Source organism: Streptococcus mitis (assembly GCF_016658865.1).
Taxonomy (GTDB): Bacteria; Bacillota; Bacilli; order Lactobacillales; family Streptococcaceae; genus Streptococcus; species Streptococcus mitis_BT.
In genome coordinates this window covers 57,672-115,342 of record NZ_CP067992.1, presented here as the reverse complement: position 1 = coordinate 115,342, position 57,671 = coordinate 57,672, and the positions used below count along the sequence as shown (strand labels likewise).

At 40.8% G+C, this 57,671-nt stretch carries 33 protein-coding genes (2 of these 33 cut by a window edge); 5 read left to right on the top strand and 28 right to left on the bottom strand.

Translation table 11 applies throughout. The features are described 5' to 3' along the window. The 9 genes from JJN14_RS00445 to JJN14_RS00405 form a co-directional block, all read right to left on the bottom strand. On the bottom strand, nt 1-659 hold the 5' portion of the coding sequence (locus JJN14_RS00445; protein WP_201058629.1) for a toxic anion resistance protein. The gene continues 589 nt to the left of window position 1, outside the view; 659 of the gene's 1,248 nt are visible here — the first part of the coding sequence; its start codon is at nt 657-659; the stop codon falls past the left edge of the window. Between the two features lie 21 nt (nt 660-680). Continuing rightward, nucleotides 681-1,487, bottom strand: coding sequence for a hypothetical protein (locus JJN14_RS00440; RefSeq protein ID WP_201058628.1), 807 nt, complete (start codon nt 1,485-1,487; stop codon nt 681-683). Nucleotides 1,488-2,389: 902 nt separating this feature from the next. Then, nucleotides 2,390-3,001, bottom strand: coding sequence for a 30S ribosomal protein S4 (gene rpsD / locus JJN14_RS00435; protein WP_000092756.1), 612 nt, complete (start codon nt 2,999-3,001; stop codon nt 2,390-2,392). 194 nt (nt 3,002-3,195) lie between these two features. Continuing rightward, on the bottom strand, nt 3,196-4,248 hold the full coding sequence (locus tag JJN14_RS00430; protein ID WP_201058627.1) for a sensor histidine kinase: 1,053 nt from the start codon (nt 4,246-4,248) through the stop codon (nt 3,196-3,198). Beyond that, nucleotides 4,245-4,943: a response regulator transcription factor gene (locus JJN14_RS00425; RefSeq protein WP_201058626.1), complete on the bottom strand. Its 699-nt coding sequence runs from the start codon at nt 4,941-4,943 to the stop codon at nt 4,245-4,247. The genes JJN14_RS00430 and JJN14_RS00425 overlap by 4 nt, the downstream gene beginning before the upstream one ends. A gap of 123 nt (nt 4,944-5,066) precedes the next feature. Next, the gene (locus JJN14_RS00420; RefSeq protein ID WP_201058625.1) at nt 5,067-7,628 is read right to left on the bottom strand and encodes an SSURE domain-containing protein; all 2,562 of its coding nucleotides are present in this window, start codon (nt 7,626-7,628) and stop codon (nt 5,067-5,069) included. Between the two features lie 124 nt (nt 7,629-7,752). Continuing rightward, nucleotides 7,753-8,418, bottom strand: coding sequence for a potassium channel family protein (locus JJN14_RS00415; RefSeq protein ID WP_001283909.1), 666 nt, complete (start codon nt 8,416-8,418; stop codon nt 7,753-7,755). Between the two features lie 13 nt (nt 8,419-8,431). Then, nucleotides 8,432-9,811 (bottom strand): TrkH family potassium uptake protein, encoded by a 1,380-nt coding sequence (locus JJN14_RS00410; RefSeq protein ID WP_023944048.1) that lies wholly within the window; start codon nt 9,809-9,811, stop codon nt 8,432-8,434. Between the two features lie 33 nt (nt 9,812-9,844). Further along, nucleotides 9,845-10,609 carry a nucleoside phosphorylase gene (locus JJN14_RS00405; RefSeq protein WP_201058624.1) on the bottom strand — a complete coding sequence of 255 codons (765 nt, stop codon included), beginning with the start codon at nt 10,607-10,609 and terminating at the stop codon, nt 9,845-9,847. A gap of 185 nt (nt 10,610-10,794) precedes the next feature. Here JJN14_RS00405 and JJN14_RS00400 point away from each other — a divergent pair, with 185 nt between their 5' ends. The 3 genes from JJN14_RS00400 to JJN14_RS00390 are packed head-to-tail and all read left to right on the top strand — an operon-like array spanning nt 10,795 to nt 13,065. Next, a complete protein-coding gene (locus JJN14_RS00400) occupies nt 10,795-11,103 on the top strand; it encodes a rhodanese-like domain-containing protein (RefSeq protein WP_201058623.1) in 309 nt (102 codons plus the stop codon). 20 nt (nt 11,104-11,123) lie between these two features. Continuing rightward, nucleotides 11,124-12,779 (top strand): FAD-dependent oxidoreductase, encoded by a 1,656-nt coding sequence (locus JJN14_RS00395; RefSeq protein ID WP_201058622.1) that lies wholly within the window; start codon nt 11,124-11,126, stop codon nt 12,777-12,779. Then, complete coding sequence (locus tag JJN14_RS00390; protein WP_201058621.1) at nt 12,769-13,065, top strand: rhodanese-like domain-containing protein; 297 nt, start codon at nt 12,769-12,771, stop codon at nt 13,063-13,065. Before JJN14_RS00395 ends, JJN14_RS00390 begins: the two co-directional genes overlap by 11 nt. Nucleotides 13,066-13,253: 188 nt before the next feature. Here the strand turns inward: JJN14_RS00390 and JJN14_RS00385 are convergent, their stop codons facing one another. From JJN14_RS00385 to JJN14_RS00310, 16 genes are all read right to left on the bottom strand, one after another. Beyond that, nucleotides 13,254-13,511 (bottom strand): metal-sensitive transcriptional regulator, encoded by a 258-nt coding sequence (locus JJN14_RS00385; protein WP_045594097.1) that lies wholly within the window; start codon nt 13,509-13,511, stop codon nt 13,254-13,256. A gap of 149 nt (nt 13,512-13,660) precedes the next feature. Further along, a complete protein-coding gene (locus tag JJN14_RS00380) occupies nt 13,661-14,515 on the bottom strand; it encodes a VOC family protein (protein ID WP_201058620.1) in 855 nt (284 codons plus the stop codon). A gap of 264 nt (nt 14,516-14,779) precedes the next feature. Next, nucleotides 14,780-24,793, bottom strand: a complete 10,014-nt coding sequence (locus tag JJN14_RS00375; RefSeq protein ID WP_201058619.1) for a Rib/alpha-like domain-containing protein — start codon at nt 24,791-24,793, stop codon at nt 14,780-14,782. Between the two features lie 303 nt (nt 24,794-25,096). Next, nucleotides 25,097-31,240 (bottom strand): MucBP domain-containing protein, encoded by a 6,144-nt coding sequence (locus tag JJN14_RS00370; RefSeq protein ID WP_201058618.1) that lies wholly within the window; start codon nt 31,238-31,240, stop codon nt 25,097-25,099. A gap of 225 nt (nt 31,241-31,465) precedes the next feature. Continuing rightward, nucleotides 31,466-32,344, bottom strand: a complete 879-nt coding sequence (locus tag JJN14_RS00365; RefSeq protein ID WP_201058617.1) for a glycosyltransferase family 52 — start codon at nt 32,342-32,344, stop codon at nt 31,466-31,468. After that, nucleotides 32,341-33,045, bottom strand: a complete 705-nt coding sequence (locus tag JJN14_RS00360) for a cytidylyltransferase domain-containing protein (RefSeq protein WP_201058616.1) — start codon at nt 33,043-33,045, stop codon at nt 32,341-32,343. The genes JJN14_RS00365 and JJN14_RS00360 overlap by 4 nt, the downstream gene beginning before the upstream one ends. Next, a complete protein-coding gene (locus JJN14_RS00355; protein ID WP_236253697.1) occupies nt 33,029-34,273 on the bottom strand; it encodes a sodium:solute symporter family transporter in 1,245 nt (414 codons plus the stop codon). Before JJN14_RS00355 ends, JJN14_RS00360 begins: the two co-directional genes overlap by 17 nt. Before the next feature lie 112 nt (nt 34,274-34,385). Further along, a complete protein-coding gene (locus tag JJN14_RS00350; protein ID WP_201058615.1) occupies nt 34,386-35,717 on the bottom strand; it encodes a glycosyltransferase in 1,332 nt (443 codons plus the stop codon). 199 nt (nt 35,718-35,916) lie between these two features. Further along, complete coding sequence (locus JJN14_RS00345) at nt 35,917-41,736, bottom strand: ZmpA/ZmpB/ZmpC family metallo-endopeptidase (protein WP_201058614.1); 5,820 nt, start codon at nt 41,734-41,736, stop codon at nt 35,917-35,919. Nucleotides 41,737-41,916: 180 nt separating this feature from the next. Beyond that, entirely contained in the window at nt 41,917-42,954 is a 1,038-nt protein-coding gene (locus tag JJN14_RS00340) for an aldose epimerase family protein (protein WP_201058613.1), read from the bottom strand. A gap of 221 nt (nt 42,955-43,175) precedes the next feature. Then, complete coding sequence (locus tag JJN14_RS00335; RefSeq protein ID WP_201058612.1) at nt 43,176-44,342, bottom strand: SIS domain-containing protein; 1,167 nt, start codon at nt 44,340-44,342, stop codon at nt 43,176-43,178. Between the two features lie 211 nt (nt 44,343-44,553). Then, entirely contained in the window at nt 44,554-44,958 is a 405-nt protein-coding gene (locus JJN14_RS00330) for a PTS sugar transporter subunit IIA (protein ID WP_201058611.1), read from the bottom strand. Nucleotides 44,959-44,963: 5 nt separating this feature from the next. Further along, nucleotides 44,964-45,788, bottom strand: coding sequence for a PTS system mannose/fructose/sorbose family transporter subunit IID (locus JJN14_RS00325; protein WP_125455962.1), 825 nt, complete (start codon nt 45,786-45,788; stop codon nt 44,964-44,966). Next, on the bottom strand, nt 45,775-46,680 hold the full coding sequence (locus tag JJN14_RS00320) for a PTS mannose/fructose/sorbose/N-acetylgalactosamine transporter subunit IIC (RefSeq protein ID WP_000617016.1): 906 nt from the start codon (nt 46,678-46,680) through the stop codon (nt 45,775-45,777). Before JJN14_RS00320 ends, JJN14_RS00325 begins: the two co-directional genes overlap by 14 nt. 26 nt (nt 46,681-46,706) lie before the next feature. Continuing rightward, entirely contained in the window at nt 46,707-47,183 is a 477-nt protein-coding gene (locus tag JJN14_RS00315; RefSeq protein ID WP_000156970.1) for a PTS sugar transporter subunit IIB, read from the bottom strand. Continuing rightward, a complete protein-coding gene (locus JJN14_RS00310; protein ID WP_201058610.1) occupies nt 47,180-48,967 on the bottom strand; it encodes a glycoside hydrolase family 35 protein in 1,788 nt (595 codons plus the stop codon). The genes JJN14_RS00315 and JJN14_RS00310 overlap by 4 nt, the downstream gene beginning before the upstream one ends. Nucleotides 48,968-49,286: 319 nt before the next feature. Between JJN14_RS00310 and JJN14_RS00305 the strand changes: the two genes are divergently transcribed. Together JJN14_RS00305 and strH are read left to right on the top strand one after the other, a co-directional pair. Further along, nucleotides 49,287-50,003 (top strand): GntR family transcriptional regulator, encoded by a 717-nt coding sequence (locus tag JJN14_RS00305; protein ID WP_042749780.1) that lies wholly within the window; start codon nt 49,287-49,289, stop codon nt 50,001-50,003. Nucleotides 50,004-50,320: 317 nt separating this feature from the next. Next, nucleotides 50,321-54,547, top strand: coding sequence for an LPXTG-anchored beta-N-acetylhexosaminidase StrH (strH, locus tag JJN14_RS00300; RefSeq protein WP_201058609.1), 4,227 nt, complete (start codon nt 50,321-50,323; stop codon nt 54,545-54,547). Nucleotides 54,548-54,604: 57 nt separating this feature from the next. Here the strand turns inward: strH and purB are convergent, their stop codons facing one another. The 3 genes from purB to JJN14_RS00285 form a co-directional block, all read right to left on the bottom strand. After that, nucleotides 54,605-55,903 carry an adenylosuccinate lyase gene (purB, locus tag JJN14_RS00295; protein WP_201058608.1) on the bottom strand — a complete coding sequence of 433 codons (1,299 nt, stop codon included), beginning with the start codon at nt 55,901-55,903 and terminating at the stop codon, nt 54,605-54,607. Nucleotides 55,904-55,967: 64 nt separating this feature from the next. Next, complete coding sequence (locus tag JJN14_RS00290; protein WP_000615429.1) at nt 55,968-56,195, bottom strand: hypothetical protein; 228 nt, start codon at nt 56,193-56,195, stop codon at nt 55,968-55,970. A gap of 134 nt (nt 56,196-56,329) precedes the next feature. Beyond that, a protein-coding gene (locus tag JJN14_RS00285; RefSeq protein ID WP_201058607.1) for a hypothetical protein crosses the window boundary here: on the bottom strand, nt 56,330-57,671 show its 3' portion. Its footprint extends 110 nt past the window's final position; only the last 1,342 of its 1,452 coding nucleotides appear in the window; its start codon lies off the right edge, out of view; the stop codon is at nt 56,330-56,332.

Genomic DNA, 57,671 nt, shown 5'->3' with positions numbered 1-57,671 from the left:
TCGAGTTGGTCAACTTGGGCCTTTAGTTCGGCAGCGCGCTTGCCAGCTTCTGTCTGGCTGGCTTCAATAAAGGAAATTACTCCCACTAGATTTTCAATGGATTTGGTATTGTCCTCAATCAACATCTCAGCAGAGACGATATTTCGAGCTAGCACATCTTCTTGCTTAACCACTGCGGCAGCCATACCATCGAGCTTTTGCTCTACTGTTTTTGAGTCAAAGTAAAATTCTTGTAGCGTATTTTTACTCTTGTTAAACAATCGTTGCAAAAAGTTTGGTTTTTCTTCTAACTCAGCAATTTCAGCGTTCTTGTATTTGACGACAAAGCCTTGCAACTCACGGTTGGTATTCTTGAGTAAGTCATCCACTTGGGGAATCTGCAATTTCTTTTGTTCTGATAAGATACGATTGACCGTATTGTTCACACCTTCGACAGCAGATTGTCCAAAATCCAAAAGAGCATTTTGATTGGTGACAAATTGGTCTACTAACTGGGGCACGCGCGCTTTGATTCCTTCTTGCTGCTCAGGGCTCAGCTTCTCAAGGAAGGTTAAGGTCTTGTCTGAGCCAGTATTTGTCTCGATGATTTGAGTTGTTTTATCCACCTTAGCTACCGTATTGTTGGCAATCTGGTCAATATCAAAATTAAATTCTGTCATGGTTACTCCTTTATTTCTAACCTATTCTTTACGATCTTTTTCTAGGATACGCAGACTGATATCAAAATCACGCATATCTGTTTCATTGAGTTCTCTCAAGACTTGGTCTAGCTCAAGGTCAAATTGTTCGATAGCTGCTTTAGCTTGCTCTAAGCGTTCTTCTGCTCGATTATAGTTTTTAGGATTGACCTTAATCTTTAAATAGCCTTCTAAAATTGTTTGGAATTTCTCCATCTTCAAACTATGAATAGCCGTCAATTCTTCCTTATCACCATCAGCAGAGGTAGCAATCTTGTCTAGAATGGCCTGATGGTCAGTGGCAATATTGGCCAAGGTCTGGGACAATTCTGGAGCTAATTCCTCTGGCTCCGCATTTTCAAGATCTACCTGACTTTCTCTATCCAAACGTTCTAGCTGAACATCAATAGTTGCCCTTACTGTACGAACCTTTTTGTCAATACGGTTGTAGACATCAGCATCGATATAGGACTTGAGACGATCCGCCTCCTGATGGATTTCTCGCAGTTCGATCAATACTTGATTGGCCAGACTTTTATATGAATCCGAGCCTTTTTCTACTAAAGTTCCCTCTAGTTGCTGAATATCTTTGTCCGCCTGGCGAATCCTAGCTTTTAAAAACTCAATCCGATCGTCGAGCGAACGATCCTGCAAAAGAGGATAGCGTAAGCGTTTATAGAGACGATAACCACCATAGCCTAGCAGGACACAAGCCGCAAGTGGAAGAGCATATTGAACCAAAAGGCCCAGTAAGAACAAGAAGCCCCAAAAATAGAGACAGCCTTTCCAAAAACCATTACCTGATTTCATAAACATTCCTTATTTTCAATTTATAAGTCTATTTTAGCACAAAAGACAAAAATGAGGGCGGAAATCCCCTAGAAAAGAGTTGATTTCTTTGCTGTAGAATGGAACTTGGTAGCGCGTGTGCTAATTTCAGTGAAGCTGACTCAAGCCACAAACACACTCTGAGGAATATCAAAACAAAAGCTTGAAATATCAGGGGATGTGTGTTAGAATGGGTTTATAGTGATGATAATTGTCTAACAAGGCAACAAAAAGCCCCAACGTTCCAGCGTTGAGGTTTTTTTGACTTATCGCCCCTTAAAGGTTATTTCTTGCGTGAGTTAAGCCATTTCTCAAACAAGGTTGTCAAAATATTGACTACTAAGGGTGCTAGAAAAATTGTGATGATAATTTCTAACATCGGCAACACCTCCCTTCCTTAAAGTGAGGGGGCTAAAACATTATAACATACCAGATTTATATCATCAACATCACGTATAAAAAACAAAAGCTTGAAATATCGGGGCTTATGTGTTAGAATGAAAACATAAAGGGAAAACAATGCTTCTAGCATATGTAACTAAAAAACCCCACCGTGCCACCGATGGGGTTTCTTGCTACCCTCTTAAGGGGTTAAAAGCTACTTGCTACGTTTCTTTATCCATAGTTTGAAAAGCTCAGATAGTACGTTAACAAGTGACGGAGCTAGAAAAAGGGAAAGTAACTCTAGCATATATAACACCTCCCTTCTTTGAATTGAGGGGGCCAAAATATTATATCATCAACATCGTGTAATTCTTGGAATAGATAGACTTAGATACACAAATAACCTTACTAACAAATCTCTAAGAAAACCCAGAAATCAACCTTTTAAGACAAAGCAAAAAGCCCACTGTTGTAGGCTTTCTGTAAGATATATCTTAAAATTAAAGCATTTTGTTGTAGAATTCAACGACAAGTGCTTCGTTGATTTCTGGGTTGATTTCGTCGCGTTCTGGCAAGCGAGTCAATGAACCTTCCAATTTTTCAGCGTCAAATGATACGAATGCTGGACGTCCAAGAGTAGCTTCTACTGCTTCAAGGATAGCTGGAACTTTCAATGATTTTTCACGAACTGAGATCACTTGACCTGGAGTTACGCGGTATGATGGGATATCAACGCGTTTTCCGTCAACAAGGATGTGACCGTGGTTTACGAATTGACGAGCTTGACGACGAGTAGTCGCAAGACCAAGACGGTAAACAACGTTATCCAAACGACGTTCCAAAAGAAGCATGAAGTTGAAACCTAGGATTCCGCCTTTGATTTTTGTAGCTTGTACGAACAAGTTACGGAATTGTTTTTCACCTACACCGTAAGTGAAACGAAGTTTTTGTTTTTCAGCCAATTGCAAACCGTATTCTGACAATTTAGAACGGTTGTTTGGTCCGTGTTGTCCTGGTACGTAGTTACGACGTGCCAATTCTTTACCTGTACCTGTAAGTGAAAGGCCAAGGCGACGAGCTTGTTTCCAAGATGGTCCTGTATAACGTGACATGTGAATGTCCTCCTGATATAAATAATATTTCGGTGGAAATAGTCACTTAGAAAGCCCTGATTCGTGCAGATGCCCTTCGCCTAAACAGCCAAGGTTACTTATCATAAGACACCTGTTGACGAGCTTCATGCTTTCCTGCTGATATTTCACACAAAATCCATTTTACCATGAATAGCTGGATTTGTAAAGGGGTTTTAGGCTTTATTTTCATTGCCAGAGAGGTTGAGAAGGAGGGTAAAGGTGCTTCCGAGGCCGTACTGGCTGCTGACTGTGATTTCTCCACCCAATTGATGGGCCAATTCACGCGCAATTGCAAGGCCTAAGCCATGACCACCTGTTTTCATATTGCGCGAAGTTTCTACACGATAAAGGCGTTTGAAAATATTCTCCAAGTCCTCTGGAGCAATGCCCTGCCCTTCATCGGTCACACTGATTGAAAGCTGGTTATTATCCAGCTTAGCCACCACTTCCAGCTTGGTTCCTGGAGCTGAGTATTTAAAAGCATTATTGACCAGATTCACCAAGATACGAGAAAGTTTGGCATAATCTCCCTCAATCCGGGCAGACTCTGGGATTACCTGCAAGTGGACGTCTCGTTCCTCCTGCTCAATCAAGAACTGAAATTCACTCATGCACTCAATCAAGAGCTGATCTAGAAAAATGCTGTCTTTACTATTAGTTTCTATCTGATTTCTAGCTGAGTTTAGGGTCAAAAAATTCAATTCCTCAACCAGTTTATTGAGTCTTTCTGTCTGGCGTCCAATGGTTGCTAGATAATGGGCTTGTTCTCCCTCCTTGATAACCCCGTCCAAAATCCCTTCTACCGTCGCTTGGATCGAAGTGATGGGGGTCTTGATATCATGCGATAGCTGGGCAATCATCAAGCCCTTTTCTCGTTCACTTTCTTCCAAGGAATCAAAGGTCGCCTGCAAATCATGGGACATTTCATTGAAGGCTTGGCCTAACTGCTGAAATTCCATAGGACCTTGAACCTCCAGATTTGCAGGAAAGTCCTTGTCCGCTACCCGCTTGGCATGTTCCTTGAGTTTGCCCAATGAAGTAAAGACCGGCGATAGGAGAAAGAGACTAATCCCAGCACCGATAAAACTAGCCACTAGAGTCATACCCACTAGGAAATAAATTTCTCTTTCTTCAATTAACATTCGCTGGATGGCCCAAAAAACCACGATAATCGTTAGGAGTGTTGAAATGACATACCCCACTAAAATGTAACTTTTTAATTTCATTGACTACCTCGTGCTTTCTCAATTTTGTAGCCCAAGCCCCAGACGGTTTTGATGGTCGGTGTTGCTGCACTGGCATGTTTAGCCAACTCCTGTCGAAGAGCATGAATATGAACATTCAAGGTATTGGTATCATCCACATAGTCTTCTTGCCAGACCTTTTCATAGAGGTCTGTCTTAGAGAAAACCCGCTCTGGATTGCTGGCTAGAAGCCATAGAAGTTCGAAGGATTTGACGGTCAAATCAAGCGCCACATCTCCGACTTGGACCTCATGACTACTGTGATTCATCCGTAAATCCCCTAGACTGATGACCTCTGTCTCACCTCCTCGATGAAGGCGTCGCAAGATATTGTGGACACGCAAAACCAGCTCACGTGGGCTAAAGGGCTTGGCAATAAAGTCATCTGCCCCTAAGCTCAGGCCATAAATCTTGTCCTGCTCGCTAGTCTTAGCCGTGATAAAGAGAAAAGGCTGATCTGGAGATTGATACTGAACCTCACTAATCAAATCATAACCATCCATCCGAGGCATCATGATATCTGTAATAATCAAATCAATCGCTTTCCGCTTGAAGATTTCTAAGGCATCTACTCCATCATGAGCCACCAAAACCTGATAACCTGCCTGAACCAGATAGCGTTGATGAATATCTGTGATTTCTACCTCGTCGTCAACGAGTAAAATTGTCTTTCCCATCTGTCTCTCCTTTGAAAAAAACAGTGCTATACCACAATAGTATAACACTATTTTAATCGTTTTACGAACATTCTAATCGATATCTGAATTTTTCAAATCCTAGATAGAAAGTCTGTAGCTAGACTAGTTATTTTCCTCTTTTTTAGCTTTCAAACCGAGGCCACCTAGAAGTCCGGCCAAAGCTAATCCAAAGAATCCAAGAGTAGCCATTGATGTTTGCGCTTCACCGGTATATGGAAGCATGCCTTTTTGCTCTTTCATTTGATCAGCCATCATTGGATTTGACGCCTTGTTATTAGATGCCATCTTACCTTCATCAGACATTTTGCTTGAGGTTACCATAGGCTGGCTAGCATTCATGGTTTTGTCCTGCTCTTTGTTAGGCATCATCTTATCTTGGCTAGCAGCTGGCATTTGCGATTTCATCGGATTGAGAGACTTATACCCATTCAAGTTCACTGTCAACTCTTTTGTCGCTACCAAATTAGTTAAGTCAGGCTTGCCATCTTTTGCACCGTACACTTTGATAGTTGCCTTGTAACTTTGAGTGCCGTTTTGTTTTAACAAGTCTAACAAGTCTTTATCTGATTTGCCTTGAGTGCCGGCCAAGTCCACTTCATAGAAGTAAAGGCCTTTGCCCAATTTTTCTACTGGTGGGAGGGCAGGATTTTTAGCTGAACCGTTGTCTGACCATGGAGCCTTGTCTGAGGCTTTCAAGATGAGACGAGTCAACATACCGTCACCAGCGAAGAATTCGTATGGAATAACTTGGTTAACACCGGCTGTAAATGGACCTGGGAAATTCGCTTTATCCAAGTAAGTGGCTGGAACATCTACTGTGTCTTTGGTATTATCGGCTACACCTTTTTGTACTTCAGCTGGAGTAGTTAGGCCGTTCAAGTTGACATCCAACTCCTTAGTCGCTACGAGATTTGTCAAATCGGCTTTGCCATCTTTTGCGCCGTACACCTTGATGGTTGCCTTGTAGCTTTGAGTACCGTTTTGTTTCAAGAGGTCAAGAAGGTCTTTGTCAGATTTACCTTGAGTTCCTGCCAAATCTACTTCATAGAAATAGAGGCCTTTGCCCAAGTTTTCTACTGGTGGGAGAGCTGGATTTTTAGCTGAACCATTATCTGACCATGGGGCCTTGTCAGAAGCTTTCAAAATCAAACGAGTTAACATACCGTCTCCGGCGAAGAATTCGTATGGGATGACTTGGTTGACACCGGCTGTGAATGGACCTGGGAAGTTGGCCTTGTCCAAGTATGTAGCCGGAACATCCACTGTATCTTTAGTATTGTCAGCCACGCCTTTTTGAACTTCGGCTGGAGTAGTCAAGCCGTTCAAATTGACATCCAAATCTTTTGTCGCTACGAGATTTGTCAAATCAGCCTTACCATCTTTCGCACCGTACACTTTAATAGTAGCTTTATAACTTTGAGTGCCGTTTTGTTTCAAGAGGTCAAGAAGATCTTTATCAGATTTGCCTTGGGTACCGGCCAAATCTACTTCATAGAAGTAGAGGCCTTTGCCCAATTTCTCTACTGGTGGGAGGGCAGGATTTTTAGCTGAGCCATTGTCTGACCATGGAGCCTTGTCAGATGCTTTCAAAATCAAACGAGTCAATATACCGTCTCCGGCGAAGAATTCGTATGGAATTACTTGGTTGACACCAGCTGTGAATGGGCCAGGGAAGTTGGCCTTGTCCAAGTAAGAAGCTGGGACATCCACTGTGTCTTTAGTATTGTCAGCCACACCTTTTTGAACTTCAGCTGGAGTGGTCAAGCCATTCAAATTGACATTCAATTCTTTAGTCGCTACAAGATTGTTCAAATCTGCCTTGCTGTCTTTAGCACCGTACACTTTGATGGTAGCTTTATAGCTTTGAGTGCCGTTTTGTTTCAAGAGGTCTAGAAGCTCTTTATCTGACTTACCTTGGGTGCCTGCCAAATCTACTTCATAGAAGTAAAGGCCTTTGCCCAATTTCTCTACTGGTGGAAGGGCAGGATTTTTAGCTGAACCATTGTCTGACCATGGAGCCTTGTCTGAGGCTTTCAAAATCAGACGAGTCAACATACCGTCACCAGCGAAGAATTCATATGGGATGACTTGGTTGACACCAGCTGTGAATGGACCTGGGAAGTTGGCTTTGTCCAAGTATGTAGCTGGAACATCTACTGTGTCTTTAGTATTGTCAGCCACACCTTTTTGGACTTCAGCTGGGGTAGTTTCTGGTTGCGCTTCATTTGCTTCACGGTCTTGTCCAGAAACTGTAGGCGCAGGATTTGTCGCAGGTTTAACCGCATCTTCTGTTTCTTTCTTAGACTCTGGTTTTGCTTGTACTTCTTCTTTAGGTGCTACTACTTGGTCTTTAGCAGCTACATCCGTTTTTTCTGGAGAGCTTGTAGTATCCAAGCTTGCTTTAGGTGCTGACTCTGCCTGTTCTGAAGGAAGAGCTACATCAACTGCTTTCTTAAGAACCTCTGCTGGTAAGTCGCTCTTTTCACTCACCGAAGCAGCGTCTGGTACGACTTGAGCAGGGGTTGGATTGACTACATCGGCACGCACCGAACTTGGTTGACCAACTAGGACAAAGAAGCCACTAGCCACAACAACTGAGGCAACACCGACACTAAGACGGCGAATAGACCAACGAGTATATCTTTGATTTGGATTGAATTTCATAGGATTCTCCTTAGAGTTTTTCTTTATTTGATGACTCTAGTATAATCTCCTAAAATTAAAAAGGATTAAGAAAAAGTTAAAATTTTTCTTAAATCCCTCTTATAAAATACTTATATTAATTTTTTTACGAATTTAATTCTGCCAAGTCATCTAGATACTGGTTGTTAATGACTGCCAAGATATAGGCATCTGCTTTCAAGAGGTCATTAGGTCCAAACTGGACATCCAGTGGTGAATTTTCTTGTTCACGAAATCCTAGGACATTGAGGTTATATTTACCACGTAAATCTAGCTGACTCAGGCTTTGACCTGCCCAAACACTCGGAATCTTCATCTCCACGATAGAGACATTTTTATCCAGCTGAAAGACATCAACATTGTTATGAAAGAGAATGGTCTGCGCTAGAGACTGCCCCATTTCATACTCAGGTGAAATCACCGAGTCAGCACCGATTTTTTCTAGCACCTTCTTGGCTGTCTGGCTTTTGACCTTGGCAATAACCCTTGGTACCCCTAGACTCTTACAATGCATAACTGCAAGCACACTCGACTCTAGATTTTCCCCTGTTGCCACTACAACCGTATCACAGGTATCAATTCCTGCAGTTCTGAGGAGTTCCTCATCTGTAATATCGCCCACAACTCCACGCGCCAAAACTGGCTCAAATTGATTGATACGCTCAGCGTGGTCGTCAATGGCAATAATATTCATATCTTGCTTGGCTAGGGCCGTCAGGACACTACTCCCGAAAATCCCCAAACCTAAAATTCCAATCGTACGATCTGACATAGTTCTTCCTTTCTTATCCAATACTAATATCTGCTTTCATATACTGAATCAAATCTTTCTTATCAGGCTGGTAATCCGCTAGACTGACCAGCAAGGTCAAGGGACCGATACGGCCAATAAACATGAGTACCATGACAATGCTGAGAGCTAACTTGCCCAGTTCTGGTGTCAGATTTGCCGTTACCCCAACTGTCGCAAGGGCTGAAATGGTCTCAAACATGAGGTAAATAAATCGCGGTGTTCCTTCTGCTGTAATTCCCAACAACATCAAGCCCAACAAGAAGGTCATCAAAAAGATAATGAAGACACTAAAGGATTTTTGAACTGTTCGAGCCTCAATGGTTCTCTGCGCAACATTGGCATGAGGCAAGCCCAGCAATTCACTACGCGCAAAAACCAACAAGACAAAGAAAGTCGTAATCTTGAGACCCCCAGCCGTCCCTCCAGGCGCCCCTCCGAGAAACATCTGTAGGATATAGATAAACAGGGTCACAGGCCGAGCTTGAGTGTAGTCAATAGAGGCAAAGCCAGCTGTTCTCATGCTGACGGTTTGGAAAAAGCTAACCAGCACTTTCTCTGGAACGCTGAGATTGCCAATGGTTCCTGGATTGTGCCACTCCGTAAAGAGTGTAGATACTGTCCCAAACAGCAAAATCCCTGCAGTCAAGAAGAGAACCAACTTGGTGTGGAAACGCAGACGGCGTTTTTTCTTCTTATCAAACTGGGTTGCTAAGTCAAACCAGACCATAAAGCCGAGACCACCCGTGATAATCAAACCAGCAATGACCAGATTGATCAAGGGATCCGTCTGAAAAGCCACTAAACTGCTACTGCCGAAATTATCAAAACCAGCATTACAAAAGGCTGAAATGGCTAAAAAGATGGAGGTAAAAATGCCCCTTCCCCAGCCGAACTCAGGAATAAAACGGAAACTTAGTAGAAAGGCACCCAAGCCCTCCACCAGAAAAGTCGTCAAAAAGATAGACCGCATAAAGGACTTCAAAGACTTACTTTCCCCATAACTAAAACTCTCCTGAATGGTTTCACGACTACGCAGACTAAGCTTTTGCTTGCCTTGGATATAAAAAATCCCGATAAAGGTCATGAGCCCCAGACCACCAATCTGTATCAAGAGCATACAAATCAACTGCCCCCAGACATTATAGGTAGTAGCCACTGGTTGCGTAAAAAGACCAGTCACACAGACCATGGACACCGTCGTAAAGAGATGGTCAAAATAAGTAGCCTGAGAACCACTTGCCTGAACAAAAGGCAAACTCAAAAGAAGAGAACCTATAAAAATAACTCCAGCGAAACTCAGAAAAATCCGACGAGCTGGCGAAAGTCCGCCCAAGGCTCTTTCAATTTTTTTCACAAATAATTTAAATAACATACATCCATTGTACCATAAAAAGAAGAAGAGTAGCTAGATCTGAGAAGCTATCTCAAGACAGAGTTCCAAGGCCTTTTCGAAAGCTTCTGAACCCCAGTCACGACTGTCGTACTGGTCCAAGTCAGCAAGAGAATCTGCTGTAAACAACAACTCTCCCCAGAGAACGCCACGCAATTGAGCTACTGCCGCAAGTGCAGAACACTCCATCTCCACAACAGCACAGCCTTCCTCCTTGCGATAAGCTACCTTTTCAGCCGTTTCTCGGTAAAAGCCATCTGTCGTCCAGGTTATGACTTCCTTATAGGGAATCCCTTTGGCTTCCAAAACTCGCTCAATGGCAGCAATAGCCTCTGGCTGAATTTCCATATAACGAGAAGGTGCCACATAGTGGTAACTAGCCCCCTCATCTCGTAAAGCCCGAACCGGGACTAGAAAGGCGTTCTCCTCTATATCAGCTAGCACACCACAGGTACCAGTGGAAATGATTTGCTCCACACCGTAGCCAATCAACCAATCCATAAACTGGGCCGCTGGAGCGGAACCGACAGGAGCCTGGGCCAGACAAATTTCCTCGCCCTTATAGTCCACGACATAGACTGGATAGGTCTTGGTGGCAGAAACGAATTCGCCGACACAGTCCGCCCCTACTTCTCTCGCATAGCAGTCAATCTCCTCACCTAAAAATGCATAGACACACTTCTTGGGCAAGTGCAAGTCCAGCCCCTCGTGATTGGGCATGATGACCGCCTGAGGATTGTCATCAAACTCTAAAATAGGAATCGCATGTTTCTGAATCATAACCTACCTCCTCTAATTTTGTACTATTGTATCAAAAGCTGGCCGAGTGTCAAGGAGGAGGCTGATAAATTGAGGAGAAAAACAATACAATCGCAACCAATCTCCACCAAGTCGAAACAACTTGCTTGACAAAAGCTTGACTTCATGGTTTAATATACCCCACAAGGGTATGTTCGGAGGTGCCTATGTTTCACTTATTATTTACAAAAATTGACAGTATTTCTACCAGCGAGTTAGAAGCTAAACTCAGAGAACCGATTCAGCTACTGGATGTTCGGACACCAATGGAATTTCGTAGAGGTCATATCAAAAATGCCAAAAATGTTCCTCTAACCGAAATTGGTTCCTACACACCAACAACAAAAGAAACACTCTATGTCATTTGTCATTCTGGTGTGCGAAGCAAACTAGCTGCGAAAAAGCTTAAGAAAAAAGGCTACGATGTCATCAATGTACGAGGCGGTATGAGCGCTTGGACAGGAAAAGTCATCTAGAATCATAAAGGAGAAGGTCAATGAAAATTATCATTGTCGGAGGAGTTGCAGGCGGTATGTCAGCAGCAACCCGCCTCAGACGTCTCATGGAAGGCGCTGAAATCACTATTTTTGAGAAAGGTCCCTTTGTTTCCTTTGCAAACTGCGGACTTCCTTACTATGTTTCAGGAGAAATTGCAAACCGTGATAGTTTATTGGTCCAAACTCCTGAAAGTCTCAAAGCACGCTTTAATCTGGATGTTCGTCCTTTCCATGAGGTCATCAGCATTTCGCCAGCAGAGCACACTGTGACTGTACGACACGATGGACAGGAATTCACAGAAAGCTATGACAAGCTGATCCTCTCTCCAGGAGCCAAACCATTTGTTCCTGCTATTGAAGGACTAGTAGAAGCTAAGAATGCCTACACGCTCCGCAATGTTCCCGATCTCGATGAAATTATGGCAGCCTTGGACAATCATCCAAAAGAAGCTGTCGTTATCGGTGCAGGCTTTATCGGGCTTGAAATGGCTGAAAATCTGGCAAAACGTGGCTTGCAAGTCACCATCGTGGAGAAAGCTCCCCATGTCTTGCCACCATTAGATCAGGAAATGGCAGCCTTTGTCCAAGCAGAATTACTGGCAAACGGCGTCCGTGTTATCACTTCTCAGTCTGCGACTCGATTTGAAGACCAAGGAAAAATCATCGTTCTAGAAAATGGTCAAATGATCACTTCTGACCTCACTATCCTTTCTGTTGGTGTTGAACCTGAAAATGGACTGGCCAAAGCTGCGGGGATTGAACTGGGACTTAGAGGTGGGATTCTGGTCGATGAACATTACGAAACCAGTCAAAAAGATATTTTTGCAGTTGGGGATGCCATCGTTGTCAAGCAAGAGATTACGGGCCAAGACGCCCTCATCTCTCTCGCTTCTCCTGCCAATCGTCAGGGACGCCAAGTCGCGGACGTCATCGCAGGACTCGGTCGTACAAACAAGGGCAGTATCGGCACTGCTATCGTTCGTGCCTTTGACATGACCGCTGCTTCGACTGGTCTCAGCGAGCATATCCTTAGCATGAATCAACTTCCTTACAAGGCCCTTCATGTCAGTGGGAAAGACCACGCTGGTTATTATCCAGATGCTACTGATATGACCTTGAAGCTCCTCTTTGACCCAACCACTGGAAAAATCTACGGTGCCCAAGGAATTGGGAAGAAAGGTGTTGACAAGCGAATTGATATCCTGGCGACTGCTATCAAGGGAAATCTCACCGTCTTTGACTTACCAGAATTAGAGTTCACCTATGCGCCACCATTTGGCTCTGCCAAGGATCCCGTCAATATGCTGGGCTACGCAGCCTTAAACCTTATCGAAGGTCTCAGCGACAATATTCAATGGTACCAGCTCGAAGACGAACTAGCTAATGGTAAGAAATTCCTAGATGTACGGACAAGTGGCGAATTCCAGAGTGGTCGACTTAAGGTAGACACTATACACATCCCCCTAAACGAACTACGGGAACGCTTGGACGAACTAGATAAGAACCAAGCCTACATCGTTAGCTGCCACAGTGGTTTGCGCAGCTATATCGCAGAGCGTATCCTCAAACAAGCAGGCTTTACCGTCCAAAACCTTGACGGCGCTTATTCACTATACAAAATGGCTAACCCAGAAGGAGTAGAATATGGAAACTAGTATCAGTATGGCTGACTTTTATGAAAAATATCAACATAAAAATCTAAATCTTATCGATGTTCGTGAAGTACATGAATTCCAAGCAGGACATGCACCAGGTGCAAAAAATCTGCCTTTAAGCACCTTGGAACAAGGCTACAAAGAACTCAAACCTGACCATGAATACCATGTTATCTGTCAAGGTGGAGTGCGTTCTGCCTCTGCCTGTCATTTTCTCAGCGCCCAAGGCCTCACCGTTATCAACGTAGAAGGTGGTATGAATGCTTGGCCTGGGCAAGTAGAATAATCAAAAGGAGCTGGGCAAAAACTCAATTTCAGGAGAAAGTGAAGTAAATCTCCCCACAATAAAACGCATACTATCAAGGTTTTCAACACCTGATAGTATGCGTTCTTTTATTTTAAAGACTTTTTCCAGCCTCTCTTGATTCACATTAAACTATTCTATTAGCAGAGATCTTTGCAACTCTCATCTCTTTATTTCCGTTTAATCAAGTATCGGATAGCCTTTTCTAGACGTGCCTTTTGAGCTTCAGGATCATCTAGTGGCTGATTGATACATTCAGTAAGGTTTTCCGTAATTATCATCTCAATCACGCGTTCCACACTAGATTTCACTGCAGTCAATTGCGTTACAATATCAGCACAGTCACGATCTTCTTCAATCATCTTTTGAATCCCACGCAACTGACCCTCTGAACGTTTCAAACGAGTAATATACTTTGAGTTTGTCATTTCTTTTTCCTTGCTCGATTTTTCTTCATTATATCTCTAATCAGCTTCTTTGTCAAAATTCTCGCCCATCCAACTCACGCAGCTCTGTTATCAAAGACTTTTCAAAAGGTAAACTAGCCATACTGATAATTTACTAGAGTTTTCTAGTGTTACCTTGCTAAACAGATACGAGTCACAATTCCGTCTGGGTCTGTGATTTCCAGCTGGCTAGATGTCAGCCACTTGATTGGTGCATCAACTGCCTGTGCTCGCTGGGCAATCGTTAACAGTTCTTCTTTACGAGCTACCTCAATAACATAATAGGCTAAACCTGGTAAACCTTGCTTACGCGCAGCCAAACCTCTTCCTCCCCATTCGTTGACTGCCAAATGATGATGGTAGTCTCCAGCTGCAATCCAACTAGCACTAGGCACACTGAATTTGTCCTCTAGCCCTAACATCTTTTGATAAAACTGGCTAGACTTTCGACTATCCTTGACAGAAAGATGAATGTGCCCCATTCTCGTACCCTCGGCTAAAGCAAAGGGCTCTACTCTTTCCCCCAACTCATAGATATCCTGAGCCGCAAGGGCCTCAGTCACCCCGATAATGCGTCCATCTTCTCGAATATCCCATGTAGAAACCGGCTTATCTCGATAGAGTTCAATGCCATTTCCCTCCAAATCCTCCAAATAAAGGGCCTCACTGTAACCGTGATCTGCACCGCCGACAAGAGGAATCTGTAAATCTGTCAGATGCTTCAAGACATCCGCCAAAGCCTTTCGTGTCGGCAAGAGAATGGCCAGATGATAAAGACCATAATGTTCCCTTACTTCACCGCTTTCTTGTGCTTGAATCAAGTGTACCAAGGCTTTTCCACCAAGTCCCAGAATAGCATCTGTATCAGTTTGAGATAAGATTTCTAAACCAATAATCTGCTGATAAAAGGCTGTTTGACTCGCCAAGTCCTTCACATTTAAAACTGCCTCTGCCAAATAAATGTGGCTATGGTATTCATAGGTCATAAATGGTCCTCTTTTTTAATTGTAATTCTTTTTGTTACAACTATTATATAATTTCCATAAAGAAAGTCAAGCCAGACAACTTATAGATCATGATTCTGTAATCTTATCTATATGGGATTAGAACGAGAAAATCTACAGAGAATTGACAATAAAACCACCGAAAATTTTTAACCAATGCTATGATAACTCTCATCTCAATCCCAAAAAGAAAAGGAGCGGATATGATATCCTACTCCTTATTCTTATCAGAAAATCTAATTAGAATTAGTCTTCTTTTTTCTTTCGAGCAACAAGTCCAAATCCACCTAGGGCTCCAAGAAGTCCAAGCGCTGCTAGGCTAGCGTTAGCTTCTGTACCTGTGTTTGGAAGTTCTTTTTGACCTTCAACATATTTAGGTGTTTCTGGTTTAGAAGCTTGTTGGCTTGGAGTTGATGGTCCAACTGGTGTTGATGGTTCAACATGCTTAGGTATGACTGTTACTGGGACTTCTACCTCTACGATTTCTCCTGATGGTAGTTTCACTTTTACTTTAACACTTGGTTTTTGTCCTGGAGTTTCTGTTGTTGGGATTTCACCAATCTCTACGATTTCGGCACCTTTTGGTAACTCAACATGTTTCTTAACATCATCTTTGCCAATTGGAGTTCCAACCTCTACCACAATTGGAGTAACTTTTACTTTATCATCTGTCGATGGTGTTGATTTAGGAGTTACAATTACTGGTACATCAACCGTCACAGTACGTCCATCTGGCAATTCAACTACTACTGATACCGAAGGCTTAGTTCCTGGTGTTGTAGTCGTTGGAATATCACCAACTTTTTTAATCTTCCATCCTTCTGGTAACTCAACATGTTTCTTAACATCTTCTTCTGTTACCGGAGTTCCAACTTCTACTACGATTGGAGTAACTTTTGGTTTAACAATTACTGGGACCTCTACTGTAATTTGTTTACCATTTGGTAATTCAATTACTACTGGTACAACAGGTTTTACTCCTGGAGTTTCAGTTCCTGGTTTATCTCCGATAGAAACGATTTTCCCACCTTCTGGAATCTTAACATTTTTCTCAACATCTTCATTCGTGATTGGGTCTCCAACATTTTTGATGATATCGTTAATTGGTGTTACATTTACTGGAACCTCTACTGTGACTACTTTACCATTTGGTAATTCAACCGTGACTTTAACTGGATCCTTCTTACCTGGAGTTGTCAAGTCTGGAATGTTTTCAACATTTGTGACCTTGCCACCTTCTGGAATCTTAATTCCTTTAGTGTAATCCTCTGGTGTTAATGGAGTTTTCGTAACTGGAGTTTCAATTTCCTTAACAGGTGTTACATTTACTGGAACCTCTACTGTGACTACTTTACCATTTGGTAATTCAACCGTGACTTTAACTGGATCTTTCTTACCTGGAGTTGTCAAATCTGGAATGTTTTCAACATTTGTGACCTTGCCACCTTCCGGAATCTTAATTCCTTTAGTGTAATCCTCTGGTGTTAATGGGGTAGATGTGACTGGTGTCTCAATCTCTTTAACAGGTGTTACATTAACTGGGACTTCTACTGTAATCACTTTGCCATTTGGTAATTCTACCGTTACTTTAACTGGATCCTTCTTACCTGGAGTTGTCAAGTCTGGAATGTTTTCAACATTTGTGACCTTGCCACCTTCTGGAATCTTAATTCCTTTAGTGTAATCCTCTGGCGTTAATGGTGTTTTCGTTACTGGAGTTTCAATTTCCTTAACAGGTGTTACATTAACTGGGACTTCTACTGTAATCACTTTGCCATTTGGTAATTCAACCGTTACTTTAACTGGATCTTTCTTACCTGGAGTTATCAAGTCTGGAATGTTTTCAACATTTGTGACCTTGCCACCTTCTGGAATCTTGATGCCTTTAGTATAATCCTCTGGTGTTAATGGGGTAGAGGTGACTGGTGTCTCAATCTCTTTAACAGGTGTTACATTAACTGGGACTTCTACTGTAATCACTTTGCCATTTGGTAATTCTACCGTTACTTTAACTGGATCCTTCTTACCTGGAGTTGTCAAGTCTGGAATGTTTTCAACATTTGTGACCTTGCCACCTTCTGGAATCTTAATTCCTTTTGTGTAATCCTCTGGCGTTAATGGGGTAGATGTGACTGGTGTCTCAATCTCTTTAACAGGTGTTACATTAACTGGAACTTCTACTACAATAACTTTTCCATTTGGTAATTCAACCGTGACTTTAACTGGATCCTTCTTACCTGGTGTTGTCAAGTCTGGAATATTTTCAACATTCGTTACCTTGCCACCTTCTGGAATCTTGATGCCTTTTGTGTAATCCTCTGGTGTTAATGGGGTCTTAGTTACTGGAGTTTCAATTTCCTTAACAGGTGTTACAGTTACTGGGACTTCTACTGTAATCACTTTGCCACTTGGTAATTCAACCGTTACCTTAACTGGATCTTTCTTACCTGGTGTTGTCAAGTCTGGAATATTTTCAACATTTGTGACCTTGCCACCTTCTGGAATCTTAATTCCTTTAGTGTAATCCTCTGGTGTTAATGGAGTTTTCGTAACTGGAGTTTCAATTTCCTTAACAGGTGTTACAGTTACTGGAATCTCTACTGTGACTACTTTTCCATTTGGTAATTCAACCGTTACCTTAACTGGATCCTTCTTACCTGGTGTTGTCAAGTCTGGAATGTTTTCAACATTCGTTACCTTGCCACCTTCTGGAATCTTGATGCCTTTTGTGTAATCCTCTGGTGTTAATGGGGTAGATGTGACTGGTGTCTCAATCTCTTTAACAGGTGTTACATTAACTGGGACTTCTACTGTAATCACTTTTCCATTTGGTAATTCAACCGTTACCTGAACTGGATCTTTCTTACCTGGTGTTGTCAAGTCTGGAATGTTTTCAACATTTGTGACCTTGCCACCTTCTGGAATCTTGATGCCTTTTGTGTAATCCTCTGGTGTTAATGGGGTAGAGGTGACTGGTGTCTCAATCTCTTTAACAGGTGTTACATTAACTGGGACTTCTACTGTAATCACTTTTCCATTTGGTAATTCAACCGTGACTTTAACTGGATCCTTCTTACCTGGTGTTGTCAAGTCTGGAATGTTTTCAACATTTGTGACTTTACCGCCTTCTGGAATCTTAATTCCTTTAGTGTAATCCTCTGGTGTTAATGGGGTAGAGGTGACTGGTGTCTCTATTGAGACTGGAACGACTTCTACTACGTTAACAGGTACAGGTACCTCTTTAGTCGCAACTACTTTACCATCTTTCACATACTCTACCACTACTGTCGCTGGGATTTGTACACCAACTGTTGCTGTAGGTGGTACTGTTCCTGTTTTAACTTCTGTAACTGTTACAGTAACTCCTGATGGAAGCCCCTTCACGTTATTAGCTGCTTTTTCAGCCTGTTCTTTAATAGCTTTTTCTAGTTCTTGCTTATCACTATCTTTAAGAACTGTTACACCTTCTGGGGTTACTTTTGGTAATACTGTCACTGGGACTTTTACTGTCTCTTCACCATTTGCATACTTAACTTTAGTTGGTACTGTTACATCGGTTGCTCCAACTTTATCCTTTGTATCTGGTAAATCAGCTTCTGTTGGATCTTGTACTGTTCCACCTTGTCCTGGTGTTACTGCATCTTTTACTTTAGCTATTTCAGGTTTGTCGCCTTCAACAACGTATACTTGATCAGCATTTGAACCAACGACATTTACAGTAATTTCTGCATCTTTTGTATACTTAACGCCATCTACTGTATAGGTTACTGGGACTTTTACAGTTCCTTTGTTTGTTCCTGCTTCCGATGTAATGGTTGCAAGCACTTCTTCTGTAATCGCTCCAACTTCTACATCTTTGGCACCATCTGGTAATTTAGCTTTGAAATCTGCTGAGTTTGCTACTTCTTCCGCTTTAGCTTTAGCTACTTCTTTAACTTTATCTGTAGTTTCACCTTTTGGTACTGTTACTTCACCTTTAGCAACTGGCAATACTGTTACTGGTACTATTACTTTCTCTGGATCTTTAATTCCTTCGTAAGTTACTGGAACTTCGACTGTTACATCTGTAGTTCCTGCTTTTCCAGTTGTTTCTGGTAATGTTGTTGGTTTACCAACTGTCCCGCCTTGTCCTGGTGTTACGGCATCTTCAGCTTTCGTTGGTTTATCACCTTCAAACACGACTACTCGTTTAGTTGTTGATCCAACTACTGTTACTGGGACTTCTACTTCTTTAGTACCAATAACGTTTCCTTTTTCATCAGTATATTCAATAACTACCTTAGCTGGTTTTTGTTCTCCTGTAGCAGTTGTTTCAGGTTTTTCTTTCACTTCTTTAACAGTTACTGTTACACCTGCAGGAATATTATCTTTTGGTAATGCATCCACTACTTCTTGAGCTTTTGCTTTAACCATTGTTTCTAAATCTGTGCTATCTTTAAGTACTGTTACTCCCGTTGGTTTAACAACTGGTAATACTTTCACAACTGCAGGGACTTCTACAAGTTTATCTTCACCATCTTTCGCAACTACTGTTACTTTCTTATCTCCAGGTGTTGTTGTATCTACATCACCATCTTTATAGGTGAACTTAGTTCCGTCTGGATATTGATCAGGATTAATGCTTTCAGATGGATCTGGTTGTGTATTTTGAGGATTTTCAAATACATATTGCACTTCAGGATCTACTACCACAACTTTAGCTGGAACTTTAACAATCGTATCTTCACCAACTTTAGCCACAACGACTACATCTTTCTCTCCCGATGTAGTTGTATCTACTGGAGTTTCATAAGTAAATTCCGTTCCGTCTGGATATTCACCCGGTGTGATACTTTGTTTAGCTTCTGGTTGTTTATTAGCTTTATCAGCCACAACGTATTGTGGAATACTGTCAACTACACGTACTGTTGCTGGAACTCTTACTAGTTCATTTCCATTTTCATCAGTAACAATAATCTTAACTTCTTTATCTCCAGGTGTTGTTGTATCTGGTTCTTTTTCGTAAGTGAATTTAGAACCAGCTGGATAATCATCTGGATTGATACTATCTTCTGCTTTTGGAGCTTCTTTTGGATCTACTGGGACAATTTGTGGATATCCTTCAACAACTTTAATCGGTACATTAACAGTTTCTTCACGTTTATTATCCCCTGAACCATATGTCACTGTCACAGGAGCTGTTAATGTGTCATCCCCAACTTTATCAGTTGTATCAGGAAGTTTAGTTTCATCTACTGTTTTCTCATTTCCTTTAGTAGTAACAGCATCTTTTAATTTTTCTGAAGATGGTTTATCTCCTTCTACTACATAAACAGGTTTTGCAGTTGAAACTTGTGGTTTAACTTTAATTGTAAACTCTTGATCTATTTCTTTCTTAGTATCAAATGTTGGATCCTGATCAAATGGATTATCTACAACATCATATCCCATAGATTTCAAAACATCAACACGTGCTTGAACTTTTTCTTCTGGAATTTTATCTCCTGATTTACCAGTAAGATCATCAATATTATATTTCGTATCTAATGGTGTTTCAACACCTTCATCATCTACTGAAACAAATTTTACTTTTGCTTTTTGATCGTCTTTATCATAGGTAATCTTGATATTTGCTTTTGGATCCGTAATTTTTGGTGGTTTATATCCTTCTTCTGGTTTAGCAGGATTTACCGGTTCTAATGGTGTTCCATTTCCATCTTTTGGAGTATATCCATCTTTATGAGGAATAATTTGCGTAATTTCACCAGTCTTGGTTGGATCATTTGGATCGTTAGGGAATGGAATCGGATCTCCATCCTTACCAGTGGTTGGATCAACAGGAATCCAGCTTCCAATTTTCGTATAAGTAACTTTATCCGTTTCATCAGGGATTACTTTTGTATCTTTTGCAGGGGTTGCTGCTTCTTTAGCTGGAATTTCTTTTTTATCAGCAATATATCCTGGTAGAACGTCTACTCCAACTTTATCCCATGTTTTATTTGGACTTTCCCAATCAGTATAGGTTACTTCTTTTGTAACAAGATTAACGGTCGCTTTTCTTGTGAATGGTACCGTTTGAACAGTATCATCCTTAGCTTTTTCTTCAGCTGCTGTATCTGAATCTTTCTTCACATATGAAATCACACGTTTAGCTGTTGTATTCAAGTCAGATTCAGCTAATCCCTCAGGCCATTTAAGTTCTGGTGTATCCCCATTTGGATCTACTGGACTATCTTTTTCATGTGGTGTTGATGAAGGTACTTCAATGATTCTAGGTTTAACCACAATTTTAAATGTTTGAGAAGGTGCTGATGAACCATCTGTTGGGTTAATATCTTCCTTGTCATCAAAAATTGGATGATGATTATCTTGAATATGGTATTCATCACTTTCTACTTCATAACCTTGGTTCTTAAGTTCTTTGATTTTGTTGTCAACATCTGTACTTGCTGGTAATTCTGAACCAGATTTTCCTGTTAAATCAAAGCTAGAAACCACTTCATTTGCGGCTCCATCGACTTTCTTCTCAATCACTACTTTAGCTGTTTGAGTAGAAGGTATATATGTAATTGGTGATTCCCCAAATTTGTCCGTTGGTGTAAATCCATCTGGAACTTTATAGCCTTGAGTTGGATCATTTGGATTTTTCGGTGTTAATTCTTGTCCGTTATATACTGGAGTATATCCTGGAACATATGGAATTGTTATCGTGCTAAAATCACCTGGAACCGTTGGATCAGTCGGGTTATTTGGATAAGAGATCTTATCTGGTGCTCCTTGTGGTTTCTTACCTGCTGGATAGTTAGGTACAAATGAACCAATTTCTTTATAAAGAACTTTCTTCACTTCAGAAGTTGCTGTTCCATTTTGTGCTGGCTTAGGAGCATCTTTTTCTGGAACAAGTTTATCCGCATTATCCACTAATAAATAATTATTAATAACTGGAGATTCAACTGAGTTATACTTACCATTAGTACCATCTGCTTTAGCATCAGTTAGTTTATCCGCTTCATTGTAAACTTCCCAATCAGAGTAAGTTACTTCTTTTGTTTCAGGATTAACTGTTGCTGTACGTTTGTAAGTTACTTTTTGCACCTTTTCAGCATATAAAGGAGTAGCATTATCTTTGTTTGCATCTTCTTCTTTTAGATACTTAATTGTACGTGTAACTTCTTTAACTAAGTCCTCACGAGTAACTCCTGCTGGATATTTACCAAGATTTTCATCTCCTTCTTTTACAGGTGTATCTGCTGTTTTTGGAGATACTGGAGCTGTTGTGCTTGGATTTGTTGGATCAGTTGTTACTGTTGGGTCTACTTTAATTAAGTCTAAGACATGAACAGTGACATTTGTTTCTGTTGATTTCTTACCTTCACTATCAGTTGATTGAACTTTTACAGTGTAATCTCCAACTTTAGTTGTATCTAGATTACCTGCATCACTTACTGCAATTGTTGGTTTAGTAGAATCAACTCCATCACGATCATCTTCTAAGTCAGTTGCTGATGGTTTCGCTTTTTCTAGAACTTTATCATTATTCCATTTGTCAGCTTCTTTGGTTTTATAAACATATAAATCTTTTTTCTCAACTGCTACTGTTGGAGCTTCGTTTAGAACATTAGCATAAGCTGGATCTGATTCGTTACCTGCTTTATCAAGCACAGTAACTTTGATACGTTTGTCAGGATTTGTTGTCTCATTCGCTTCTGTCAAATCTGTTCCTTTTGGAACTGGAACAACTAATTTACCATCGCGTACTTCAACTTTTGTTTCACCAATATACCAACCATCTTCTTTTTTATTTAAAGTAATTGGAGTTTTACTATTTGGTAACGTAACTTTCATTGAAGTTACTCCACCAATAGCTTCTTTAATATTGTCTACCTCAGTATCAGCATCACGGTCCGTTCCATTGTTTCTATCATTGTCAGCGATATCTTGTTTTTCTCTAGGTACATCTGTTAAATTAGTATCTTTTTCTGTTGGAACAGAAATTAATAATTCTGTTGGTTGATTTTTATCAGTTTTTTCTCCATTAATGCTATCAGTATGAACTGGTTCCACAGTAGGAGTTACTGGTTTAATCGTATCGATGTAAATTGTTTTGTTGTAGTAGTAATCTGGATTGTCTGTATTTCCTAGAGCATTGAATGTATTTCTATATGGACTATTTGGATTTACAACACCTGTATTTTCTAATACTCTGTTGCCTTGTAAATCTGTAAATCCTTCTTTAATTTCTGCAGTTACCTTAAAAGTAGCTGTCCCTTTGAAATTTTTTGCCGTTGTGAAATCAATACCGAATGTTCTTGTCCCATTCTTTGCTGGATCTGAATCCCCTGCATTGAATTTCAATCTAAGCGTTCTTGTTGCTTCATCATACGATACGACTTGGAAAGGACCAGGCCAATTCCATTCATTTGCTTTTTTTAGAGAATCTTTTAATTCGACACCTTCAGGAATTTTAATTGTGTATTCATAAGCGCCGTACGTTGGTAACCCACCAACGTTTTTCACAGTAACTCTTAATTGACCGGATTCTTTGTCTTTATAGAGAGTGTCTTCTCCATAAGAGGATGTAGCCTTATTACGAACAACATCTGTTGTCATTTCTAATGCAGCACCAACAGCTAAGTTGACCCCACCTACAAAATATCCATCTTCAATTTCTGATTTACCATTTACTGGATAGGTCTTTTTAAATGCTGGTCCATCCTCTAGTGCCTTAATTGTTATTTTAATTTTTTTAGTCGTATTTGGAGTATTAATAATCGTTCTCCAGAATCCGAAACCATTACCATTCCCTCCATCACCATACGGAGTTGAAACGTGTGTTGTTTCACTATTATTATTCGCATCTTTCAGTGTTGTTAAAACTTCACCTGTGTCTGCATCTGTAACGGTAATTTCTACTTTTTCACCAGTACCAGCAGTACCCATATTCCCATAGGCACCACCCGTTAATGCACTAAGATATAATCTAGAATTCGGATTGACATTAAATTCTTTCGAAATTTGTGTACCTTTTTTATTTAACTGAATATAATAGCCTTTACCGACAGCAGAATGTTCTGCATTATTTAAAGGAATACCAGGTACACTTGAGTAGTTGACACCATTTGCATAGTTTTGATTAGCTTTATTAGGCGCTAAAGGATTGTCTGGAGTAGGAGTATCGTTATACTGTCTATCAATACTTCCATTATTATCGTAAACTTTAGATGGTTTTGGTTCAAATCCAGCAGGTCTATCAGCCGCAACTTCTGTTGGAGCTTCAGGTTTGATAGCTGTTACATAATTATTTGTCCCTTCTATCTTCCAACCATCAATTTCATTTTCTATTCGTTTTTCTTTCCAATTGTAAGTAATTTTCCCTAACTTCACTGGGGCTGGATTTGGACTACTAGCATTATTTCTTGAATATTGATTTTCAACAGTTGCGGATTTTGTTTCAACATCTGGAGTATTGAAATCAATATCCCCAAATTGATTTTTCAAACTTGAAATAACGTTATCTACTGGGTTAGCTCCTACCCCCCTCTTATTATTACTTGTAGGACCTTCCGCTGCTTGTTCCCCTACACCAGTAGGAGTCGCTCTAAACCCACTTTCCCCTTTACCAGGAATTGCTTTTCCGTTTCGTGGATCTTGGTTTTTATTTGTTTTTTCTACTTTAGCTTCTGTTTCTGATTTATCTTCTACAGCAGGAGACACTTTGGGCATGCTCTCAATTACAAAAGCCTTTTCTCCTAATCTTGCAACAGTTTTATCTACCTCTGCCTGAGTTGCTTTATCATTTGCTGATAAAGCTTGAGCTTCTAATAGTGCTGCCTTTGCATCCTCAATAGTTTTTGATGTTTTATTACTAATTTCAACTTTATCGATAGCTGATTGAATACGTGAAATCGCTTCTGATAACTTACTGAAGTCTACCTTTGCAATATTTTCTGGTGCTACCCTATCTTCATTAACTAAAGCTTCAGCTGAAGTTACTACTGGTTTAGAAACTGGATCTTTAGAAGGAATTTCTTTTCCCTTAGCATCAGAGCTCGAAACATTCTCTTCGTGATTTAGGTTTTCTTGAGATGGCGATGACTGTTGATTAGACAAATTTGAGCTCGTTCTTGCATCATTTCCTTGAATAGTGTCAGCTTTTGCAGTGGCTCCACCTCCAAACATCATAAGCGCTGCAATCGCTACTGATGCTGCACCAAAACTATACTTTCGGATTGAAAATCGTTGAACTTTTTGTCCATGATATTTTTTTATTCGTGAGTACATTACTACTCCTTTACTTATATTTTTATTTACATCAAGAAAAGTCAGTAAAATCCTCAAATTGATACTAAGAAAATCCCTGACTTCACCTATTGTATAATAAACATAATAACTCTATCCATTCATTATGTCAAGCAATTCGATATTTTAATCGATGTTAATATATAAAAAAGCAAAGATAATTAATAGCTTCAGAAATATGATTAACAACTTTCAAAAAAGATTAAAAATTACCTCATATTTACATAGAAAAAGGAGCGGATATGATATCCTACTCCTTATTCTTATCAGAAAATCTAATTAGATTTAGTCTTCTTTTTTCTTACGAGCAACAAGCCCAAATCCGCTCAAGACACCTAAAAGTCCAAGTGCTGCTAGGCTAGCATGGTCTTCTGTACCAGTATTAGGAAGTTCAGCTTGTCCTTTAGCTTCTGATGAAGCTGCTGGAGCTTGTGGTGCTTTACCATTTACTGGTGCTGATGGCATCGTTGGAGTTGCTGGGTTAGCCGGTGTTGTTGGGTTAGTTGGATTAGCCGGAGCAACCGGTGTTGTTGGTTGACTTGGGTCTGTCGGTTTCACCGGACTTGTTGGGTTTGTTGAAGGTGTTGATGGAGAACCTGGTTGAGATGGAGTGAGTGAGCCTCCATTTGTAGTACCTTCTTTGACTTCTTTATAAACGTAAGTTACTTCTGTTGTTCCTTCTGTTACTTTACCATTTTCATCACCTTTAGTTGAAGTTGGTACTAATACGTATAGTTTTCCATCTTTCGTAGTGATTGTAGCTGGTTTGTTGTCAGTTGTGTCATATGCTGAGCTTACTGATCCGTCTGTAGTATCTTTAACGTCTTCTGCGATTGTGTTACCCGCTTCGTCTACATAATGAACGACGACGTTTCCTTTTACTTCTTTGTACACATATGTTACTTCTGTTGTTTTACCTGCTTCAACACTTCCGTTTTCGTTACCTTTAGTTGATGCTGGGACTAATTCGTATACTTTTCCTTCTGGAGTTGTAATACGAGTTGGTTTCATATCGTTATCAGTAGTGTTGTACGCAGCTCCTGGTTTACCGTCTTTTGTATCAACAGCGTCAGTTTGGATTGTGTTTCCAGCTTCGTCTACATAGTGAACTACTACTTGTCCTGCTTTTTCGTAAACGTAAGTTACTTCAGTTTTACCTTCTACTACATCTCCTGTTTCAGGTTTAGAATCGTCTTTAACAGCTTTTTCTGTTAAGTAGTATTTAACACCATCTTTTTCGATTGTTGCTGGTTTGTTGTCAGTTGTATCGTATTTGGCGTTTAGAGAAGCACCTTTTGTATCTTCTTTATCGTCAGCGATTACGTTACCTTCTGTATCAACGTAGTGAACCACTACATCACCAGTTACTTCTTTATAAACGTAGGTTACTTCTACTGTCCCTTCTGTTACTTTACCAAACTCTTCACCCTTAGTTGAAGTTGGTACAAGTACATATACTTTACCATCTTTTGTAGTGATTGTAGCTGGTTTGTTGTCACTTGTGTCGTATGCTGAGCTTACTGATCCGTCAATCGTATCTTTAACATCTTCAGCGATTGTGTTACCCGCTTCATCAGTGTAGTGAACGACTACATTACCAGTGATTTCTTTGTAAACATAAGTCACTTCTGTAGTCTTACCTGCTTCAACATCACCAGCTTCGTTACCTTTAGTTGATGCTGGTACTAATTCGTATACTTTACCTTCTGGAGTTGTGATACGAGCTGGTTTCATGTCCTTATCAGAAGTATCGTATTTAGCTCCTGGTTTACCGTCTTTAGTATCAACAGCATCTGCTTGAAGAGTGTTTCCAGCTTCGTCTACGTAATGAACAAGAACGTTTCCTGCTTTTTCGTATACATAAGTGATTTCTGTAGTTCCTTCTACAACAGCACCGTTTTCTGGCTTAGAACCGTCTTTCAATTCTTTAGCTGTTAAGTAGTATACAGTTCCATCTTTTTCAAGTTTAGCTGGTTTGTTGTCAGTTGTATCATATTTCTCACTTAGTGATCCATTTTCTACATCTTTCGTATCGTCAGCTAATGTGTTTCCTTCTGTATCAACATAGTGAACGACTACATTACCAGTGATTTCTTTGTAGACATAAGTTACTTCTGTAGTTTCTCCAGCTTTAACTTTACCTGTTTCATCACCTTTAGTTGATTGAGGGATTAATTCGTATACTTTTCCTTCTGGAGTAGTGATACGGTTTGGTTTCATTCCGTTATCAGCAGTGTTGTAGTCAGCGTTTGGTTTACCGTCTTTTGTATCAACAGCATCTACTTGAATAGTGTTACCTTTCTCATCTGTGTAGTGAACGACTACTTGTCCTGCTTTTTCGTAAACGTAAGTTACTTCAGTTTTACCTTCTACTACGTCTCCGTTTTCTGGTTTAGAGTCATCTTTAAGAGCTTTTTCTGTTAAGTAGTAAACAGTTCCGTCTTTTTCGATTTTCTCTGGTTTGTTGTCAGTTGTGTCGTATTTAGCGTTTAGAGAAGCACCTTTAGTATCTTCTTTATCTTCAGCAATGATGTTACCTTCTGTATCAACATAGTGAACGACTACATCTCCAGTTACTTCTTTATAAACATAGGTTACTTCTGTAGTTCCTTCAGTAACCTTACCAGTTTCAGCACCTTTAGTTGATGCTGGTACCAATTCGTAGACTTTGCCTTCTGGAGTCGTAATACGTTCTGGTTTCATTCCGTTATCAGAAGTATCATATGGTGTGCTAATTGATCCATCTGTTGTATCTTTAGCATCTTCAGCAATTTTATTTCCTGCCTCATCTGTATAGTGAACTACTACATTACCTTTTACTTCTTTATAAACGTATGTTACTTCTTTAGTTTGACCTGATTCTACAGTACCTGTTTCATCACCTTTAGTTGATGCTGGGACTAGTTCGTATACTTTTCCTTCTGCAGTTGTGATACGAGTTGGTTTCATTCCGTTATCTGCAGTGTTGTATTCAGAACCTGGTTTTCCATTGTCAGTATCTTTAGCACCTGAAGCAATATCTTTACCGTCTGCAGTTCCTACTAATGGAGTTCCGTCTTCTGTTTGGTAATTAACGATTACTGATCCAGCTTTTTCATAAACGTAAGTTACATCAGTTTTACCTTCAACTACGTTTCCAGTTTCTGGTTTAGAATCATCTTTAAGACCAGCTTTTGTAATGTAGTATACAGTTCCGTCTTCTGCAGTGATTTTTTCTGGTTTGTTATCAACAGCAGTATCATATTTTTCGCTTAGAGATGCACCTTTAAGGTCGTCTTTATCAGCTGCGATTTTGTTACCTTCTGTGTCAACATAGTGAACTACTACATCACCAGTTACTTCTTTATAAACGTATGTTACTTCTTTAGTTTCTCCAGCAACAACTTTACCAGTTTCTTCACCTTTAGTTGCTGTTGGTACTAATTCGTATACTTTGCCTTCTGCAGTTGTGATACGAGCTGGTTTCATTCCGTTATCAGAAGTATCATAATCTGATCCTGGTTTTCCATCTACAGTGTCTTTAGCACCTGAAGCTACATTTGCACCAGCTGGGTCAACACCTACTAATGGAGTTCCATCTTCTGTTTGATAGTTAACGACTACTTGTCCAGCTTTTTCATAAACATAAGTTACTGTAGTTGTACCTTCAACAACATCTCCAGTAGCTGGTTTAGAATCATCTTTCAATTCTTTAGCTGTTAGGTAGTATTTAACACCGTCTTTGGTGATTTCAGCTTTTTTGTGGTCTGCTGTGTCGTATTTAACGTTTAGAGAAGCATCTGTTTCGTCTTTTTCGTCTTCTGCGATTACGTTACCTTCAGTATCTTCATACTTAACGACAACATTACCTTTTACTTCTTTATAAACGTAGGTTACTTCTTTCGTTTCACCTGCAACAACTTTACCAGTTTCATCACCTTTAGTTGCTGTTGGTACTAATTCGTATACTTTACCTTCTGCAGTTGTAATACGGTTTGGTTTCATTCCGTTGTCTGCAGTGTTGTAGTCAGTTCCTGCTTTAGCGTCTGTAGTGTCTTTAGCACCCGAAGCAATATCTGTACCGTCTGCAGTACCTGTTAATGGAGTTCCGTCTTCTGTTTGGTAGTTAACGATTACTGATCCAGCTTTTTCGTAAACGTAAGTTACTGTAGTTGTTCCTTCTACTACGTCTCCAGTAGCTGGTTTAGAACCATCTTTCAGTTCTTTAGCTGTTAAGTAATATTTAACACCATCTTTCTCGATAGATTCTTTTTTGTGGTCAGCTGTATCGTATTTAACATTTAGAGAAGCATCTGTTTCATCTTTTTCGTCATCAGCAAGTGTGTTACCTTCAGTATCTTCATACTTAACGACAACATTACCTTTAACTTCTTTGTAAACGTAGGTTACTTCTTTAGTTGTTCCTGATTCAACCTCACCTGTTTCTTCACCTTCAGTTAAGTCTGGAACTAATTCGTATACTTTGCCTTCTGCAGTTTTAATACGAGTTGGTTTCATTCCGTTATCGGCAGTGTTATAAGCTGTACCTGGTTTACCATTATCAATGTCTTTTGCACCTGATTCTACAGTTTTACCAGCTCCATCTTCGTCTACTACTGTTCCTGCAAGTGGAGTTCCATCTTCAGTTTTGTAGTTAACGATTACTGATCCAGCTTTTTCATAGATGTAAGTTACTTTTGTAACACCTTCTACTACTGTTCCTGTTTCAGCTGGTGATGTAGTTTCTGTACCATTTACAGATGTCATTGTGTTTGCTTCGTTTAGGTAGTAAACATTTCCTTGTGCATCTGTAAGTTTTTGAGGTTTTTCAGTTTCATTTTCTTTAGTGTTGTAAGGTACGTTTTTAGAAGCTGTAGTACTACTTACAATTACATCATTTCCATCAGCATCAACATAGTATTTCTCAGTTACTACTTCAGCTACTGTTTCAGGAGTATCAGTGTAAGGAGATTTTAATTCTGTTCCGTCTTCTGTTTGGTAGTTAACGACTACAGAACCTTTTTTCTCGATTTCACGAGTTTTTTCTTCTGCATAAGTGTAAGTGATTGTTGTAGTACCACTTGCTAAACGGTATGCACGAAGAGGAGTGATTTCGTCACGGTAAGAATACTCTTCAACTTCCGGCGAAGGATCAGAAAATTTAAGAAGAAAATCACTACTATCTTCTAAAGTACTTGTTTCTTGATCAGTAACGCTTGCTATATCAGCTGTTATATCACTTGTAGGTCTTCCTTTATCATCAACTTGATCTCCCTTATCAGCACTAATCTCCAGAGGACCACCAGTTTTTGCCGCCATTCCTAAAGTAATATATCGTTTGAAATTAAGGAGGTTATCTTCAAATCCTTTTTCTTGAAGATATGCAAGATAGCTTTTTACAAGAGTTTTGTTTGCTTCTCCTGTTAAAGTATCTGGAGCCGCTTTAAAGTTTTGTACCATTGCATATGTTCTATTTAAAGTAGCACCAGTTCCATCTTTATCATCTGCTACATTATCACTAGATGACAATTGTATCTGTGCTGTTAAAGAGAAACTCTCAGTTTTAGCTGTTACATAGGTATTTTTCTCAAGGACGAAAACATAATCTCCTTCTTTGATTCCTCCATCAGCCGTTACGTTCGCTGAATTGAAGTTTTTTGCTGTTGCTTCTCCAGCTTTGAAAGCTTCTATCATCTTAGCATCAGAAGTGATTGCACCTGAATCAGCTTGTACATATTTACCATATGTTCCTTTTCCTGTTTGTTCAACAATCCAAGCTTTTCCACCAGGTTTTACAGTATCATAAGTGATTTTACCTTCTGCGTTACTTAACCCTTCTGGAGTCAATTTCGCAGTTACATCACCTAGAGTTGTGTCAGAGTACACTCCTCCACCGTTTCCAGTAGTTTCAACCTTAGGTTCTCCGATTAGGTGGTAAGTCTTCCCATCTTTTTCGATTGTTTCTTTCTTACCATTTTCTTTAGCGTCGTTTAGGTCGCTAGCTTCTGCATCACCACCTGTAGTTCCTTTGAAAACTTCTCCTGATTTACCGTATACATCGTATGGTGTTTCGATAGTTTTATCAGCACCAGAGTTTTGGTTTTTGTTTTCTTCTAATACAGTATTACCCTCAGCAGTTACATATTTGTAGTCTACTTTTCCAGTTTTAGTAATTGTATTTGTTCCCTCTGCAGTTGGATCAGTTGAAAATGCCCTACCTGCATCTGGGTTCTCAATATTAGCTGTATCTACAATTACTGACCCCTTATCATTTGAGATCGTTGTTGTGTTGTCGCTGTTTTCTGTCATCGCTGCTTCTGCAATATGGGGTTGTCCTGCCATTGCAAGGGCTGCACCGACAATCAGACCGACTGTACCGATTTTGACTGAGTCTGAACGACCGTCTTTAAACTTACGAATGGAAAATTTTTCTTTTTTATTTATAAACATCTTCATCATCCTTTTTTTATTGTATAATTTTTATTTTTAAGCTGTTATTATGCTAATACTTGCTTGAAAACTTCAAAATTAGACACTTAATTTTAACACTTTAAAACCTCTTATACAAGGAATTTGAATACTTTTTGATCATTCAAACTATAGTTTTTTGCTATATTTATATATAAAAAATCCATATAGCGTATGGATTTACATATTTTAAAATATACATTTATGCTACCAGCCAAGTGAAACCCTTTCAAACTGACAACCTAAGCGTCGCAATTCTTTTTGACGGTCCTCATAGTAGGGGAGAGAAATACCTGTAATGGTCACATGGGTCAGGTCTTTCAAGTGGAGGCTGACCGATGAAGTAAAATGATAGACATGAACGAACTCGTATTCTTGAAAGAGTTGGGCTAGGACATCTTCAAAGATCAGCTCCGTCTCCAAGTAGGTCACATCAGGGATAGTGAAGGTTTCCTTGGGATGGGGTAGATAGAGGTCAATGGCCAAGGCCTTGGCATAGGTACTGATAAAGCGGATGGAGATCTGATCGTCTTCTTCAGAGAACTTTTGCCCCAGCAAAACCTTGACCGTCTTACCATTTGATACAGGCGCTTGAGGCAGGTCAAAAAAATGCTCCAGATAGACTAGCTTTTCTCTAGCCACGACATGGTAGTCACTGCGATAGAGGGTATAGTGCTTTTCCGTTCGCTCAATCAAGTCATCTCTGGTCAAGCCTAAAGAGCCCACCTGACTGGGCTGAAGAGGCCAAGCATACATACCCAAGGGATAAATATCCGCATAGCCATCATCGAAACTCATGAGGTGCCGGTAGTTTGAACTAGCAATCAAGTCCAGAATCAAGCTATTATCAAAACTAGCATAAAAAATGGTGTCATAGTCGCCAGCCAGCTCCTGACAAATCTGAGCCAAGTCCTCTGCCGTCTGAGGATAGTGAACATGGTCAAAATCCTTGGCATAATGCTCCTGTCGGGCATTTTTGACAGGACTGACATAAAGGCTAACAAAGTCCTGATTAGGATAGAGGCTCTTTATATGCTGAGCTATTTTAGCCTGCAAGGGCGTTGTGGCAATGATGAGGTGTTTCATCTCTTTGATTCTCCTAGGTGGTGATGGTGAAGCAAGGTCTCAACGACTTCAAAGTCCAAGGCATCGTCGATATCATAAGAATAGAGTTTGGGCATTTCATAGGCTACTGTCTTATCCGTGTAAAAGGTCTCATCTCGTAGGTAAAGGTCCTTGCGAGAAATCCAAATACTACCGTTGGGATAGTAATAGACAGGTTCTTTCTGCCGGGCATAGTGCTTGGAAACTTGAGGGGGATGGATAAATGACGACTCCGCAAACTGCAAGTAAAGACTACGACTCTTGTCCGCCTTAACACAGGAAATCAAATGGTCGGCGCCAGACTGACAGTAAAGTTGATAGGATTCGATGAGGTGCTCTACCTCTCTAAGAGGTGAAGTCACCTGTAGATTGACAAAGACTTGCTCTTCCTCAAAGGGCTGTAAAAAGTCGCGTAAGGTTTCTAAGCTAGAGGTTGTTGCCAAGGCCAATTCTTTTGATCTGTGGACACAACGAATCTCTGGATAGGCTTGACGACAGAGTTCTAAATAGGCTAATGAGTCTGAGGAAACCCAGATATCACTAAATAGCTTGGAGGCTAGAGCGACTTCTATGGTATAGAAAACCAAGGGTTTGCCTGCAAGCGGTTTGATATTTTTATCCACCAAGCCGCGTGAACCCGAACGGATCAAAATGACGGCTATGGGTTTAGATGTTTCTTTCATATAGTCTTCCTAGAATTGAGATAAAAAGGGCAGATAGGGGGGCGATAATGCTATTTAACCAAGGATTGGGGTTGGCAAAGAGTCCACTGTAATGATAAAGAACCAAGGCTCCTAGACTAATGACCAGATAGATTTTAGCTAGATACAAACTCGGTCTTTTGAGGAGCAAGACCAAGAGGTACAAACCACCTATCGCACCTAGTGTCAGGCCCATAAAGCCGTTAATCCATTCGTAGATGGAGTAGATTTCTGCATTCATGAGTAAGAGGCAGAGGAGCCAGGACAAGCCTGCTAAGGCAAAGGATAGGAGGCTTGGCGACCAGCGAATCTTTGTCCAAGCAAAATCCAACTTCAAGCAGGTCACGATTGCATTCATACTGGATGAAACTGTGGATTGGCCTGCTGCCAAGAGAGCCAGCATGATGAAACTACCAAACCAAGGTGCCAGACCTTCCCGAGCGTAAGCGATGAGAACAGGATTGGTCGATGTGGTAGCGAAATTTTCCTGACGAATCAAGCAGCCAATCAGATACAGCAAACTGGCAATCCCAAAGGACAAAAGTCCCTGTAGCCATAAGATTTTTCCAATCTTCTGACGCCCCATTTTGCTATTAAAACGTTGGACGATATCCTGCGAGGAAACGTAGGAAAACAAGCTACTAAAACCTGCTCCTACAACTAGGATCAAGACCGTCTGCCCATCCAGTTTCTCTGCAAAGTGAGAGAGTTGCTGACTGCTATTCATGACTAAGCCAGATTGGGCAATTCTCGGTAGAAAGAGGGCTAGTATAGCTAGCAGGACCAAACCCTGAAAGAAGTCCGTCCACAGCACAACCAAGAGACCACCCCTTGCCAGATAATAGACCGTCAAGAGAAGAAGTAAAGCTGACAAGACCAGCTGATTGATGGGGATAAAGGGCTCTAAGGCCTGAGACAACAAGTAGGTCACCACTGCTATTCGCCCCAACTGGTAGAGGATGAAAAGTCCTGAAGCCAGTGAACGAATGCCAGCCGATTGAAACTTATCCTCTAACAGATGATAGGCTGTCTCGTAGTTTCCCTGTTGATAGAGGGGCAAAAAGTAGCGATGGGCCAGCGGAATGGCTAGAAAGATGCCACACTGAGCAAACCAGAGATAGGGCCTGCCTGTATAGGCATTCCCCACCAGAGTCAAAAAGGAAATGGGACTGAGCAAGGTCGCAAAGACTGAGAAGGCCAAAACTGTCACTGGAACAGCTTTCTTAACCTGATAGTAATCCTCTTCGCTCCCTTTTTTCCGATAGGCAATTCAGGAAATCAAGCCAAAATAAAGCAATAGGGTGACTAGAATTCCCAACATCCTAGAAGTTCCTATCTAATAGTTCTCTGTATATGTGAGCTACTTTTTCCAGAGAATAGCGAGAGGCTAAAGCTAGATTTTTTTCATTCGATAGATAAAAATCAGGCTGTTCCATCTCTTCTATCTTTTGAATCAACTCTGATTTGGTTTTAAACAAGTTGATGGCATTGGACTGGCCAGCATAAAAACGATGGGCAATCTCCACATCAGATAACAAGGCTAACAAACCTTGACTCAAGGCTTCAATACAGGCATTGGCAAATAACTCTGTATAACTTGCAGACAAATAGCATTGGTGGAGATGATAAGGTACTTCGTCAACGATACCTTTAAAGTGAATGGTTGGTGGCAGATCGTAGCGATTACGAAGTTCCTCCAGACGCTCCTCTGTACCACCATAAAAGGTAATCTGGGCCTTGGAGCCACGTTTGTAGAGTTCGATAAAAGCTTCAATGACAAGTTCAACGTTCTTACCTTCTCCCATATGACCCACCAAGCAATAGTCCAAAACTGGTCCGATTTTTCTTAGCTGACCTAATTTTTCTGTAAACATTGGTGGTAAAAACTTGGTATCATACCCTTGTTTCGCCAAAGTATCAGTCAACACTTCACTGGCAACCAAGTATTTGTTTGTCTTGCGCAGATTGGCGAGGCGTAAGTCTCGCATGACATTTTCATGGATGACTTCATAGTAATTTTTGTCCGTGTTTTCCATATAACGCCAGAGGCTAGGCTTGGGTACGATTTGTTGGTCACGGATGAAGAGGTCGGTTTGCTGGGCCCATCTGGCTAAGAATTTAACCAGCAAGTCCTCTTCAGAACGGATCTCTCCTCCTATGCGGTAGATGTATTCTGGGTAAAAGATGGTTACAGGAGAGGGTTCTTTAAAGGGATCGATAAAGCGTCCTTCAAGGGCCAGTTCTCCATTTTCATGATACCAACGAAGTTCCTTCTCCTTGAAATCTTCAAATAAGAAAGGACCTTTGGTATAGTAATATCTCCCCGAGCCATCTCCTAGGGTAACAGAGGCCACAAAACCATCCTCATTGAGCTCAACCTGATCTCCAGCTGATAGTGTCAGACTTTCTGGCTTCACTGATAAGTCTGCATGGCCTATATCTGAAAAACTATGCGGAACACATATCAGTTCTTTTTCTAAAAATCCTAACTTGATTAAATCTTTCTTCCAATCAGGACGAAGCTGAGGGCTCGATACAAGGTGAACATATTCCAAACCCAGATATCGTGCTATACGGGCTCGATAGACTTGGGTACTCTCAAAACCATAGCGATGGATTTCCTTGGCTGGATGAATGGTGACAATTCTCGACATGATGTAGACTCTTTCTCTCTTATTTTCTACTTACAAAGGAAAAACCACCCTCACAAAGAAGCGAGGGTGGTTTTTCCGTTACAATGCTTGGGGATTTCCTAGCAAGTTCCCCCTCAAAAGGACTTTATGCTATTCTATCACAAAGACTGACCATCTGCAAGGTGGACTGGTTTAGACAGGATAGCTTGGGGGAGTTTTCTTATTGTTTATAAATCGATTCTCTGAAATCATCTGTGCTACGTAGGTAGGCATTGTAGATTTTTTGTTTTAATAAGTGGACCCAACTTGCAGGAGCGTGGCTTGTCGTACGGTCAATGTTAGCCACATCTTTTGCCACTGCTTGATCGATCAGTTCTTGCATTTGAGCAGCTGAACGAATTGTAATCTCCTTGCTGCTGTTTGGTACACCAAGTTCATACTGAATAGTGATTGGTTTCAACTGGTCTTGCTTGCGAATACGTTTATTAAACATATCCTTCTTGAAATCAGCCCATGAACCGTATTTGTTGGCAAAAACATTTTTCAAGACGAGGCTATCAGTGATGAGGCCCACATCTTTTCGGAGCCAATCTGAATAGGTAATATCCCCATTGCGTTTAGCTTCTTCTGCATATTGATTCGATACATATGGTAAGAAGCCATCTTGGTAACCTTTTTCTGCCAACAATTCGTAGGCTGTCTTTCTAAACATGATATCGCCAGGCGCACCCTTTGGATTGCTGAGGGCCGCATAAATCGGTGAGAACATACTGATAAGATGATAGCCATTACGAGTATAGTCACTCTTATCACGGTAAGCCCGACGGTTGATGATATCATTGTCAATCAAGGCATTGAGACTGGTTAGTTTGCTAACTTCAGCATCTGTCAATGGACGAACAGAGTTTCCTGCATGCGTTTGTTTATGATACTTGTCCTCAATGTAGAAATTCTCTATTTTTCTAAACCATTTTTTCTTAACATCATTTGACTTAGTTAAAATGGCATTGGCTTCCATAGCGTCCAAGGTGTACAAGACATCGTACATACCGTGAACATACTCTTGCAAGGCTGCAGCTGATGTAAAGCGGCTTGTCGGGTCATAAGTATGCAAGCGAGTTGGTGAATCCTTATCCCCTTTATAGAGGGTGTTCAAGACAATAGCATCCTTATCTAGGTTGTCAGCAGATTGTAACAATCCTAGGGCGTACAACTCTGCTCCCAATCCTTCACGACGACCTTTCCCTTCAAAGTAAATATGTCCGTCAGAATTGTGAACCATTTCATGAGTATAGACAGATGTTCCGTATTTATCCAACAAGCGGTCGCTGACATAGTGGACCTCTGAACCGTTGGCATAGGCTCCAGCTCCTTTGCTTTCCCCATACCACTTACCAGTTGGTCCAAAGAAGTTATAAATCGAATCAATGGCCTTATCAGACAGGGTAGCCCAGTAATACTTGCTATTGCTATCTTTCATACCAAAGCCATCTGAAACCATGACTGAACGGAAGAGTTTTTCTTTGTATTCTGGTGAAAGGAGATGGTACCAGATATCGTAGTGGTCTCGTTGCCATTCAGCCGACTGATCGACCTTGGCACGAACATACTGACGCAGTTCTTCTCCTGACAAGACTGTATTATTGACACGGTCACGGTAGCGTTCGTAGCCACCAAAGGCCAAGGTAGAAAGGTTTGAAATCACATAGACATCCTCTTCTGGCAATGTCAATAACGGTAGGAGCATGTTTTTTAATTTCCAACTTGGTGCCGTAATACGGTCATAAACTCCCAGCGTATACTTACTATCCGCTCTAGCTGACTCTTGTTTAGCACGCACTTCTGGAATTGCTGATTTACTCTCTACTATATAGGCCTTGGTATTTGTCTTCAACCATTCATTATTGGTTTTGGTTGGTAGGAAGAGTTTTCTGTAAGACTCTAGTAAATCCGTCACTGTCTTGCGACCTTTTGCGGCGGCCAAGGTTGTCTCATAGGCACTTGTATTATTTGATGCCTTGAGATTTTCCATACCACTCTGACCTAGGGCAATAATGGTATCCAGGGTTGAGGCTGTGCTATTGCCATCAAAGTCAAACTTATAGGTATTGAGGTCCTTGGTATTGATGTGATCATAGTTGATATTGTACCAGCGATTGAGGTAGGTCAAACCAAGCAAGAAAGCTTCCTTGTTGTTCTTGATTTTCTCACTGATGTAGGTCGCTACACTATCTCCCATCGTATTGATAGACTTGTCCATGGCTAGTACTTTACGAAGATGTTCACCGATATTAGCCTTGACTTTTTCAAATTCTTTATCCAAATATAGTGGATCAAGTGAAGCATCTGCCTCAATACCAAGGACTTTTCTCATGGCTGCCGAGTCATATTCGACCCCTTGCAAATCTGCTAGAACCTGATTGGTCACTTTCGTATAATCAGATAGAAAGGCCTCTGGCGTAAAGATAAAGTTTTTGCCTGCTACGCTGTACTCTGCAATTTGTGTATTTTTGAAGTCATCTTTGTAAGTGACGTCCAAGTAGCTGATTGTATTATCAGCAAAATGCAACATAAGCTTATTGATTGCTGCTTTATTGGCCTGAATATCTGTGATGATGTCATTGTCCTTCATTGGTACAACATCCAGTAGTTCTGTGGTGTAGAGCTTATCCGTAGGATCGACTTGATTTCCATAGTGAACCACTAACTCTTTGTTATAGAAAGGCATCAATTTCTCAATATTGTGATAAGCAACTTTTCGACTAGCTTGGCCTTGACTTAACTGAGTATAGTCCACACTTCGTTGATTGTTCTTTAGTGTTTGACCTGTATCGTCTAGTGTCACTGTCATCCCATAAGACTGAACCTTTTCTCTAGCCTGGTCTTGGGTGATTGGGGTCGCATAGAGATCAGCCTTCTTGTTCTCAACAGCAGTGCTGGCATCTTTGATGTCCGCTCCCTTATATTGGTCTCCTGTGATGCCATAACCATCTCCAGTATTAACCATGCTAACGACATGATGGATACGGCCATTTTGCCATGTAGAGCCAGCTATACCTCCGACACGTGGATAGGTTGTCGTATTGAGGATAGTTCCACTTGCTAGTGCATGAGAGACCAAAGCACCACTTTGAACTTTCCCTACAATACCTCCAGCAAATTGGTCATTGTTGCGGGCATTGCTAGAAATACTTGTATCAACAGCTACCTTATCAATCTTAGCCTTAGTACCAGATAAGAGCCCTGCTATACCTCCCACATAGTAAGGAGAAGCATCCGCATGCTTGGCCTGAATGCTACCTGTAAAGGAACTATTAGTGATTTCTGTATCCTGAGCCTTCGCTACCAAGCCTGCAACTGACTTGCTACCTGTCAATTGACCTTCTACAGCTACATTACTAATCTGACTGTTAGTAGCCACTTTTGCTAGACTGGCTGTGTCTTCTTGACTCTTAATCGCTACTGCTTTAAGGTCAATATCTTTCACAGTAGCCTTGGTCAAGTTATCAAACAAGGCTGTCTTGAGGTCATAAATCGCAAACGGCTTCCCATCACTCGCACCGATAAGATTACCAGTGAAAGTGCCTGTCACATAGCTGGTTTGTCCCTTTGCTAAGGCCACTTCATCAGCTGTCATATCAGCTCCAAGTTTAAAGGTTCCAGCAAGATTACCCTGCATGGCAGCAATCAGTTTCTTGAAGGAAGTATAGACACCGTCCTTGGCAAGCTTTTGCTTATCAACTGTGAAGCTATAGTTATCCTTGTATGCTGAATCTTTCTCTTGAACCAGTTCATTGAAGGCAACGGTTACCTTGTATTTCCCATCTTCTGTTTCCTTAATAGAGCTAACTGGTAGCAACATTTCTTTCATCTTATCTGATTTGACTTTGACAAAATAAGGTGACAGGTCGCTTGGTACTTCTGATAGATTCAGATAACGACGGTAGTGACCATCTTCCTTACCATAGAGCCCCACTTCATCCACATCTTTGATTTCAATTTTCTTATAGTCCAATTGAAAATCTTTCGTTGATACTTCTGTATTTTCCTGATCAGATTGGCCTAGATTATAGGTCAAGTAAGTCTTAATTGTATAAGGAGTATAGTAGTCCAAACCATCAATCGTTTGCTGAACGGATAAATCTTTCAAATCCACTTCTTTAATCAGTGTTCCATTTTGAAAAATTTGGGCCTTGGCCTTAACAAAAGCAGACGTCGGATCATCTAGATGATAGTTGACCGCTACTGCTTTTTTGCTCTCATCTTTAACCAGATTAGTAATTTCAACTGTCGGTTTGGTTTTAACAAGACTACCAACCTTGACAATCTCTTTGGTTGGTTCTACTTCTGTACGTGAAATTTCCTTGCTAGATTCTACCTTACCATTTACGAGATAATCTTCAAACTCGATTGTCCGTAAACCATCTTTTCCTTCCTGAGCAATTTCTCGATGATTTTTCAAGATGGTCGCATCTTCGATTTCTTCAGTTTCGTGAGGGATAGTTTCCGTTACTGTTCGACGAGTACTTGTCAAAGGCAGTTCAGGAAGAGCTTCTGCCACAGCAGCCTCGCCCTCGTGACCCTGCTCTTGTGTTCCTTGAGTACTGATTGGATCTGTATAAGACGGTAATTCTGGTTGAACCAGAGATTCTCCTTCATGACCTGACCCTTGCGTGCCTTGGGTACTGATTGAGCTTGTATAAGTTGGCGGCTCTGGCTGAACTAGGGATTCGCCCTCATGACCGGGCTCTTGCGTACCTTTTGCTTCTAACGGGGCTGTGTAAGAAGGTTGAGTTGGTTGAACCAGAGATTCGCCCTCATGACCGGGCTCTTGCGTACCTTTTGCTTCTAACGATTCTGTATAAGACGGCTGAGCTGGCTGAACCAGAGATTCGCCCTCATGACCGGGCTCTTGTGTGCCTTTTGCTTCTAACGGGGCTGTGTAAGAAGGTTGTGCTGGTTGGACTAGGGATTCGCCTTCATGGCCGGGCTCTTGTGTACCTTGGGTGCTAACGGGTTCTGTATAAGTCGGTTGAACGGGTTGAACTAGGGCATCGCCCTCATGACCTGACTCTTGTGTACCTTGAGTACTGATTGGTGCTGTGTAGGCTGGTTGCACTGGTCGAACTAGAGCCTCGCCCTCATGACCTGACTCTTGTGTGCCTTGAGTACTGATTGGTGCTGTGTAGGCTGGTTGCACTGGTCGAACTAGGGCATCGCCCTCATGACCTGACTCTTGTGTGCCTTGGGTGCTAACGGGTTCTGTATAAGTCGGTTGAACGGGTTGAACTAGGGCAGCACCTTCATGACCCGGCTCTTGGCTCCCCTTTGCTTGCACTACAGTTTCTTTGTTTTTTTGTAGTTGAGGCTCTATAGGAGAAGGTGTTCCTCCTTGTTGTTCCTCTATCGTTGAGCTATCTACATTTTCTAAGTTAGACTTGCTGTCATGCGCCTTCTGTTTATCTGATTGCTTAACATCAGTCACTTTATTTTTCACATATCCAATGTATGTATATCCAGGGATATCAACCGGGGCTGGCAAGGCATCTCCTGCCTGAACCGATAGTTGGGTGTTATAAGCAGCTAGTGTTTCGCTAGTCAAGGCAAGGGCAGTTGGAGACAGCAACTGACTGCCTAGAGCGCTTACTAACAAGAATCGACTAATCTTGCTCTTGCCATCACGTCCCTTAAGAACTACTACAATCAATAAACTAAGGCCTGCCACCAAGGCAACAGTCCCTAATGAAGAGCTGGTCCCCGTATTGGGCAATACTTGATTGGCTCGATAAACCAGATAGTAAGTCGCATCAGTTTCTTCCGCTACTTGTGGTAGGGATGTAACCAAGAGAGCCTTCTCTTCATCAGTCAAGTCCGACTCTAAAACATAAGTATAATTAACGGTATGAGATTCTTGGGCAGATACAGTCTGTAGGCCAGTTCCCATCAAAAAGAAACACGCAACTGCTACAGATACAAGGCCAACTGACAATTTTCTTAACGAGAAATTCTGTCTTTCTTCTCCACTAGTTTTGAAATTCATATTCCCCTCTTTTACATTTTTAAATTGGTATGTTAATTTATAGTAAAATATACAACTTGTCCCATTATACACCAATTTTAAAAAAGATTCTAGGGATAGATATACAAATAAGGGAATAATAAAAGGCATCCCTAAAATTAGATACCTAACTGCTGGAATGCCTATCATATTTCTAAATTTTTACTTCACAACAAGCTCATAACGTGTCTTGCTTGTAAAGGTTTGACCGGCTTTAAGAACGACTTGGTCTTTGAGGTCGCTGTGAATGGCATCTGGTAAAGCCTGCGCTTCAAGGGCAATCCCATTGTGCTGTACCATTGGCTGACCTCCTATGATGACACTTTCATCCACAAAGTTTGCTGTGTAGACTACAAAGCAAGGAGCTTCTGTCTTGAAAAGCAGGAAGCGACCTGAATTTTGGTCATAAAGGAAACCAGCATTGTCATGACCTGCAGGAAGGGCAAATGGGTGATCCAAACCAGATACTAGCTGGATTTGTTCGTCTTCTTCTGCAAAGATATCCTTCAACAAGACACCATTATAAATGTGTTTCACTACATCACGATTAGCATCTGGAGTTTTGGCAGGAACACCATCGGGCGCAATTGGATAAATTCCCTCTGTGTTTAGTTGGAAGACATGGCGGTCAATTGTCTGTGTGAAATCACCAGACAAGTTGAAATAGCTGTGGTTGGTTGGATTGACCAGCGTATCCTGATCGGTTGTTACTTTATAGCTGATTTCATAGGCTCCAGTTTCTTCCAAGTGGTAACTGATCCAGATTTTGAGATTGCCAGGAAATCCTCCTGTTCCATCTGTACGTTCTGTGTAGAGGGTCAAGCCATGGTCGCTCACTTCAATTAGTTCAAACAAACTTGCATCCCAACCTGTTGAACCACTGTGATTGCAATTGCTTGCATTGTTGACTTCAAGATCATAAGTCTTACCATTAAGCTCAAAAGTCGCACCTGCAATACGTCCTGCTACAGGACCTACGCTAGCTCCATGTTTGGGGCTATTGCCTACATAGCTATCAAAATCATCAAAACCCAAGATAACATTGGCAAAATTTCCAGCCTTGTCAGGTGTGACATAGCGCAAGATGGTCGCACCATAAGTCATGACCTCAAGCTGGTAACCACCGTCCGTCTCAAAACGATAGGCTAAGACATCTTGTCCCTCAACATTTCCAAATACACGCTCTGTGTATGCTTTCATTCTGTTCTCCTTTTACTATTTCTCTCAAGCAAACAAACCATAGAAAGCCTACTGACAATCTATGGTTTATCTGATAATTTACAAATCCTCTTATCAAGAATTCATAAATACTGTCTTATACTCAATGAAAATCAAAGAGCAAACTAGAAAGCTAGCCGCAGGCTGTACTTGAGTACGGCAAGGCGAAGCTGACGTGGTTTGAATTTGATTTTCGAAGAGTATTACTTTTGGTATTCGTGGATGATAACACCTTGTACCACACGGTTTACTGTACCAGTAGGTGATGGTGTGTCTGGTTTATTTTCTACCTTGAGTGAAGTCAATAGGGCAAAGAGTTGGGCATAAACGATGTAAGGGAAGACACGGTAAATATCATTCAAGACACCGCCACAACCAAGGGCCACTTCTTTGACATTTTCAAGACCAAAGGCTTGATCACTCAAAAGCACGACACGACGAGCAATGTGATCACCAGCAACTTCACGAACCAAGTCCAAGTCGTACTTGCGAGTGTAGTCTTTCGTTGTACCAAAGACCAAGACAACTGTATCTTCGTTAATAAGAGATTTTGGACCGTGACGGAAGCCGACTGGGCTTTCATACATGGTCGCCACTTGACCAGCTGTTAGTTCCAAAATCTTGAGCTGAGCTTCATGAGCAAGTCCAAAGAAAGGACCGGCGCCTAGATAGATGACTCGGTTAAAGTCTAGGTCAACAAGCTCTTTGACATCTTCTGCATTGTCTAGAACTTTACGGGCAAGACTAGAAACAACTTCAAAACGTTCAGATTTCACAGCAAATTCTGTAGGATCAAAGACCAAGAGAGCTGTCAACATCATAGACGTAAAGCTAGAAGTCATGGCAAATCCAGCATCGTTGGAAGCAGCTGGCTGCAAGAGCAAGAGATTGCGGTCATCTCCATGAGCTTGAAGAGCTAATTTACCGTCCGCTGCACAAGTAATCGTCACTTGATAAAGCTCATCCACCAAGGCTTTTGCCAAATCAACAGTCGCCACACTTTCAGGCGAGTTCCCACTACGAGCAAAAGACACAAGGACAGTTGCCACATCTTTTTTCAAATAAGTTTCTGGATTGGCAACGATATCTGTTGTCGCAATAGCATTGAAATTCCATTTGCGTTCATCATAGGCTTCCTTAAAGTATGGTACCAAGGTATCTCCCACATAAGCAGAAGTCCCAGCACCTGTCAAGATAACCTTGATATAGTCATGTTTATCAGCAATCCCTTGTAGGAAGGCTGCAATTTCTTCACGTTTTGCTTGATAAGATTCAAAAGCTTCTTTCCATACATCAGGCTGTTGGTAGATTTCACGTGTAGTGATTTCTGCACCCAATTCGAGCAAATCTTCTTTTGTATAATGTAGCATTGAGTTCCTCTTTTTCTATTTAAATATGGGAATGGGAGTAAGCCCCATTCCCATGTATATTCTATATAAAATGCTCTAACGATTTTCACGTTGTCACATCTTATTGAATCGAGTTCCAACTAAAATCTTTGGGAAAAAGACCGATTATCGTCGGAGCATCGCTCCATCCTCTTATCGCCTATTTTCCCTGTGATTTTCACGTTGTCACATCTTATTCATCTTCGTCATCATCGAAGCCAGCTAACAGGTCATTGACTTTCACAATACTTTCTGCAGCACGGCTCTTATAGTCCGCATCTGCGCCTGTAAGGCTCGCATTGATAAATTCAATCACCATTGGAAGATTCATCCCTGCGTAAAGGTCAATATCACGACCTTCCATGATCAAACGGCTTACCACGTTACATGGTGTTCCACCGAGAAGATCCGCAAAGACTAGGAAATCATCCAATCCTTCAATAGCTGCTTCAAATTTTGCAGTAAATTCTTCTGGGCCATCTTCTGGAAGAAGAGCCACTGCATGAATGTTATCTTGTGGGCCCATAATCATTTCTGTGCTGCCTTTAAGCTCCTCACAGAAGCGACCATGGCTGACCAAAATTAATGATTTTACCATAAAACTTATTTAGGTCCCATTCCAAATGCAAAGTGACCAAGGGCAGAAAGACCTACTGCAAGAGCGATAATGATACCGATAGCTTTAGTAGAGGTCATACCTTTCTTACCAAGCAACCAGAAGATAAAGGCAGTAAAGATTGCTGGAAGCAAACGTGGGAAGATTTGGTTCAAGATGTCTTGGAAATCAATCATCTTTTCACCGATTGGCAACTTGTAAGAAATTTCAAAGTTGATCATTGTTGCTACAAGAGCACCCATCATGAAGACACCAAGTACAGATGCAGCGTCAATCAAAGCTGTCAAGGTACTTTGCATATTGTTGATAAGGTTAACCCCTTCTTTGTAGGCAAATTCCAACTGTTTCCAACGGAAGATGTCATACGCTACTGCAACTGCAATCCAAAGGAAGATACCCCAAGGTTGTCCAGCGATAGCCATAGTTGCTGCGATAGAACCCATGATAGCAGGTACAAGTGAACCAAAGATAGTATCTCCAAGAGGAGCGAATGGTCCCATCAAACCTGTCTTGATACCGTTAACGGCATCTTTTGAACCTACACCATCTTTTTCTTCCATGGCAAGGTCAAAACCAGCGATAATGGTGTGGAAGAATGGTGAAGTATTGAAGAATTGAGTATGAACTTTCATCATTTCTTTCAATTCAGGGGTTCCATCACCATACATTTTACGTAATTGTGGCAAGATCATGTACAGGTAACCAGAAGCTTGCATACGTTCGTAGTTCCAACCCAATTGAAAAGTAAACAAGCTACGTTTGTTGATTTGATTAAAATCTTCTTTTGTAAGTTTGTAATTAGAATTCGTCATCTTCGATTTCCCCACTTTCTGATGGTGTAGAAGGTGCTGCTACAGCTACTTTTTGGCTATTTTTGAAGTGAAGCACTGCAAGGAAGATACCTACGATAGAAATACCAATCATAGACAAACCTTTGAAGTTGTTCACGAAACCAATTTTTTCAGCAACATCTTTCGGTAGAGTACCTACAATACCAGCAACAGCGCCACCAAGACCTGTTACATATGAGTAAAGAACAGTCAACATAGCTGTCAAACCAAATCCCATTGCAAGGTAGTGAAGGTTGCGTTTAACCGGAAGGTAACGAAGCAAGATAGCAAATCCAAGACCTGGAAGCATACGTCCTGCGAGTGTTAAACCATCTGCAACCCATTGGTATTTTGTAACGAAGTCTACTACGTGTTGTACAAATTCACCACCAAATGCAAGCGCGAAGAAGACTGGAAGGGCACGAGATAGAGCCCAAGGAATCGCACCAAGCAAGTAGTTGCGTTCAATACCTTTGTAATCAAAGCGTTCGATTGCCGCATCCACACGGTGAGCAAAGAAGGTAGTAGTCATACGTCCAAGAACGTCGAAGTATGTCAAGAGAGCTGCTACTGGCACAGCGATTGTTGTAATCGCAAGTGCTGTATCAATTCCTTGTGAAACAGAGAAGGCTGTCGCAAGAACCGCACCAGAAGTTGCGTCAATACGAGAAGCACCACCGAAGGTACCAACCCCAAGAACGAACAGTTGCAAGTTACCACCGATAAGCAGACCAGTAGTCACATCTCCCATAATTAAACCAGTAATGAAACCAGCAAATACAGGGGAACCTGCAGATGAAACGATCGTCAACTCATCACAGATTTGATAAGCTGAGTACAAAGTGAGAAGTAAAATTTGCCACCATTGTATCATAACAATGACCTCCTAAAAATTTTTTCCTATTTTAATAAGCTCAAAAAATCTGAAATTGGATCATTTGGAACCATTTGAGCAGTAAGTTTAACACCTTTTTCTGCCAATTTGTGGAAGTCTTCCACATCCTTGTCCACTACGTTGATAGAACGTGTGATGGCACGAGTTTCTGGTGTTTGAGACATATTCCCAACATTAAGGGTTTCAAGTGGTACACCTGCTTCTACCAAACCAAGGAAGCGGTCTGGTTTACGAGCCACGATAAAGAGACGTTGGCTATCGTATTTACCAGCAAGAATATTGGCTGCCGCTTTTTCAATTGGCAAAATACTCAATTTTACACCTGGTGGTGTCGCAAGTTTCAAACCACTTTTTTCAACGTCATTGTTGACAACTTCGTCGTCCACAACCATAATACGTGAAACATTTAGTTTTCCAGCCCAAAGATTGGCTACTTGTCCGTGGATCAAACGTCCATCGATACGGCATCCTACAATTGTCATAAGTTTTCCCCCTTTATATGTTTTAGTGTAGGTTTACGAGTTAAATAAATCTCTTCTTTATATTCACCTTCTGTTTCAAAGATGATGATGCGGTTATCACCTTCCTTGAGATAGCTATGAGGGATATAAAGCGAGAGGGTCGGGCCGACGTTCCAAAAACGTCCTAGATTCTGCCCATTGACAAAGGCAACTCCCTTACCAAACTCAGATAAGTCTAGGTAAGTATCCTTTGGCTCTTGGACTGTAAAGTCATAAGCGTAAAATGCTGGTTGTCCTTCTGTCCATCCTTTTGAAAAATCAATTTTCTCAGGATTATCTAGTGGGAGTGGATAGTGTTTCCAGTTTAGTAAGAAGTGCAAATCCTTACAAACCCCTGTCCGAATTCCCTTACGTTGCGTATCTGCTAAGAACTTATGTCCATAGTTGACACGCCCCATATTTTCTACCAAGATATCTAGCCTAGATAGCGCTTTCTTTTTGCCTTGATAAAAAATATCGTCCCCAATCTCTGTCTGATATTGGGTTTCAACCCACTGACCATCGACATAAAGCTGAGCCCTATCTCGACCATCAATGATACGAAGTCTTTCTTCTTCTGCATCCCAGTTTGTTTCTGTTCGATAGAGTAGATAGCCATAGCTTTGTCCCAACTCCTCCATCTTTTTAGGATAGAGGCTTTCTACTGGATTTGACAAGCTATCCAGGGTTTCAAACAAGGAAACTTTTTCAACTAGTGGAATAGCATCCAACTCCATACTCTCTTTGTAGAGTGGTTCCAGCTGCGGATACTCTGGAAAATGTGTTGCCATCATCTTCTTGACTGCCAGATATTTGGCAGTTGGATTTCCTTCTTCATCCAGAAGGGCATCGTAATCATAAGATGTAACTTGTGGTAGGTCCAAAGTTCCTCGAGCCGAGCAACCATTCATGAAACCAAAGTTTGTACCACCATGGAACATGTAAAGATTTATGGAGCCTTGTTCCAAAACCTCTCGAACTGCATCTGCCAACTCTTTTGGATCCCGTGTGATAATCGGTTCTTTCCAACGATTGAACCAACCATCCCAGAACTCCATACACATGAGCGGCCATTTCTTGCCATGCTCATCAAAGAATTCCTGCATCTGTGAAAAGTTGTAAGGTGCCTTAGAACCAAAGTTCCCTGTTACAAAGAGGTCATCTTCGATTAATGTTCCAGCTTTCAGAGTAGCTCTCCATGGACCATCTGACGTAAAGAGGGGACAGGTTACACCACGCTCTTCCATCAGCTGTCGAATGGCTCTCAGATAAGCCTTATCTTCTCCGTAAGAACCATACTCATTTTCAACTTGCATCATGAGGATATTGCCACCATTGTCCAACAAATGTGGCACCAACCGTGACAAGAGCTGGTCATAATAGCGACCGACAGCTTCGATATAAGCAGGATCTGATGAACGAATTCTCATATCCTTGGTCAAGAGCCAAGCTGGTAAGCCACCGAATTCCCACTCCGCACAGATGAAGGGAGAGGGACGAACGATAGCGTAGAGACCCAAATCTTGTGCTGTCTCAAGAAATCGCTTCAAATCCAGAGCTCCTTCAAAGTGAAACTCACCCTCACGAGGCTCGTGTAAATTCCAGGCCACATAAGTCTCTACTGTATTAAAACCAAGAGCCTTCAAGTTATAGAGCGAATGATACCAATCTTCTGGAGGAACCCTAAAATAATGAATGGCGCCAGATAAAATCTTAAATGATTTTCCATCGAGATAAAAATCATCTCGTATCTCAAATCGTGTCATGTTCTTACCTTCTGACAACTAAAGTTTACGCTTTCATTTGTTGATATAGTAAATATATCTCAATATCTTGCATTTGTCAATAGGTTTTCACAATTTTTTTCATTTTTCACTAAATTTTACACAAAAAACTTATAAAAATCTTGTAATCTATAGTCATAACAACATTTTAGCACCATGTATAAAAATGTAAATTTTTCTATTTATTCCTATGTAAATTAACCTTATAGCCTATTATTCTAATTTTTTTATTCAAAAGGCTACTATTCTTTCCAGTTTTATGGTAAAATCTTTAACGGAGAAGGAAAATCGAGGTGAAAATATGGCAATTCCAAAGTATCAATATATTAAAGATGAATTAAAGAACAAAATCATTTCTGGTCAATTTGCCAGTGGAGATAAATTCTACACTGAGGCTGAATTGATTGCAATGTATGATGTAAGTTCTATCACAGTTGTCCGCGCCTTAAACGACCTTGCCAAGGATGGCTATATTGTCCGCCAACAAGGAAAGGGTACATTCGTTTCACGCGCACGCAAACATAAACTCGTAGAGTTTTCAGATGTAGAAGTTTTTGAAACTAAAGATGATAAAGTTACCGTCCTTTCTATTGAGCGTGGAAATAAACTAAGCTACTTAGAAAAACTTGGACTACGCGGAGATCAGTTCTACTACAAGATTGAACGCGTTCGCGAAACAGGTGGTGTTGTTTACATCTACCATACATCTTACATTCCAGAACAATACATCAACGCAAATTATCCAAATCTTGAATATTATAGCTCTATCTATAACCGTTTCAAATTGGATTACCACATTCACATGAATGATGAACATTTTGAAGAAATCAATGAAATAGCATTTCCAACTCCAGAACATGCGGCTTCGGTCCTCGGAGTCGATGAACAATTCCCAACCGTTTTACAAACCAAGACTACTAAACTAGAGTCTACTGGTCAAGTTCTCGCATTCAGCGAAACATATAAACGAGCGGATTACTACAAAATCAAATTCATTTCATGTGACCGTGATCACTAAGAAGAAAGCCTGAGCCTAAACGCTTGGGCTTTTTCTATACTTATTATACCACACCAAAAAGGTAGCGCTTACCTATTTTTGGAAGATTCTATAATTTGTGGAATATTTTATAGAAATAGAACCAAAAAGATTCTACTAGATATATATATGTATCTTTTCCGACCAATCTAAAATCTTAAGTTTAAATTTTATATTTTTTTATACTTATTATAGTTTTTTGTCATCTCCTCTTGACTCTCGTTAATATAAGAAATAAAATAAAGGTGTTGATTTATGTAAACGCTATCAATATAACAATGCAATCAGGAGGTTTTGCAATGAAACATGAAAAACAACAGCGTTTTTCTATTCGTAAATACGCTGTAGGGGCAGCTTCTGTTCTAATTGGATTCGCCTTCCAAGCACAGGCTGTTGCAGCCGATGGAGTTACTTCTACTACTACAGAAAACCAACCGACCATCCATACGGTTTCTGATTCCCCTCAATCATCCGAAAATCGTACTGAGGAAACACCTAAAACAGATCTTCAACCAGAAGCTCCAAAAACTGTAGAAACAGAAATTCCAGCTACTGATAAGGTAGCTAGTCTTCCAAAAACAGAAGAAAAACCACAAGAGGAAGTTAGTTCAACTCCTAGTGATAAAGAAGAAGTGGTAACTCCAACTTCTGCTGAAAAAGAAACTGCTAATAAAAAGGCAGAAGAAGCTAGCCCTAAAAAGGAAGAAGCGAAAGAGGCTGATTCTAAAGAGTCAAATACAGACAAGACTGACAAGGATAAACCAGCTGAAAAAGATGCTAAAAAAGATGAAGCGAAAGCAGAGGCTGACAAACTGGCAACAGAGGCAGGAAAGGAACGTGCTACAGCTGTAAATGAAAAACTAGCGAAAAAGAAAATTGTTTCTATTGATGCTGGACGTAAATATTTCTCACCAGAACAGCTCAAGGAAATCATCGATAAAGCGAAACATTATGGCTACACTGATTTACACCTATTAGTCGGAAATGATGGACTCCGTTTCATGTTGGACGATATGAGCATCACAGCTAACGGTAAGACCTATGCCAGTGACGATGTCAAACGTGCCATCGAAAAAGGTACGAATGATTATTACAACGATCCAAACGGCAATCACTTAACAGAAAGTCAAATGACAGATCTGATTAACTATGCCAAAGATAAAGGTATCGGTCTCATTCCAACAGTAAATAGTCCTGGTCACATGGATGCTATTCTCAATGCCATGAAAGAATTGGGAATCCAAAACCCTAACTTTAGCTATTTTGGGAAGGAATCAGCTCGTACCGTAGATCTTGACAACGAACAAGCGGTCGCTTTTACAAAAGCCCTTATCGACAAGTATGCTGCTTATTTCGCGAAAAAGACTGAGATCTTCAACATCGGACTTGATGAATATGCCAATGACGCAACAAACGCTAAAGGTTGGAGCGTTCTTCAAGCTGATAAATACTATCCAAACGAAGGCTACCCTGTAAAAGGCTATGAAAAATTTATTGCCTACGCCAATGACCTAGCTCGTATTGTAAAATCGCACGGTCTAAAACCAATGGCCTTCAATGATGGTATTTACTACAATAGTGATACTAGCTTCGGAACTTTTGACAAAGATATCATCGTTTCTATGTGGACTGGTGGTTGGGGGGGTTACGACGTCGCTTCTTCTAAACTTCTAGTAGAAAAAGGTCACCAAATCCTAAACACTAACGATGCTTGGTACTACGTTCTTGGACGAAACGCTGATGGCCAAGGCTGGTACAATCTCGATCAGGGACTCAATGGTATTAAAAACACACCAATCACTTCTGTACCAAAAACAGAAGGAGCTGATATCCCAATCATCGGTGGTATGGTAGCTGCTTGGGCTGACACTCCATCTGCACGTTATTCACCATCACGCCTCTTCAAACTCATGCGTCAATTCGCAAATTCTAACGCTGAATACTTCGCAGCTGATTATGAGTCTGCAGAAAAAGCACTTAACGAGGTACCAAAAGACCTTAACCGTTATACTGCAGAAAGCGTCGCAGCGGTTAACGAAGCGGCAAAAGTCATCCGTTCACTTGATAGCAACCTCAGCCGTGCCCAACAAGACACGATTGACCAAGCAATTGCAAAACTTCAAGAAGCAGTCAGCAATTTGACCTTCACACCAGAAGCTCAAAAAGAAGAAGAAGCTAAACGTGAGGTTGAAAAACTTGCCAAAAACAAGGTAATCTCAATCGATGCTGGACGCAAATACTTTACTCTTGACCAACTCAAACGCATCGTAGATAAGGCCAGTGAGCTCGGATATTCTGATGTTCATCTCCTTCTAGGAAATGACGGACTTCGCTTCCTACTCGATGATATGACCATTACTGCCAACGGAAAAACCTATGCTAGTGATGACGTTAAAAAAGCTATTATCGAAGGAACTAAAGCTTACTACGACGATCCAAACGGTACTGCACTAACACAGGCAGAAGTGACAGAGCTTGTTAAATACGCTAAGGAAAAAGGTATTGGTCTGATTCCAGCTATTAATAGCCCAGGGCATATGGATGCTATGCTGGTTGCCATGGAAAAACTTGGCATCGCGAATCCTCAAGCAAACTTTGATAAAGTTTCAAAAACCACGATGGACCTTGAAAATCAAGAAGCCCTTAACTTTACCAAAGCCCTTATCGGTAAGTATATGGATTACTTTGCTGATAAATCAAAGATTTTCAACTATGGTACAGATGAGTATGCCAATGATGCGACAAACGCTCAAGGTTGGTACTACCTCAAATGGTATGGACTCTATAACAAGTTCGCAGACTATTCTAACAGCCTTGCTGCTATGGCTAAGGAAAGAGGGCTACAACCAATGGCCTTCAACGATGGCTTCTACTACGAGGACAAGGACGATGTTCAGTTTGACAAAGATGTCTTAATTTCTTACTGGTCTAAAGGCTGGTGGGGCTACAACCTCGCATCACCTCAATACCTAGCAAGCAAGGGCTATAAGTTCTTGAATACCAACGGTGACTGGTACTACATTCTCGGTCAAAAACCAGAAGATGGTGGTGGTTTCCTCAAAAAAGCTATTGAGAATACTGGAAAAACACCATTCAATCAACTAGCTTCTACCAAATATCCTGAAGTAGACCTTCCAACAGTCGGAAGTATGCTTTCAATCTGGGCAGATAGACCAAGCGCTGAGTACAAGGAGGAAGAAATCTTTGAACTTATGACTGCCTTTGCAGACCACAACAAAGACTACTTCCGCGCTAATTATAATGCTCTCCGCGAAGAAATCGCAAAAATTCCTGAAAACTTAGAAGGATATAGCACAGAAAGCCTAGCTGCACTCAAGGCAGCAAAAGATGGACTGAATCTTAACCTCAACCGCAGCAAACAAGCTGAACTAGACGCACTAGTAGGTAAGCTCAAGGCTGCTCTTCAAGGCCTCAAACCAGCTGCAACCCATTCAGGAAGCCTGGATGAAAATGAAGTGGCTGCCAATGTTGAAACCAGTCCAGAACTCATCACAAGAACTGAAGAAATTCCATTTGAAGTTATCAAGAAAGAAAATCCTAACCTCCCAGCTGGTCAGGAAAATATTATTACAGCAGGAGTCAAAGGTGAACGAACTCATTACATCTCTGTACTCACTGAAAATGGAAAAACAACAGAAACAGTCCTTGATAGCCAGGTAACCAAAGAAGTTGTAAACCAAGTGGTTGAAGTCGGCGCTCCTGTAACTCACAAGGGTGATGAAAGTGGTCTTGCACCAACTACTGAGGTAAAACCTAGACTGGATATCCAAGAAGAAGAAATTCCATTTACCACTGTTACTCGTGAAAATCCACTCTTACTCAAAGGAAAAACACAAGTCATTACTAAGGGCGTCAATGGACATCGCAGCAACTTCTACTCTGTGAGCACTTCTGTTGATGGCAAGGAAGTGAAAACACTTGTAGATAGTCTTGTAACCAAAGAAGCAGTTACGCAAATTGTTGAGGTCGGAACTATGGTAACACATGTAGGTGATGAACACGATCTTGCTCCAGTTGCAGAAACAAAACCTAGACTGGATATCCAAGAAGAAGAAATTCCATTTACCACAGTGACTCGTGAAAATCCACTCTTGCTCAAAGGAAAAACACAAGTCATTACTAAAGGTGTCAACGGTCGCCGTACAAACTTCTACTCTGTGAGCACTTCTGCCGATGGTAAAGAAGTGAAAACACTAGTAAATAGTGTCGTAGCACAGGAAGCTGTTACTCAAATAGTCGAAGTCGGAACTATGGTAACACATGTAGGAGATGAAAACGGACAAGCCGCTATTGCTGAAGAAAAACCAAAACTAGAAATCCCAAGCCAACCAGCTCCATCAACTGCTCCTGCTGAGGAGAGCAAAGATCTTCCTCAAGGTCCAGCTCCTGTGGCAACAGAGAAAAAACTTCCTGAAACAGGAAGTCACGATTCTGCAGGACTAGTAGTCGCAGGACTCATGGCCACACTAGCAGCCTACAGACTGACTAAGAGAAAAGAAGACTAAGATTCTTCTAAGAGAATACGAAAAAGCGAGATTGAATCTCGCTTTTTTATTTTATGATTAGTCACCAAGTCCAAGACGGTTAAAGATATCATCTACTCGTTTAGTGTAGTATGCAGGGTTGAAGATTTCGTCGATTTCCTCTTGAGTGAGGCGTGAAGTTACTTCTGGGTCTGCCTCAAGAAGTGGTTTAAAGTCTACTTGGTTGTCCCAAGAGTAGGCTGTTTTTGGTTGTACCAAGTCATAGGCTTGCTCACGGGTCATGCCTTTTTCAATCAAGGTCAGCATAGCGCGTTGGCTGAAGATAAGACCGAAAGTTGAGTTCATGTTGCGGATCATGTTTTCTGGGAAGACTGTCAAGTTCTTGACGATATTTCCAAAACGGTTGAGCATGTAGTCAATCAAAATAGTCGTATCTGGTGTGATGATGCGCTCAGCTGATGAATGGGAAATGTCGCGTTCGTGCCAGAGAGCCACGTTCTCATAGGCTGTCACCATGTGACCACGGATAACACGCGCAAGACCTGTCATGTTTTCAGAACCGATAGGGTTGCGTTTGTGAGGCATTGCTGAAGACCCTTTTTGCCCTTTAGCAAAGAATTCTTCCACTTCGCGTTGTTCCGATTTTTGAAGACCACGGATCTCAGTTGCCATGCGCTCGATGGAAGTGGCGATGCTAGCAAGTACTGCAAAGTACTCAGCGTGAAGGTCACGAGGAAGGACCTGTGTAGAGATTTCTTGAGCACGGATACCGAGTTTATCACAGACGTATTTTTCAACGAATGGTGGGATATTGGCAAAGTTCCCAACCGCACCAGAAATCTTACCAGCTTCCACACCAGCAGCCGCATGCTCGAAACGCTCGATATTGCGCTTCATTTCGCTATACCAAGTTGCCAATTTCAGACCAAAAGTCGTTGGCTCAGCGTGCACACCGTGGGTACGCCCCATCATGATGGTGAACTTGTGCTCCTTAGCCTTATCAGCGATGATGTTGGTGAAGTTTTCAAGGTCACGACGGATGATGTCGTTGGCCTGCTTGTAAAGGTAACCGTAGGCCGTATCCACCACGTCAGTAGAAGTCAAGCCATAGTGAACCCACTTACGCTCTTCACCAAGAGTCTCAGAAACCGCACGTGTGAAGGCAACCACATCGTGACGAGTTTCCTGCTCAATCTCCAAAATACGGTCGATGTCAAAATCCGCCTTCTCGCGAATCAAAGCCACATCTTCCTTAGGGATTTCCCCCAACTCAGCCCATGCCTCGTCAGCCAAGATTTCCACTTCAAGCCAAGCACGGTATTTATTTTCTTCACTCCAAATGTTCGCCATCTCAGGGCGAGAGTAACGTTCGATCATGTTCTTAATTTTTCCTTTCTTCTTAACCTTTAGAGAATAAACTACCTGAATAAAAACAAGATTCCTACTCAAACTCCTCTTTCCCAATCCACACAGATGGATAATGATCCAGTGTATTCAAATCCGTATCTAACGGTAGATCATAGATAGCTAAATAGTTTTCAGGGTATCGTGCAACTAGCTCTTCATATTTAGCTTGCACCTTATCTTGGTCAGCACTAGCAAACAAGACTTCAACAACTGCTCCAGTCTTATCTTTTTCAACAAATGCGTTGACAATTAGTTGTATCATATAATTGATAAAGTCCGTAGCCCGTATTCAGTTAAGCTGATACGAGCGTCTTTTTTCCTTTCTATTATATTTTTTACAGGAAAAAGGGCGCTTTTAGCCCAAGTTCAAGTACCTGAACTATCCCACTTCCTATTTTATTTATTTAGATTTTGATACTCACTTAATAGATTTTCAAAATCAATATCCAATCTAGCATTTAAATATTTCTTAACTTTATCTAAGTTATCACGTATGTACCAAGTTGCACCATAAAATTGGGGATTTGAATTCATAATACTTAAAAGTTTTTTAACATCTTCTTCATCTTGAACTAAATTCAATTCCAATAACATAATCAAGTTATTTTTGGCTCCATCATAACTCCCTGAATCTGATACATACTCAAATAAAAAACATTTTAGTTGAGGCAGTAAATTATAATACACACACTGAGAATATAATCCAGATACTTCCCTTTCTGTTAAAAAATCAACATTAGAAAGATCAACCCAACCTGTTCTGTATACGCTTATATTTTTTCTTATTTTAAATATAGTTTCTTTTAAATGATCTTCTTTGTTATCAACCAAATACAGCAAGCTTGATAAAAATTTAGCTTTCTCAATAAATCGTCCTCTATCATCAGATGAAACACTACTTAAACCAGTTGCAACAGGATCGTTCTGGATAAACATTCTTTTTGAAAATCCTAATATGATATCTTTTTTATCTTTAGGCAGTATTTCCCAAAGTCCGGGACAAAACTGAAAATATTCCATCAAATTATATATTTTAGACTGAAATTTTTGATAATGATTAGACGTGACAATATCATCAGGCAAAACATTCACTAGTTTAAAAGAATCGTCTGATATTGATTCTTGACAATAATCCGGATTGAATTTATAAACTACTTTGAGAACATTAATTATTCTCCATCTATTATTTTCAAGTGACGAACTTTCTTTAAAAATTTCTTTAAAGAAAGTTTTAAAGACATTTTTATATGCAGACTTATTTAACCTCTTTAGATATTTATCAATAAATTGATTATCAAACTCCTCATTATAGCCATGATCTTCAACATAATCTGCAGCATACTGAAAGACTTGCTCTACATATTTATTACCTAATCCAAGTTGATTTAAAAAGATTATTCTTAATGCATTGGTCAGAGCCAATTCGACCTCTTCCCTTTGGATATCCCTAAGCGATATTTCAATCTTATCTTCCACCATTTCAACTATCGGATGGGCTCCATAATTTCTAAATCTTTGTATTTCCTCTAAATCAAGGAATTCAATATTTGTTATGAAACCTCTATTCTTTAACTCCTCAATTAATACTCCCTCCCATGACGGACTTTTAGGATTATTATTTTTTTGTTTTTCCACCTTTGTTATAATCGCATCCGCATTACTGTTTGCATAAAAGTCTCTCAAAATTTCCAGCTGCTTTAGAATATCATATAGCATAGTTGTATATAGAACGACTATA

Bases quoted from the DNA above. Each gene is read 5' to 3' on its own strand.
- JJN14_RS00440 (WP_201058628.1), bottom strand. From the start codon at position 1,487: ATGAAATCAGGTAATGGTTTTTGGAAAGGCTGTCTCTATTTTTGGGGC.
- rpsD (WP_000092756.1), bottom strand. From the start codon at position 3,001: ATGTCACGTTATACAGGACCATCTTGGAAACAAGCTCGTCGCCTTGGC.
- JJN14_RS00430 (WP_201058627.1), bottom strand. From the start codon at position 4,248: ATGAAATTAAAAAGTTACATTTTAGTGGGGTATGTCATTTCAACACTC.
- JJN14_RS00425 (WP_201058626.1), bottom strand. From the start codon at position 4,943: ATGGGAAAGACAATTTTACTCGTTGACGACGAGGTAGAAATCACAGAT.
- JJN14_RS00420 (WP_201058625.1), bottom strand. From the start codon at position 7,628: ATGAAATTCAATCCAAATCAAAGATATACTCGTTGGTCTATTCGCCGT.
- JJN14_RS00415 (WP_001283909.1), bottom strand. From the start codon at position 8,418: ATGTCAGATCGTACGATTGGAATTTTAGGTTTGGGGATTTTCGGGAGT.
- JJN14_RS00410 (WP_023944048.1), bottom strand. From the start codon at position 9,811: ATGTTATTTAAATTATTTGTGAAAAAAATTGAAAGAGCCTTGGGCGGA.
- JJN14_RS00405 (WP_201058624.1), bottom strand. From the start codon at position 10,609: ATGATTCAGAAACATGCGATTCCTATTTTAGAGTTTGATGACAATCCT.
- JJN14_RS00400 (WP_201058623.1), top strand. From the start codon at position 10,795: ATGTTTCACTTATTATTTACAAAAATTGACAGTATTTCTACCAGCGAG.
- JJN14_RS00395 (WP_201058622.1), top strand. From the start codon at position 11,124: ATGAAAATTATCATTGTCGGAGGAGTTGCAGGCGGTATGTCAGCAGCA.
- JJN14_RS00390 (WP_201058621.1), top strand. From the start codon at position 12,769: ATGGAAACTAGTATCAGTATGGCTGACTTTTATGAAAAATATCAACAT.
- JJN14_RS00385 (WP_045594097.1), bottom strand. From the start codon at position 13,511: ATGACAAACTCAAAGTATATTACTCGTTTGAAACGTTCAGAGGGTCAG.
- JJN14_RS00380 (WP_201058620.1), bottom strand. From the start codon at position 14,515: ATGACCTATGAATACCATAGCCACATTTATTTGGCAGAGGCAGTTTTA.
- JJN14_RS00375 (WP_201058619.1), bottom strand. From the start codon at position 24,793: ATGTACTCACGAATAAAAAAATATCATGGACAAAAAGTTCAACGATTT.
- JJN14_RS00370 (WP_201058618.1), bottom strand. From the start codon at position 31,240: ATGTTTATAAATAAAAAAGAAAAATTTTCCATTCGTAAGTTTAAAGAC.
- JJN14_RS00365 (WP_201058617.1), bottom strand. From the start codon at position 32,344: ATGAAACACCTCATCATTGCCACAACGCCCTTGCAGGCTAAAATAGCT.
- JJN14_RS00360 (WP_201058616.1), bottom strand. From the start codon at position 33,045: ATGAAAGAAACATCTAAACCCATAGCCGTCATTTTGATCCGTTCGGGT.
- JJN14_RS00350 (WP_201058615.1), bottom strand. From the start codon at position 35,717: ATGTCGAGAATTGTCACCATTCATCCAGCCAAGGAAATCCATCGCTAT.
- JJN14_RS00345 (WP_201058614.1), bottom strand. From the start codon at position 41,736: ATGAATTTCAAAACTAGTGGAGAAGAAAGACAGAATTTCTCGTTAAGA.
- JJN14_RS00340 (WP_201058613.1), bottom strand. From the start codon at position 42,954: ATGAAAGCATACACAGAGCGTGTATTTGGAAATGTTGAGGGACAAGAT.
- JJN14_RS00335 (WP_201058612.1), bottom strand. From the start codon at position 44,342: ATGCTACATTATACAAAAGAAGATTTGCTCGAATTGGGTGCAGAAATC.
- JJN14_RS00330 (WP_201058611.1), bottom strand. From the start codon at position 44,958: ATGGTAAAATCATTAATTTTGGTCAGCCATGGTCGCTTCTGTGAGGAG.
- JJN14_RS00325 (WP_125455962.1), bottom strand. From the start codon at position 45,788: ATGACGAATTCTAATTACAAACTTACAAAAGAAGATTTTAATCAAATC.
- JJN14_RS00320 (WP_000617016.1), bottom strand. From the start codon at position 46,680: ATGATACAATGGTGGCAAATTTTACTTCTCACTTTGTACTCAGCTTAT.
- JJN14_RS00315 (WP_000156970.1), bottom strand. From the start codon at position 47,183: ATGACAATTGTAGGATGCCGTATCGATGGACGTTTGATCCACGGACAA.
- JJN14_RS00310 (WP_201058610.1), bottom strand. From the start codon at position 48,967: ATGACACGATTTGAGATACGAGATGATTTTTATCTCGATGGAAAATCA.
- JJN14_RS00305 (WP_042749780.1), top strand. From the start codon at position 49,287: ATGGCAATTCCAAAGTATCAATATATTAAAGATGAATTAAAGAACAAA.
- strH (WP_201058609.1), top strand. From the start codon at position 50,321: ATGAAACATGAAAAACAACAGCGTTTTTCTATTCGTAAATACGCTGTA.
- purB (WP_201058608.1), bottom strand. From the start codon at position 55,903: ATGATCGAACGTTACTCTCGCCCTGAGATGGCGAACATTTGGAGTGAA.
- JJN14_RS00290 (WP_000615429.1), bottom strand. From the start codon at position 56,195: ATGATACAACTAATTGTCAACGCATTTGTTGAAAAAGATAAGACTGGA.